Source organism: Bythopirellula goksoeyrii, assembly GCF_008065115.1.
Lineage (GTDB): Bacteria > Planctomycetota > Planctomycetia > Pirellulales > Lacipirellulaceae > Bythopirellula > Bythopirellula goksoeyrii.
Genome location: NZ_CP042913.1, coordinates 3,202,512 through 3,260,182, shown reverse-complemented (window position 1 = coordinate 3,260,182; position 57,671 = coordinate 3,202,512). Strand labels below are relative to the sequence as shown.

The window sequence follows — 57,671 nt, the reverse complement described above, 5'->3', positions numbered from 1 at the left end:
GAGAAAAGCCCTCCGACTGAGGACTCCTTCTATCTTAGCCATGACTCCGTGAAACAGGCAATAAACAGGACTAGCCATCCATAGACGCTCTCTTTGCAAAAGTCCTCCAACTTTGCGAAATGCATTGAATGATTTGGGGTTGATAGCGATACATTACTTGAGAGTAAGAAAAGGAACTTGGCCAAACTCTATACCGGGAAAATCTGACCGATGTTACGTTTTGTTGCAAAAGTCATAATCCTTATTTCGACAGTGTCGTTGTCGAATACTACGTCGGGTAAAGATCTTTCCATCGACGCTTGCGGAGCCGTAGCCGGCGGCGAGTCGCTTTGCACCGTCGCGATTCAATCAGCGATTGACCAAGTCTCTTCAGCAGGCGGCGGAATTGTTCGTGTTCCTGCTGGAATCTTCAAGACAGGCTCATTATTTCTTAAACCGAAGGTTGAATTGCATCTGGAAGAGGGCGCTGTCCTGCTCGGTTCGATATCATTGGAGGACTATCCCAAGATGCGAACTCGAATCGAGGGCCACTTCGAGCCTTGGACCTCTGCATTGCTCAATGCCAAGGATCTTTCAGGGGTTAAGATCACCGGTAGTGGTACTCTTGATGGTAATGGCAAACCGTTCTGGGTGGCATTTTGGAAGCGGCGGGCTGAGAATCCAAAATGTACTAATTTGGAGGTAGAGCGCCCCCGTCTGATGTTTTTTGAGAATTGCTCAGATATTCTAATTCAGGGTGTTCGCTTAAAGGACTCCGGATTCTGGAACCTTCACCTCTACAGTTGTCGGGATGTGATAGTCGATGGCATCACGATTACAGCCCCACATGGCGATCCTCCAAAGATCACTGGTCAGAGTCAGCCTTGGGACGAAATCTCGGTAGATCGCGCACCGAGTTCCGACGGCATCGATATTGATAGCTGCCAGAACGTTACCATTCGTGATTGTTCAATTTCTAATGGCGATGACTGCATAGCGCTGAAAGGATCCAAAGGCCCTTTGGCCATGGAAGATGAAACAAGCCCCCCGGTTGAGGATATTCTCATAGAGAACTGCCTATTTGAGAGCGGACACGGAATGTTAACATGCGGCAGCGAAGCCACGGTTGTTAGAAACATCGTAGTGCGAAATTGCGAAGTTGGGCCCGGAGTGCCGATCATTCGCTTGAAATTGCGACCCGATACGCCTCAGCTATACGAGAACATGTTGTTCGAGAATATCAAAGCGAACAACGCGCAAGCAGTATTTGATGTGAAGCCGTGGACTCAGTTCTTCGATCTCAAAGGACATGCTCCTCCCCAATCACTTGTCAAAAACATCGTCATTCGAAATCTGACCGGAAGCGTTCGTTCGCTTGGTGAGTTGCGCGGAAATAAAGGAGATAGAATCTCCGACATCAAGCTTGAAAACTTCGACATCTCAGCAGAACGTGCCAACTTCAAAATTGATCAGATCGAATCACTCGATTTAAACAATGTCGTTGTCAACGGTACGGACTTCGCCGTCGAGCAATGAGAAGGCTCCAGGAAATCGTGGCAAGTTGCAATCGTTGGTTTAAATGTTGGTTATATTTGCCAGCCCTTACTATACTAGTTTCAGAGCAGTCTCTTCCAGTTGGGTTCTGTTCTCCTGAAAAGACAAAAACGCTCACCCAACATCTGCATGTTGCATCAGATGTACTATCTAAGATTAAATCCTCAATTCCATTCTGGGATTATTCCAGAAAAAGTTATAGGAATGGTCTCGAGAAGAGAAAGCAGAATAGAGAAGAGATGGGAAATAGTTTATTCACCAGAAAAGATTCCTGGAGTATTCGATCGACTAAACGAAGCAATTGCCTCGTAAAGCAACTCCATTTTGAGTCACTCGAATCGCGTCAACTACTAAGCCTCACCCATTGGTACACTTTCAACGACGGAACAGGGACAGACCAAGTCGGCTCGGCTGATTTAGATTTGATCAACGGTGCCAAAATCGTGCTCGGAAAGGCAATCCTATCCAACATAGGAGTTGACAGTGGGGAATCTGGCTCTGTGCAGTACTTGGACTTGCCGCCTGGTGCGTTGCCGAACAGCGGACCATTGACGGTTGAGGTCTGGTTTACCACCACCGCAGCGCCAAATTGGACGAGATTATTTGATTTCGGCAATCAGTCCGGTGGAAACGGAGATAGCTATTTCTTCTATTCACCTCAGACAAGCAACAATGACTCCCGCTTGGTACTCAGCCCTGGCGGAATTTCCAACGAGCGAGTTACTAGCGGCGCCACAACCGACGATGGACAGCCACACCTAGTCTCAGCAGTTATCGATACTAACAACGACCTGTTGCGATTGTATCTCGATGGAAACCAAGTCGATACAGCCTCGCTTGAAGGCACCGATATCAGCTCAATCACCAAGGACTTGGCATACTTTGGACGCTCTCTTTACAACAACGACGACGGTTTTACGGGAACAATTGACGAAATCCGCATTTACGACGAGGCACTTTCTGCTGTCACGGTCGCTACCCATGCGAATGAAGGCCCTGAACCCAATCCTGCTCCAGAACTGTTTGCCCCTCGCCAAGTCGAATACTTAAACCGAGGGGTTGTTGCTCTCAGACGCGCGAACTCAGAGGTCTACATTGGTTGGCGGATGTTGGGTACCGATCCTACGGACGTATCTTTTAATCTATACCGCTCGACCAATGGAGGTTCTGCCGTAAAACTCAACGCGGCACCCCTCATCCAAACGACTGACTACGTCGATACTTCAGCCAACATGTCCGTCGACAATGAATACTTTGTCAGGCCGATAATCCAAGGGATCGAACTTGCCCCCAGTGAATCTTTTATCCTGGCAGGTAATACGGCGGTTCAGCAGCATCTCACTTTGCCACTGCAGGTCCCTGCGGGTGGCACTGTTTCACTTCCGCCCGGTACGCAGGCTCCGCCATCTGGCACTCTGAATTACACCTACAACGCCAATGATGCCAGCGTGGGAGACCTCGATGGTGATGGACAATACGAAATCATTTTGAAATGGGATCCCTCCAATTCAAAGGATAACTCAGAGGAAGGGTTGACCGGCAACACTTTCGTTGACGCTTACCAGCTCGACGGGACTTTTCTGTGGCGGATTGATATGGGCCGAAACATCCGATCAGGAGCCCATTACACTCAAATATTGGTCTACGATCTCGATGCGGATGGACGTGCTGAAATCGTGATGAAAACAGCTGACGGTACAATCGACGGCCAGGGCACGGTCATTGGAGATCCCAACGCGGACTATCGTGACGGGTACTCGGGTTTAGGCGACAACCGTTGGGGCCGTGTATTAGGGGGGCCCGAGTTCTTCACCGTATTCGATGGATTGACCGGGGCAGCCGTCGACACCATTGCTTTCGAGCCGGAACGAGACTCCGTTTCGTCTTGGGGAGATTCTTATGGCAATCGGCAGGATCGATTTCAGGCAACCGTCGCCTATCTTGATGGGGTTACACCCAGCATTGTCTGGGGCCGAGGCTACGCTCCACCTCAAGGTGGGTTTAGTGCCAGAAATGAAGTCGCCGCCTACGACTATGACGCAGGTGAACTTTCGGTACGCTGGGTCTTTGAAGCGGCCACCAACGGTGACAATCCTGGGTATGTGGGTCAATCGGCGCACAGCATTACGGTCGGTGACGTTGATTTCGATGGAAAGGACGAAATCATCACCGGTGCCTCGGCACTCGATGATGATGGTACGTTGCTTTATAACACAGGCCTCGGCCACGGCGATGCTCTTCATCTGACGGATATGGATCCGTCGCGTCCTGGGCTAGAAATCTTCATGCCTCACGAATCGCCCGGCAGCTACGGCAACGCCGGTGGTGAATTTCGGGACGCGGCTACTGGCGCACTGATCTTTGGCATCCCGGCGACCAACGACGTTGGTCGAGGGGTGGCTGCTGACATTGATCCCAATTCTCCAGGTTATGAAATGTGGGCGACGACTTCTGGGGCAGGTGACCGGTATATTTACAGTTCCACCGGCCAGCCACTTTACGAACCCCCAAACGGCATGTCTTACAATTTCTTGGTCTGGTGGGACGCGGACCTCTCGCGAGAGCTACTTGATGGCACCAAGATAACCGAGTGGACAAACTCCGGCATTGAGGAATTGGTTTCCACCGATGAATCTGGAATCAACAACTCATCGGGATTGTCCAGCAATAATGGTTCGAAGAGTACTCCTACTCTGTCCGGTGACATTCTCGGTGACTGGCGCGAGGAAGTCATTTGGCGACGCAGCGACAATTCGGCGCTGGAAATTTGGAGCACAACGATCGCTGCGACTTCACGAATGGTTACCCTGATGCACGACACCCAGTATCGCGCGGCGATCGCCTGGCAGAACAGCGGTTACAATCAGCCCCCCCATCCTAGTTTTTACTTGGGAGCAGGGATGGCCGACCCGCCTACTCCAAATATTTACACAGTACCGGCCAACCCTACGATTCCTGGAGATTTTGATCTAGACGGAGAAGTGGATTCTCAAGATCTAGGGGTTTGGCAACAGACTTATGGCTTGTCGCAACAGCATGGCTACCTGCCTGGAGATGCCGACGAGAGTCAAGATGTCAGTGGAGCGGACTTTCTCATCTGGCAGCGGAATTTCGGGAACTCACAAACTCAGCAAGTAGCGACTCTGAGTATTAACGACGATCTGCCATCAGAATCTGTTGAGGAGTTCTCAGCGGTTTACATCCTACTAGAGGAATCGGAAAAGGCTGACGTAGCAATAGTTGCACTAGCTGGAACTGGAGAAAGCGACCCGAGTTCAAATCCTACTTCTTGGTTCCTCGTCTCTGAGAATCAAGACACGAGACTTCATCCTGAATACGAAATCGAAGAATATTTCGAGTTAGAGTACCGTGAATTCGAAATAAGTAGCTCCGATGCAGGAGTGTCGCTGACAAATCTGGAAGAGAGTACATTGCAGTCTCTCCATGGGGAGGAAGAATCAACTAGGGAGTTTTTCCACGACCTGGTTTTCCAAGGCTGGAATGACTTGGAGTAGGCATGAGCACTCCATGTTTCAAGGGCGAGGAAGATCAAAACCTAAGCTTGCAATTATCGATAGTGATCTGACTAATCTCCAACAGTAAGGTTTCTCATGCAACGAAGAACTTTTCTGCAATCAATGGCAGCGTGGTCCGCATTACCAACCCCGGTATGGTCCAAAGAGGGGCAGACCAAGCAAGCTCCCTCTGGGGAGGAAATCTCGGACTTCTGCAAGCGGCTTCGGCCATTGGGGCGAATTCTGGAGTTGGAAGGTTACTATGTTTGGTGCAATTCGCCGATTGTGGACGACGATGCTAAGACGCATGTCTTTTACTCAAGGTGGCCCAAAGAAAAAGGAATGGGAGGTTGGATCAGCTGCTGCGAAATTGCTCATGCCGTAGCAGATTCACCCACGGGGCCTTACACCACGCTCGACGTGGTTCTCGCACCCCGCGGCCCTGGACATTGGGATGCGACAACGTGTCACAATCCCCACATCCAAAAGGTGGGGAACCAGTACTGCCTGTTTTTCATGGGGAATTCCAATAGTAAGACCAACACGAAACGCATCGGCTTGGCAACATCCGATTCGCTAAATGGTCCATGGACTCGCTTCGATCATCCCTTGCTTGAGCCTGGACCTGAGGGGGCGTGGGACGATCACTGTACGACAAACCCGTCCTATATCAAGCATCCAAATGGAGAAAGTTGGCTCTACTACAAATCCTGGAATTCAGCAGATTATCTCAACGATAAGCCCCCGATACGCGGAAACCGAAAATACGGATTGGCCATCGCCGACAAACTAACTGGGCCTTATGAGAAACACCCGTACAATCCATTGATCGACTTTTCTGGGCTAGGCGAGAATCGCCAATGTGAAGACGCCTTTGTCTGGCTCGAAGATGGAGTTTTCAAGATGATCGCACGCGATATGGGTGTGTTCAATCATGAAGTCGGACTCTATATGGAATCCAAAGACGGTGTCCATTGGTCCGAACCAACGATTGCTTTCTACGACCTGGCCCATTACGTCAATCAGCCCCCTGCGCCGAGACATCTCAAACGGTATGGCAGGCTAGAGAGGCCGCAGTTGCTCATTCAGGACGGGCGCCCTTCGCACTTATTCGGGGCATCGCAGGGAGGTCGCTTTGAAACGGCTTCTGGCTTCGTATTCGAGCTCATCTCATGACGCGATCTAACTTCTTAGTCTCTCTTGCACTAGGGATTATTCTCTCAGCTTGCTCGATTGGACAAACTGCTACAGCCGACGATTCAACTCCTCGGCAGATGAATGTGTTGTTGATCATTTCCGATGACCTGCGAACCGAACTGGGCTGCTATGGGAGCGAGCTAGCCAAGACGCCTTGTCTCGATGCACTTGCCGCCAAGGGCGTCCGATTCGATCGGGCCTATTGCCAGTTTCCCCTCTGCAATCCTTCCAGGTCGTCGATGCTGACAAGTCGCCGCCCTACTACCCTTGGTGTATTCGGAAATCGAACCTGGTTTGGCACCGAGAACCCTCAGATTGTTAGTTTGCCAAAGTACTTCAGACAGCATGGCTATGACACCTTTCGCGCAGGCAAGATTTTTCACGGTGGCATTGACGATGCAAAAGCCTGGACCAGAGGAGGGCAAGATCGCTATTACGGCACAGGTGCCACCGCAGAAGTTCCTCTCCGACGGCTCAATCAGGCATCAGCAGAGGAGGGGCTAGGTCCAACCCTCACCAAGGCACAGCGTTCCGACCGCTGGATCGTATTGAATGGCGATGGAGAGAAAAGCGGTGATTATCAGGCAACGGACCGAGCGATCGCCTACCTGCGCGATGCTGGCGAGCAACCCTTCTTCCTTAGCCTCGGGCTGAGCAAGCCGCATAGTCCCCTGGAAGCACCCCAGCAATTCTTCGATAGGTTCGATGTCGACCAGATTCCCTTGCCTGTTGATTTTGCCCCACGGCCAACAGTTCCAGACGGTTTTCCATCGGGATCTATTCGCCCAAAGAATGCCGATTTGTTTATTGGTCGCGATGCATCACCTCAGGAAGCGCGGGAGATGATTCGAGCGTACCTGGCGTCGACGGCATGGGTGGACTGGAACGTCGGTCGTCTACTTGACGTACTCGAGGAGAGTGGAATGAGCGAGAATACAATCGTAATCTTCTGGGGCGATCACGGATACCAATTGGGCGAAAAAGGGAAATGGTCCAAGGCAGGGTCGCTTTGGGAACAAGGTATCCGCGTCCCTCTGTTGATTTACGATCCACGCGTTCGTGGAAATGGCGAAGCGTGCCCACGCGTTGTTGAATCCATCGACATCTATCCCACGCTTATTAACTTGTGTGGGCTTCCCGCCGACGACCAACTCGAAGGGCGCAGTCTCTCCCCCTTATTGAGCAACCCTCAGTCTGCGTGGGATTATCCTGCCTACAGCGTCTGGAGTGAAGATGGCAACCATGTTACTGGTGTTTCGGTACGTACCGAACGCTGGCACTACGCAGAGTACTACGGACGTGGAGCTGGGGCCTTTCTGACCGAGCCGGCAGTTGACCCTCACGAAATGACAAATCTCGTCGAACAAATGGAGTACGCACAGATAGTCAACGAATTATCACGTCTTGCACGTGACCATACTGCCAGCCATCGGCCTCCTGATTGAGTTGACGAAGGACAATTGCCAGATTCAATGGCTACAAGTCGAGTAAGCAATACATAAAACTCAAAGTGAGGCCACCAACACCATGATGAAGATAAACTGCACTCAAACACTGGCTATCGCAGTCGTCGCACTTGTATTCCAACTGACTTTTGTGTCGGCGGAGCCCGTCTTGCTGTTCCCATATTTCGATAGCAACGGTGAGAACGGTGTCTATCTTGCTTGGAGCGCAGATGGGCGTGACTTTCGCCAAGTCAATGATGGCAAGCCCATATTCACTCCGCCACAATGGAAGGACCAGAATCTTACCCGAGATCCTTCGATCGTTTATCAAGATGGCAAGTTTCACATGGTGTGGACCTCGAATTGGAATGGCCCCTTCTTCGGTTACGCTTTCTCTGACGACCTTGAGACATGGTCGGAACCAATCAAGATTCGCCCCTTTCCAGAGGGATCAGAACAACCGAAGAACGTTTGGGCTCCCGAACTGTTTTGGGACCATGTTGCCGGCAATTTTAAAATTGTTTGGTCCTCGACGTTGCCAAGTGAATTGAGCGACAGCGATGGAAGCGAGGACAGCCACGGCTACGATCATCGCATGTACTATGTGGAAACAAGAGATTTCAAAAACATTTCTGAACCCAAACTGATATTTCAGGACCTGGATTACAGTGTGATCGATGCGCAGATAGCCTTTGATCCCGGCAAGTCAGATCCTGAAGTCGAGGATCGGTGGGTGATGGTGCTTAAGAAAGAGGTTCCCCCTGACCAGGGTGGGAAAAACATTCGCCTTGCTTTTAGTTCTCCCACAATAGAAGCCGTATCTTTCCGTCATCCAACGGAGCCAATGGTCGGCTTTGGGACGGACATTCAAGGCCAACACTTAGCGGAAGGACCCTCGCTCGTTTTTTGGAATGGAGAGTGGCTCTTGTATTGGGATAGCTACCAAGCCCATCACTACTCGATGGCGTCATCGAGTGACTTGAACACATGGACGGACCAAACACAGGAGTTGAGATTCCCGGTGAAACATCCCCGCCATGGAACAGTTTTTATTGCCGACAATCAGGTGATCTCCTGGGATCTGGGTATCTCACCAACTAAATGACCCCGATCACGCAATTGAGGTTTCGTTTGTCCGCAATTTGTTTCACTTAGCAGATCTGCGGCCAAGGGCGGTTCCGTATTTCTCCTCTATGGCATCTTCTGCAGACCTTCGTGTTTGACGTTCCATGAGCCATCGTTTGGAAAACCAGGGGATTGGTCCGTTGACTCAACACCATCCCAGCCTGCTGCCATCATGGCAACCGCCGCCAGCAATCCGCCATTGGCAGGTAAGTAGACCGGCAACCGGTCCTCCTGCCGGCAATGCCCGTTAGGCAGATATTCGTTCTTGGGTGTGTCAAATAGAAGAAGATCAACCGCCTGTTTCCGGTTACCAAGCCGGGCTGCGGTCATCGCCATCATAGGATAATCCCATCCCCACGTTTCATCCCACTGCCAGTCATCCACAACATTCTTCATCGTACGCCGCATGACTGCAGGATCTACCAGACCCACGTCGGGAAGCACGCCCCAAGATGCGAGCATTGAAGGATGGTCGTGGCGGCGCAGGAAAGGAGGTGACTCAATTGCAGAATAAGTTCCGTTCTGAATATGCGGCTTGGCGATTCGCTGAGCCACGTCCGCCCAGTGGGGATCACTTTCTAGACCGAGACGCTCGCGCCATTGGTTGGCGGTTTCCAGTCCCCACCGCCAATAAGCGAGTTCAAAAGTTGGGTTAAGCACTCCTGGAGGAGTTCGGCCGTCATAGCATTCCTGGGCTGGGACCAACACAGGCCCCAAGACATAGCGCTGAGTAGCTTCGTCGAAATAGGCATAGTCGGCCATGAACCTAGCGGTCTGTTCGACGATTTCCTGATAGTGCTGCAACGCCTCACGGTCGGGTTGAGCTCGGTATGCCAATTCCGCGAAGTAAATTGGATGAGGCTGTTGCCAAATAAGAAGTTCACCAACTTCGCTAGGACTGCTGATGCCCGCGGGGCCGGTCATTTTTGGCCAGCGGACACCAGCATAGCCTTGCCGTTGGGCTATGTTCTTCGCTGCGGGAAGGATCTGCTGATACCAATCAAGGCTACGCTCCAATAGTTCACCACGACCCCACAAGGGAAAATGAGCTGCATGCCACCAGTGCATTTCCAGATGGCTCTTGCCAAACCAACTATTGCAGACCAATCCCGTCTCTTGGGGAGGCATCGATCCGGCGCAGTGTGAAGCGGTCAGAAACTGCGAGAGGACGATACGCCGCTCCAGCTCACGCCAGCGGGGATCATTACTGCCCGACAGGTCAATTGCTCCTCCGCTCGACCAAAGGGCTGCCCATGACTCCGCCGACTCCGCTCGGACTTGCGCGAAACTAGGCATCTGGGACTCTTGGTTGCTATTCTGAGTAAAATGCAAAGCCACTTCCAAGGTATCGTCGGGAGGGCTTCCGATTGCACAAGTATGGGGTGTCGCTTCTTGCAGCAGGGTACCGTTGGTGAGGATTTCTACTTGGTACCGAGTATCGTCAAGCGTACGCGATAGTGAGATATGACCTTCAGCCTCTACATATGTCGTCTGGTGATTTTCCGGCAAATTCCAATCGTCAACTTGAGGTCCCCATACGCCTGCTGGATAGGCAAAGCTTACTTCAACAGCAATCTGTCCCGTGGCTACAAGTGGTGAGTCGATCGAGACGGCGAGGATATCCTTCTCTGGATGGACCACCGTATGAACGTGCACCGGTTGACTCTCGAACGTAAACTGGCTGATCGCTTCTCCCGACCAGAGAAAAACCGTTTGCCTCGTATCGTCAAGATCTTCAATTGTCGCCCTGGTATTGTCTGAACGCATCAAACGGAGTGCGACGCGGGCAAGGTTGAATCGATGAGGGTTAGCTCGAATCGCTTTCGCAGCATCACTTTGCATATCGGTTGCATAGCTGACCTGCCGGCCATGCACGTTGTAGTCGCGGAGCGTTTCTTCGTAGCAAAACTTTCGACTCTCGGGAAAGGAGTGCCATCCCCACTGGGCCATCGTGCCAAGAGGAATTGTGCCGGGTTCCCTGCTAGGGAACGATTGCAAGCCGGTAATGTCGAAATTAAAGGCAAATTCCCCGTTGCCCAAAGAGGCAGGCGATCGGGGAAGGTATCGGTCAAATTGCATGTTATGCCGCTCAACAAGTGCGCGACGGTCGATCGCCTGTGCACGGGCAGATTCGGAATTGGTCCAGAAGTGAGCAATAAAACCGAGAAGAAGGGCTAACAAGCAAGTGATGTCGCGAGGAAACAACAACGTGGCGGATTGTCCGAAAGCATTGCTCATATCTTTTCCAACTTCAGCAAGTTAATTTCGATGCCGTTGGCAAAGAGTTTTAGCCCGTGGGATCTACAATCGCAAGAGCTCCCAAGATGATCAGTTCATGTTTCAACTCGATTCTTAGTTTGCTTCGATTGACTGTTAGGTATCACATAGTCAGTTTCGTTGCAACCAAGGACTCATTGTCTGCATTTTGCAGCCAATGTATTGTTGTCTCTTGCATGTCGTTAATGCATGTAAAAGTTGCCAGGTTCACAATCGCCATCTATAGTCGATGACACAGGAGCATTCTTCTGCATTTGTTTCTAACGATCGGAACACATTATGGGCATGTATTTTCAGCGCGGTACGTTCGTGCTCTTTGTAGGGTTACTCGCAATTAGCCAGGGAGTGGCGAGTGAATTCTATGTTTCACCGACAGGAAACGACAATAACACCGGCACACTTGCGGCGCCGTTTGCCTCAATTGCTCGTGGTCAGCAGGAAGCCTCGCCTGGCGATACTGTTTGGATTCGCGGTGGCACTTATGAGTATGCGGCCGGCGCAGGTGCCAGTGCTAATGCCGTCTTATTCGACAAGAGCGGAACGCCTGGGAATCGCATCAACTACTGGGCATTCCCAGGAGAAACGCCGGTATTCGACTTCTTTAATTACCAGCCCGTCGAACGAATTCGCGGGTTTAGCGTGGTAGCTGATTATCTTCACTTCAAAGGATTGGAATTGCGTGGAGTTCAGCAAGTGATCACTAATGTCAATGAGTCCTGGGCGATCCGAGTTGAAGGCGCTGGAGGCGACTTCAACGTCTTTGAACAACTCAACCTCCACCACAACGAGGGACCAGGATTGTTTATTGCAAATGGCGGCAACAATTTGGTACTGAACTCCGATTCACATCACAATTACGACCCCGACCGGGGCGGTGAAAATGCCGACGGGTTTGGGAGCCATAGCGATGACGATGGAAACGTCTTTATCGGGAACCGCGCTTGGGACAACAGCGACGACGGCTATGACTTCATCAATTCTCGTGGGCTAGTGGTGATCGAGGACTCGTGGGCCTGGCACAATGGCTTTCAACCGGATACCAACACTCCAGCAGGCAATGGTGCGGGAATCAAGGCAGGCGGTTTCCTGCTGAATCCCGACAATTTCCCCGCCCCTGAGAACGTTCCTCGAAACATCGTTAGCAACAATGTGTCCTTTGACAATCGGGTGCAAGGCTTCTATGCCAATCACCATCCCGGCGGCATCGATTGGTTGAACAATACGGCTTTCGATAATCCAAGGGGATTTGACCTGCTCAACGATGTGGAACCAGAGAACTGGCCTGCGGTACACTACTTGCGTAACAACATTTCTTATGCCAACGGAAACAATCTTTTCAATGCCAATCACGCTTTGATTGACGATGATTTCAACACTTGGAATTCTGGTTTCGCGGCTTCAGCTGCTGACTTTCTGAGCCTGGTATCTCAAGGTGTGGATGGTCCACGTTCGGCCGATGGCAGCTTGCCTGAGCTTAATTTCTTGAAGCTTGCTGCTGGAAGTGGCTTGATCGACGCCGGCATCGATATTGGCAAACCATTTGAAGGCAATGCGCCCGATCTTGGAGCGTTTGAGACCGCTTTTGAAGTGGGATTGCTACCGGGAGATGTCAACGGAGACCTGCGAATCGATTTGGACGACTTCCAGATCATCGTCACTAATTTCAATGATGTTGTGGTCGATCGGGTCTTTGGAGACCTGACCGGAGATGGAATAGTTGACCTATTCGACTTCCGACAATGGAAAGCACATTACACGCCAAGCTTGGTCCCTGGCGCTGCAGTGCCTGAGCCAAGAACTGTGGGAATGGCCTGCTGTTATTGCATGATTGCCTTAGGAATTCACCGATATCGCTAGCAAGCCATGGACTCAATACTTGCCATGAACTTGGCATGTCGAATGAACTGCTTTTTGACGGCTCGCAGGCGTGTAGTTGGACTAATGTTCGCATACTGCATGTGAGCTTTCTCCAAACCTGTATAACAGGGAGATTTTGAATTGTGTGGTACGACAAAGTGTCGCTCATTTGCGTTTCGCCATCAAACCGCATGTTATGACAGAAGTCACTGTGAATCTCAGGAAATAAGATCATTTGGTTAAGATGAGAAGTTCGCGACTTCGTCATAGACATGTTTTTTGCAATTTCACTACATCGATACTTTTCTGATCTCCGAGCCATTGCAACTTTGGTCCTATTTTGCGCAAACTGTTCTGCGCAGCCCAAAACAGATGGCAATCGCAAAGGATTATGTTTAAGCTGCTGTGGAGTTGGCGATAACTCCAACGACTATCGTCTTTTCTCAATTGCTTTTCAGGTTGGCACTAATCATTTCGCACAGAACATTTTTCTGTGGTCACGTAAGATAGCAGGCTTTATTTTTCCCTGTGCGATAAAGTGTCCGATTGGTAAAGCACTCAGTTATCGATTGAAATTGCTCAGAATTGAAACAGGGCGGGGCGGAATAAAGTGCTTGATTTGTGTCAACTCAACTTGGAATTTACTGACTTGTTTTTTTGGAGGTAGAACTAATGTTGCTATTGAGTCGTTTAGTCGCAGTTGCTGCTCTTCTGGTTTTTTCGGTAGCTTTGATTTCGGCCAGGAGCCGTGCGGATGTCATCCCGACCGCCGATGTTGTTCCGCCAACTGGTGCTGAAGTGTTTACCGTAGATCCGAATGGCCGAGGTATTTCTGGTTCTGCTGGACGTGGTGTAACAGCTGATCGTCTCCTTCGCCAGACTTTCCAAAGCGCAGTGAGTTTTGACGTCAGAGGTATTTGGGTATCGCAAAAGGTGAATTCAGGTGGAACCGATGGTGGCTACACAATGACGATCTACGAAGTTGCCGACGTCTTGGCAAACCCGATAGATCTTTCCGGTACTCAGGTCGCCCAGATAGTCATTCCAGCCGGAGCGGGTTCCATACCTGCAACTACAAATCAAAGCCTTGGGTTTTCTCTTAATGGAAGCGATGTTTTTACCCTTGCTGCTCGAGGCGATCTGGCGAACGGCGATGCGACCGGTTATGCCTTTGAGATCTCTAATTCTGATGGCATTACAGAAATCGGAGTTATTGGGCATACCAACCACGCGGACGATGACTATTATGCGCCTGGCGTGTTCTACACGGAGAGCGGTAGCATTTCGGGTCCACGTCGCGACGCCGGGGTTGGACTGTCCAGCGTACCATTTGTTCCGGAACCGACTTCCTTGGTGCTTCTTTCGATTGCCGGTTCATTGGCAGTCTTGAGGCGACAAAGTCAATTGCTTTCTACGCAGATACAACACTAGATGAACATGAGTAAGATAATTTCCCATCAGTCGGGCGGTTTGTTAATCAATACTGCTTGGGTTGGGTGGGCGGATGGCTATTGAGCGTGTATGAAACAAGCACTCTAACAAAAATAGTTGATTTAGTTATCGGCTGAGAAGTTCTTGGGATTCACGCCGCGGTGCGATTCCTGATGAACCCGAGCCTTAACCCCAGGCTTCCCAAGAATAATTGTGAAGGAGAAACAGCAAAATGAGCACGCTACCACGGCAACTGAGATTCGGAGTCTCCCCTTTTGGGATGGCAATACTTTCCGCTGTGATCTTTGCGAGCAATTCTGGTACAGTCTCGGCTGCGATCAGTTTGACCAGTGATCCAGCACTTGACTTTGCCGATGTTTACACAACGAATCCCTCTGCTTACAGCACGGCCGAGCACGCTTTCGTCGAAACCCGAATGCTGCGACAAACTTTCAAAAACGATGCCGCATTTGATATCGGTCAAGCCGTGTTGAGCTTGCGACTCAGTGGCACCGATGGCACCGCTAACTCAGGCGCTGGTGAAGGGGGGCTGATGATCAGTCTCTATCAAGTGGACGACGTAAATGCCACCACTTGGACTGCAGCTCTCGGAGCCAGCTCTCCTACACCGTTTCACAGCTGGACTATTCCCCAGACTACTTCGATCCCAGCGACGTCTGACAGATTGGGTCTTACTTTCACTGGTGCAGACGTAATCAACCTACCGGTAAGAAATACCGGAACGACAGGTTATGGAATCGAGATTTCTAGCCTCGACGGGGTAACTTCTATGGGGGGCTTGCGGGTGACTGCGTCAGGTATCGATGACTATGCAGATGGCGTCTTCTATCGGGAAGACGGAACGATTTCTCGTCCAGAGCGTGATGCTGGACTAGCTTTGATTGCCGAAGGCGCATTGGCTGCTGTGCCAGGCGACGTAGACAACGACCGGGAGGTAGACTTGGACGATTTCACCATTATCAGCGACAACCTTCGTAATCTAGTTGGAGGCAGACTCCAGGGTGATCTTACCGGCGACGGAGTCGTCGACTTTAACGACTTCCGCGAATGGAAGAGCAACGTCCCTCCGCTGATTGCTGCGTCCGCTGTAGTCCCCGAACCTTCATCTTGGATGTTGGCTTTGGCCGGTTTCTTGTTGGCTGGATGGCGGAAACGTCGTGATTGGAAAGTTCCTACTTTCTCCAGGTGTCGTTTCGCCAGTTGCAAAGTTCAAGCTGGTGCACTGGTTTCTACTTTGTTCATCGCGCATTGCTCAATCGCACAGGCTGCGATTACATTTACATCTGACGGAGGATATCCACCATCTCCAACAATGGGAACTCCTCTGGTTGATCAAGCTGGAGTCGAGGGTACGTTTACGCTCGATCCTCAACAATTCAGCGTAGCTGGGCGTGGCATTAGTGGCACGCGACAACTGCGGCAATCGTTTCAGGTTGCTGAAACCTTCTACGTCGGCGGGATCATCCTCTCGCATGCCCACGGTGCTGGTCAAGGCGGATATATTATTGACTTCTATAACGTTGACGACGTTACTACCAGCACGTGGACACCGAACGGGGCACCATTTAAGACGATAACGGTCCCCAATACCGTTAACGTTCCCTCGAGTTCAACAACACTTGAGTTTGTATTGTCCGGTGCCGACTCGTTCACCCTCGATGCCCGCGGTGACGTGGGTAATTCTGATAACGCCGGATATGGGATCGAGGTTTCCAATTTCGATGAGTCAACGAACAACGGGAACTGGTTTCATAGTAACAACGGCACAGACAATTACACTGCTGGCCGGTACTACATTGAGAATGGAAATACATCGAACAATCGTGATTTCGGTTTTGCATTGAGAACCACTGACGTTCAGCCCCCCGGGCCTGGTGATGTCAACGAAGATCAAGCAGTCGACTTGGCCGATTTGCAAGTGATCCGGAGCAATTTCGGACAGACCCCGGCGACACGCATAGAAGGAGATTTGAGTAGCAACAATTTGGTCTTCTTCGAGGATTTCCGCGAATGGAAAAACAACTATCCCCCGGCAAATCCAATCGCCGCGCTTTCAACTTCAACTCAAGTGCCCGAACCTAGTACTGTCCTACTGGCAATGTTGGGATTTGCCGGTTGGGGGTCCTTAGCTCGTAGGCGGAGCTAAGCTTTTTCACAACTACATTTGGACTCTTCTCGTAGCTAGACAACCGAGCTACTTACAACTTGAAAACGTCAACGCCAGCATGGCGATTTTAAAACCTACTGAAGGATAACTCACCATGAAACGATCTTGCTTATTAGAATTAGGAATAATATTGATCTGTCTGACGGCCAGTTCGTCTGTCGTCTTCGGTCAAATAGATAATTCCTTCCAACCAACTGGGACTGCTACCTGGAATCTGAATGGCAACTGGTCCGATGGAACGTTAATGAATATTCCTTCTTCTCAGTTTGATGAGCGGGCAGTCATTAACTCTGGTGGCACCGCATTCGTTGACGTGCCCGTCCTTGAGCCAGGTGCGATTTTGTTGGGGTCATCCGCAATTGGAAGTGGTCACTTGGAAGTCCGCAGTGGAGGTGATTTGAAGGTAAACGTCAACAGTCCTTCCGCTCTGCAAAACGGGGGAATCATTGTAGGTGGCACGGGAACGGGCTCAGTGACAGTGCTGCCTGGTGGATCTCTTGAAGCCGCTGGCCCTTTGACGACCGGAACTAATTCCGCGAACTTGGTTACGGTTGGTTCAGCCTCGGCAGGGACTGCTATCATGACCGTGGGATCTGCTTCCTTTAGCTCCAATTTTCACACTTTCTCCAATGCTAATTTTTCGTCTAATGACTTTATCACTTTCAACGGTTCCAATAGCTATACAACTGAGATTAGCGGATCCAATTCGGCGACCCTCAACGCCACGAATGCTGCCAACCTGGGTGGCTCGCTTCATGTAAATTTCGCAGGCGCGCCAACAATTAATTCAAGCTGGCCACTGCTAGAAGCATCGGCAGTGAATGGCAATTTCAGCTCACTATCGACCAACGCGTCCCTCACATCAGGCCAAAACCTATTCGTATCCACTACCAGCCTGGGTGGTGGTCGCGAGCGTCTCGATTTGAATCTGAAAGAAGTGTTAGTACTACAGATTGATCGAAATACTGGGACCGGCACAATTACTCAACCGGGGGGGTCGTCGATCAATCTTGATGGGTATTCAATTCTTTCCTCACAAGGCTCGCTGGTTAGCGGCACATGGAATAGTCTTGCCACTAGTGGTGGACTAGGTGGAGGTTGGACAGAATCCAACCCAAGTGCTACGAATCTTTCAGAACTCAAAGCGGCCGGATCTGGCTCTCTCGGCTCCGGTAGCAGTGTTTCCTTGGGTTCAATCTATAATCCGTTTGCAGGAACCTTTGGGCCGCCTGCGGGAGATATTTCCTTTGAGTACACGACTCCTGGTGGTGAGATTGTTCCTGGGCTGGTAGAGATCACTGGAACCTTCGTAAATAATCTGATCCTTCACGTCGATCCAAATACAGGCAAAGGGAGAATTCGCAACTTGTCTAGCACTGCAGTTGATATTGATGGGTACGTGGTAAATTCGGCATCGTCTTCACTCACTTCCGGCAGTTGGGATAGTCTCGACGATCAAAACAGTGCTGGAGGCGAATGGCTTGAGCTATTGAATGTCACCAATGGTCAGATCGGCGAGGTTGATCCCTTGAATGCAACTAGGCTTGGTCCTGGTGGAACGGCTACTCTTGAGTTAGGCAACCTATTCAATACCGCTGGTTCGAAGGACCTGGTGTTTCAGTTTCTTCAGGAAGGGGCCGTTGTGGCTTCTCAAGGCACGGTTGTCTATGAGCCGATCGTCGACCTGACTGGCGACTTTAATGTCGACGGACGTGTGGATAGTGGTGATTTCTTGACTTGGCAAAGAGGCAATTCGCCCAATCCACTGACTGCTGGAGATCTCAATACTTGGCGAGCCAACTATGGCAATACGGGATCGATATCGGCGATTAGCAGCGTTCCTGAGCCCTCTAGCATATTAATCACGATGTTTCTCGCTTCGGCGACGATGCTTTCATTGGGTCGTTTTCGGTAATGGCGGACCGAGAAACGCAAAGACAAAGATTATAGGAGTGACGAACATGAAGCGCCCCATGAAGGGTCGTACACTGGGTTTCACCTTGGTAGAACTGCTGGTGGTCATTGCCATCATTGGTGTACTGGTAGCCCTGCTCTTGCCCGCGATACAAGCAGCACGTGAGGCCGCCCGAAGGACTCAATGCCTAAACAACTGCCGACAGATCGGTATTGCGGTCCACGGCTACCACGACACTCGGAAGGAGTTGCCGCCAAGCCGGATCATCGATGGTTGGATGACTTGGGCAGCGGTGATTCTTCCTCATATTGAACAGACGAATCTTGGTCAATTTCTCAACATTCAAGATAAGTTTGTTAATCAATCGGAGACTTTTTTGACCACTCCGGTAGAAACATTCATTTGTCCCAGCCGCTATCACGATAGCATCAACGCCGACGGTTCGGGTACGGGACTACCTAATGCGTCGTATCGAGGAATACGTGGTGATTTCGCCTGCGTTTCGAGTACCTGGTTTGCAGTAGGTGGCAATGCAAACCTTGGCAATGCCCAGGAGTACTTCGACGGTGCGATTATTCCACCTAAACTCATCGAGATCCCTGGAGCTCCATCCAATTTAACCGACTACAAGTCGCTGACGAGTTTTCGTACGATCACTGACGGGCTTTCTAACACATTCATCATCAGCGAAAACTCTTTCTGGATGTCAAAACGCTACTCGATCTACGACGGTGGTGACAATCCAGGAATCATTCTTGGAACGAGCGATCTGATTGCTAATAGCTTGCCCCGTGGTCTACCAATCTCCAACAAGCAAGGGGGCAGGATTTCCCAGAATGAGATGTTCGAAGGGAATATCGGTGCTTGGGCAGGGTCTGCCCATCCCGGAATCATGAATGTCATACTCGGCGATGCAAGCGGTAGATCGGTCAATAAAGATATTGACTTGGCAGTTATCGAGCAGCTTGTTACTCGAGCGGGTGGAGAAGTTGTAGGTTTGGACGAACTTTAGAAGCTCATGCCTTCATTGGTAAGTCTGCAAGGGAGCAGACCTTTATATTTGCCTGTATGAGAAAAGGATTTGCCAGTTATGCCAGCCCGGCCATTTGACAAATTACTGGGGCAGCAATTTGTCAAAGTCACGCTACTCCTACTCTGTGTTGGCTGTGGCGGTGGGAATGATACAACCGTTCCTGTTTCCGGAACCATCACACTTCAGAATGGCGAACCGCTGCCGTCGGCTACCATCATGTTTCGAGGGACAGACGGAAAGACTTTTACAGGCGGTGCTGATGGCAGTGGTGCCTACGTAGCGCGTGCCAGTGAGGATTCGAGAGGCATTGCACCTGGCGAATACATTGTTGTTGTGCAAGAATCGATCGGCGACGATCTCGATAAACCCTCGCGTCCTAAAATCCACCCAAGGTATGGGCAAGTGCGCACATCCGACCTGAAAACCACGGTCAGCGCAGAGCAGCCCACTTATGACTTCACGCTCGATCCACCTGGTAATACTCATCGCAAGTGATTTACAAAACGGTCGATTCCTTAGATTGCTAGCCGATTTCGCAGGATTGTAGAACGGCGGCAAAACTGTCAAATGGTCCATCTCCAATGGCCACCTTGTGATGACGATTCGGACTTGGCGACAATGTGATGCTCGTTGACAGTGACTCATTTTATTATGGCAGTTTTCAACTCGATGGCTTCTCCCTTGCCGACTAAGTTCAAGTGGGGGCGTGTTGGAGTTTTCATCCCGTCTCCCAAGTAGTAACTGGGATAACACGGTTTATTGTAGACAACGTTTTGCCACGCGAGTCCCAATCGATATTGAGGATCGTGTAACAGAGTGGGCAATCGTAAATCGGTAGGAATAGTCGTCGTGTAGAGTCGTAGCGACTTGCCGTCAGGCGACGCCAGGAGTATCTCCTCTCGCCAATCACCAATTAGGTCCCCCATGATGCTGGGGCCTCGGCTAAACGAAACGCCATCAAGCTCTACCAGCGGATCCATTTCTTCCGTATTCCAATTCCACTTAGAAATCCGTGTCGGCTGGGGGCCGAAGCGGCGCCGTAAAAGTTCGCGATTCTGCTGTTGGTCTGGGAGTTCTGTTTCCCGAAAACGCGATCGCGCCTGCGTATCTTGTTCATCGCGATCCTCGCGAGGTCCGCGAAGTTGTTCGATATTGGGGCGAGGCTCAGCATTTCCTCGCGCCTCTCGAGCGGCACTTCCGCGTTGGGGTGTCCGACTTCGCTCAGGTCGGCCTGGGGACAGGAGTTCGCGGAGCGGGTCGCCATCCCACCAGACCGACCATCCTGTCTCCCGAGGTGCAGGGCCAATGGACTCTCCTTCGGAGTTTCTCAGACCTCCCGGGCCTCCCCATGCTTCGTAGCCGAGATATCGTGGATCGATGTCCGCTGCCATTCCGCTCCCAACATCGATCACTGGACTGTGGCTCCAAAGTATTTCTCCGGTCCGAGCGTCTCGCATAGCCGCACCAGGAGTTTGGAATAATTCCGCGTCGTTCTCGTTTTCTTGTATGGTAAACACCTCCATCCCATCACGGTTTGGATACATGTCGGTGATGTACATAGCGTCTCCATGCCGAAGACCTGTCGAATACAGACCTTTCCCGTTGTCATCAATCACCATGGCCTGGTAGATGATTTCGTCTTTGCCATCATCGTCAACGTCAGCCACCGAAAGGGAATGACCTCCCATTCCTGAAAAGGGTGAGGCATTCGCATACGGAGGATAGCTCATCCCCGAATCAAACACCCACCGGACCGAAAGTTCACCGTCTCGCCAGTCCCAAGCAGCCATCACAATCCGTCCGTAGACTCCACGGCACATAACGACACTCGGGCGGCGACCGTCTAGATAGGCAACGCAGGCTAGGAAGCGATCACAGCGATTACCGTAATTATCGTTGCCGGCGTTGCCTCCAATTCCGCCCCAGCCGTTAATAGGAAGACGACTCGGAATGTAGTCGACTGTTTGGAGAGCCTTGCCAGTAAGTCCGTCGAACACAGTCAGGTATTCTGGACCATCGAGAATCCTTCCGTGCCTTTGAGAACCTTCATCCAAGGTTCGCCAGTCCTTCTCAGCATCACCGATAACTTTGCCCTGACCATCGACCGTACCATCAGCTGTCTTACAGACAAGTTCTGCCCGTCCGTCGCCGTCAAGATCGTACACCATAAACTGAGTGTAATGCTCTCCCTCGCGAACATTCTTGCCAAGATCGATCCGCCATAAGTGGGTGCCGTCGAACTTGTAGCCGTCGAGGATTGGTGTACCGGTCACACCTGCTGAGCCGTTGTCGCGCCCGCGCGAAGTCTGGTGCAGTACGATGTCCAACTGGCCATCGCCGTCCAAATCGGCAACAGACGCGTCACCAGGACGATAGTCGTCTATGGGTTGGATGGGAAACTCTAGATAGCTCTGTTCCCACACGTTAGCCGCCACCGTCGAGTTCAATTCTTGACTATCGACAACCGGCACCACGGTATACGATAGCCCTCCGTCCCTAGGAGCATCTCGATCGACGAGATTCGTCGCGCCACTAATTGGTTCGTCGTTCAACCTTATGCGTTCACTGTCGCCGACCTGACGATAGACATTGAACTCGATTCCTTCAGGATCTGTTCCCAACAGTCGCCAACCAACATACACGCCATCTGTCTGACGAACTGCTACGGTACCACGAGTGAGATTCTCCATTTGGCGTTGCGCAAACGCAACAGAAGTAGTTTGCATACACAGGATTGTGAATATCAGGTATCTAATATGCATTGAAACACTCGCATGAGAGGAGAGAGAAATCTTTACGAACTATCCGCTATCGAGGCACCGGAATATGACTCCATGGTAGTCCATCCATTGCCCATCCTAAAGGAGAAGATGCGCTAATGCTATTGAGATTGTCAAAAGTCTCTATCGACCAACTGCGATTGGTATTAGCATAGCGAGAAAGGCCAGACAGATTCCTGATGGTTCAGGAGCGGCCAGAGAGTCTTGGACGTTTGTTGCCGAAGCTTGTGGCTCGATTCCGATGCCATACTGTTCTTGCCATGAGGACAGTAAATGTGGGCTACTACGTTGTATTTGAAGAAAATCGGCGCCATCGACGTCATGGTCTCCGTCCAAGTCGCCCGGCAGTCCACTGACTAATTGATATTGCGCCAATACGAGGTCTGGCGTTAGCCACTGGTTGAAGGCCATCAACTCGTCGATGAGACCATTGAATGGATTTCGTTCCTGGGAGTTGTCAGGGAAGCTCCCGCCAATCTTGATTCCTCCCGCAGATTCGTTCGAGGTATAGTCTATTCCTTCGGTTAGATCCCAGTTCCCAACACTCAGGTTTTCGGTCTCGATGGGCAGTCCATTCTTATAGAGTGCCACTTCGCCCCGATCGAAGTCAAATGTTGCCGTCAGATGGCACCATTCACCGGGTATCATGATTTGATCCCAACGCTCTACCGATCGAATGGAACCTGAGCCTGGTTGAGAGTCCAGCCGTCGTCCCAGGCCTGTGATTCGATCGTTAATCACTTCTAGCAATGCACGGACGGCGTGCCCATCGGTATTTCCTAAGTTTTCGTCGCCACGCAACAGACCGAACAGCCCGAAAGCGTTGTACCTATCCTCACCTGCGGGCGTATTCGTGTTGAGACTGGGATTATCGAAATGATTGCCTAAGGGTTTGAACCAACCCATCAAAGAAATGCCGGTAACATGTTTAGTGCCAATCAAAGTGGATTCTGCAGAGGATAAAAACTGAATGCCCGCCTTCCAATCATCATTGCTTAAAGTATCACTATTCTGGCCCGTTTGAAGAGAGTAAGTGCTTCCGCTCCAGGCAGCATCGGCTATACGCGGTGCCCCGTTGAGGAGGGCAATATTGGTCTGGTCAGTACCCAAGTCGATCTCGATCAGCGAATCGAAATTGCCTCCAAGAGGGCGGTCAAACGAATAATAGTTGGCCAAAGAAGATTGAAGGCTCGGGAGGACTGCTGCTTGAAGCACGCCTGATATGAAAACCACACAGTTGCAGATTCCAAATAACAGGTATGCCTTCATGCTCTAAACTACTTCTACGTCAAAAATTGTCCGAATGATTTCTAGCCGCTCAAGACAATATATCCTGGATGCACGTGACTTTGAGGAGCAGCTCCATTTAATCCAGTTTATCAGGCAAACATAGGAAGCGATAGAATCGTAAACGCTTCAAGCACTCTTGCTGCTGATACTGAATTGTACCAGGCAAATTGGTAGCCCGCCAGAAAACGCCGTTCGGCCCTTGCCTCCGGTCGACGGCAGTGGTCCACATCTCTGGATGCAAACCACCATGGAAGTACCATAGGAGCAGTGGATACCCGCAGTCTATGATGGCTTGGCAGGTATCGGTTTTTCCTGTGTCCGCTTCTGCCAGTCTGCCCGAAAGCTTGCAACGTCTTCCGCTCGCACCACTTTGATTTTGATGTTCATCGAGCTCTCGAGGCCAGGCGGTGGGAGCATCTCCTTCGGACGGTTGCAGTACGATGTCAGCAGCCGAATAGCTTCGTAACCGTATTGATACGGATCTTGCGCGATCGTAGCAAAGATGTGCCCTTGCTCGACACCGGTGAGCGTTTCCTCAGGCGTATCGAATGTTATTAGCTTTATGTCGCCGAGTTTGTTCTCTTCTTTGAGGACCGACAACAGGATGGGCCCGTGACGAGAATTCAGCCCGACTATGCAAGCTAAATCGTCATGCTCTTTGAGCACTTGCCGAATTTGATTTGCGCAACGCTCGCTATCACCTTCGTCGATCAAGAAGTCGACAATCTCGTAGGTGTCGTTGGAAGTTGCCTCATCATCGTCTCCACCGATAAGATTCTGCGCAAAGCCGGATTTTCGATCCTTCATATTACTTTTTGACAGATTGGCAAGTAGCACGGCAACCATGCCACCTTCTGGCACCGCCTCCTTGGTCAACTCAGCGCATTTAGTACCCGCTGCGAAGTTACTCGCTCCCACGTAACCCAGCCGCGCTGACAGTGGGGCGTCGGAGTCAATCGTTACCACAAAGAGATGATCGGCTAGACGATTGATGGAGCGGGTTTGCGCCTCGGCATCGAGCGGGCTGACCGCGACGCCATCGTATTGGTTCCCTAGTAAATCGGTGATGATTTTCGATTGCGCTTCCAAGTCTTCGTCGTGATCGGGCATGCGAACGTCAACTTCAGCGTCGAGATCGCGAGCCGCAGACTGCACCCCGGATGCAATGGCCTGCCAGTAAGGACCCGAACCACCAGTGATCACCGCGAACTTCGGTTGCACCGTGGTTTTAGGCCGATCGTACACAGTGGTGCGATACAGCATGACTCCAACGGATGCTGCCACAAGAATTGCCAACAGGGCGATACGTTCGATTTTCATAGCTGCCAAGAGCCCTCATGCTAGGGGAGCGAATGCCCCCTGAAAAGTGATGAGAAGAATATGCTCTGCTTGACGGAATGCCTGGCAAGACAGACTAGACCATTCAAGGTCTCAGTGTAGCAGGTGCATTTACCCAGGACCAGATCTTACGATCTGTATCCAGTTGGCAACCTGGGCTTTGAGATATCGCTAGGCCAGCCACTTTTCATCTCACTCGGCTCCTAACTAACCAACTAGATTAAGCGAGAAACTCTCTCGAATATCCTTGGATAGTTGGCGGCAATACTTGGAGATCGCTGAAGTTTTAGATAACGACATAATGAGACTTCGCATTCAACTGCCAGAAGTAGCAACTTGCCATTATTCGTTGAAAAAAAGCCGCACTACCGACGTCAACAGGTCACCACAAAAGGTTGTTCAGCAAAGACCTATCAAAAGTGGCGGGGGCCGGATTCGAACCGACGACCTCGAGGTTATGAGCCTCGCGAGCTACCTGGCTGCTCCACCCCGCGTCATTTGAATTGGTAATCCTACCACCGAGGGTGGCTGGTCGGCAAGTGGCAATTTAAAGCGAGTAGACCACTTCTCATACCCAATCCTCGATATTTGTTATCCCCTGTTCTTCGGACCGCCAGACTGGGGGACTTGAGGGTGATCGGTCAAATCCGGTTACACACGCTTCCTGCTTAGTTCCCCCAATCCGCAGGATAGGTAGCTGTTAGCAGTTCACGAGGGAGAGCCTAACGAATCTGCCGGGGCTGAGTGTCGACAGGCTCCGATGTTACTCTTATTCAAAACTACGAGCCAAAAGGGAAGGTTTTTGGGCTGGAGACGTTGTAATCCATAGGCTTGTGACAAAGCTGGTTTCCTTGCCGCTATTCGTGGGCAAGATTAGACTTAAAGGTGAACGGAGATATTCTTTATGCCTACATCGGAGCCTCGCCCGACTTTCGGCGACGACCTTCCCGAGGTCGTTGTGGCTCCGGTTGCGCCCCCTTCAGTTCCCATTAAGCCGACCAGCACGCCCTCTTCCAAAGCAAGACGGACTGAACCAGATCCGCTGCCACCGTTGTGGTCCCCAACCCAATTTTTCACCGAGTCCCCTCCCTGGTTGTTCAGTGCTGCGCTGCACATGCTGATCGTAATCATTCTGGGGCTGATCTTTATTGCACCACAGACGCGTGATGATCTCGTACTCTTGTTTGACTATTATGAATCCGAGGATCCGCTTTCTGCGGGAGGAGATTTTGATATCCCCTTGGACTCGCCCGACCAGCAACTTGAAGACGCACTGGTTCCTGAACCAGTTCCGCAGATCGCTGATCCCGTGGCACTCTCTCCCACGGCGACCGAATCACCCCTGTTGGCTCGTGCGATGCCGTTGACCTCTGATCCGATTCAACTGGCCCTCTCGGGTCGTGAACAAGGGATGCAGCAAGCCTTGCTGGATGCCTATGGAGGAACCGCGGCGACTCAGCGTGCTGTGTTGGAAGCCTTGCGATGGCTAGCGCGCAATCGGAGCAAGAACGGTATGTGGAGTCTTCTCGGTCCCTACGAGGATGGTGGCAGGAATGAAAATGCCGAGGCCGCAACGGCGATGGCGCTCATCGCCTTTCAAGGAGCCGGATATACGCCCCTAGGTGACAAACACGAGCCGTTCACCGATATTGTTTCACGGGCTTGGACAGGTCTGCTGAGCAAGCAGGACGCCGATGGCAATTTCTTCCAATCGGGCCAGGGGACTTCGCAGCTCTACACTCAGGCGCTTTGCACGATTGCAATCTGCGAACTGTACGGTATGACTGGCGATGAGCGGTATCACGATCCGGCCCAGCGAGCAATTGATTATTGTGTGAGTGTGCAGGCACCGGAGGGAGGTTGGAAGTATTTTCCTGGCACGGGGAGCGACCTCTCGGTAACTGGCTGGTTCGTGATGGCGCTGCAAAGCGCACGCATGGCAAAGCTCAGCGTCCCCTCCCCTTGCTTAACGAATGTAGAAGAATTCCTCGATTCGGTGAGTCACGAATATGGCAGTCGATACAGTTATCAAACAGATAGTGGCCCTTCCCTGAGCATGTCTGCCGAGGGATTGTTATGCCGCCAGTATCTCGGCTGGGGACACAAGGACGAACGCCTGGTTCGCGGGACAAACCATCTGCTGGACAATCTGCCCGAATGGACGCGAGATCGCGACGTGTACTACTGGTACTATGCCACCCAAGTTTGCCACCACATGGAAGGCCGGCACTGGCGGACTTGGAATGACAAGATGAAAGTCGTGATTCCTCAGCACCAGGTGCAGGAAGGCCGCGAGCGTGGAAGTTGGGATCCGCAAGGCTTTCGTTGGAACACCGAAGGGGGGCGACTTTTCATCACCTGCCTCTCAACCTACATGCTTGAGGTCTATTATCGGCACTTGCCGATCTATCAATTGGAGTTGATTGGCGGCGGGCTGTAGGACATCAAGCTATTTGAGGGTATCAAGAAATTCGTTTTCTGTCATTTCGAGGTACTCCGAGAAATCTGGCCAGATCCCTCGGAGTACCTCGGGATGACAATTCGCTTCGCCTCTGGCAGTATTGAGTGCAATTGCCGGACACCCTCAGCTACTTGGAATAAAGAAGCCGAAGGCGTTCTCACCCTCCCGCTTGCGGGAGGGTCGCGAGCTATCGAGCGGGGAGGGATCGCGGCTCTAGAGAAACATGGCTCAAGCTAGATTCCTGTTTTCCCCTCCCCGGCCGCTACGGCGTCCGACCCTCCCGCAAGCGGGAGAGTAATTGTAAAGAGCGAATGACAATCGCGGACGGTGATCTAGTTATCCAGAACAATGTCGTCATAGAAGGCGACATAGTCGTCCGGCGTATCCCCTTCGCGGAATTCCATCGCATCGCGGGGATGAAGATTCATCTGGCCCGTGATGTTGTAGGGAATGCTGGGGCCCCAGTCGATTTCTTTTTTGAGCGGCAGGATCTGCTCCTGGATAAGCTTGATCACAGGGCGAAGCTTGAACTTGGGATTTCTCAAGAAACCCAGTAGCAGCTCCATCGGGCAATTGCCAGCACCCCGGCCCAGGCCAAACATCGTGGCGTCGACGCGGTTAGACCCAAGAATGATCGCCTCGACCGTGTTGGCGAAGGCAAGTTGCTGATTATTGTGCGCGTGAATGCCAATCTCCTTGTCGGAACCTTCAAGCGCGGTTGCATACTTTTTGTAAAGCCGGTCGATCTGTTCGCGGTACAAGTGGCCAAAGCTGTCGACGATTACCATTACCTGGGCGGGTGTATCTTTGATTGCGGACAGCACCGTGTCGATTTCAGCATCATCAATGTTTGAGACCGCCATCAGGTTGGCAGTCGTATCGTAACCAAGCTCGGCACAATGCTCAATCATCTGCACCGCTTCCGAGACTTGATGGGCATAGAAAGCCACTCGAATCATGTCGAGCAAACTCTCATTGCGCGGGACGATCTGCTCACGGTAATCACTCTTGCCCGCATCGGCCATCGCACAAAGCTTCAGACCGGTTTTATCCAGATCGTGTCCAGCGAAGACACGGTTGATGTCCTCCTCGTCGCAATGGCGCCAAGGGCCGAATTCGCTTTTGGGAAATGGCTTGGGGGAGTTCTTGTAGCCGACTTCCATGGCATCGATGCCGGCCTCAAGACACGTATCGTACACCGCCCGCACGGTTTCGTCGCTGAACTGATGCTTATTAATGAGTCCGCCATCGCGGATGGTGCAGTCGAGAACCTTGAGCTCGGGGCGGTAAGTAATCCAGGGGGCAGCTTCAGACATGCAATCTCCAGCAGACTCAGTTTGGGTATTAGAAGGGAAAACTAAACTCTCAAGTATAGTTCACCCCAGCAGGCTTTGCGACTGGGAGAAAAAGCCCTTTTTCCGACACTCAAAGTGGCCGCCACCCGGTCATCGCTAGATCAGTGAGAGGATCTGTACAACGGCGAAGAAAGCACTGAATTGGCTAGATTTGCCAATTGAGGAGAGCGTAGACTTCGAGCGACTTCACGCCACTACGAAGGGCGATTCCCTAGAAAATCTCCTTTAACCAACCGTTCTTTGTCACCTGTCTTTGTGACTATCCAGGGTTGGTCGCATTTGGAGCAATAGAACTCAAAGGACCCCAGCTTTGTCGGCGACTGCTCCGCAAGAATCGAGCCACAATAAGAACAGTAATACCGATTAGCAAGATTCGATTGTGGTTCCTCTCGGAGTGCAAGTATTGAATCGGTTATCGTGCTTTCCGGCGATTCAGTACTCAACCAAGAGCGATCAATTCCATTTGCCATCGATACCTGTTCCGTTTAGAGTGTGACTCAAAGTAGGAAATCTAGACACAGCCTAGATTCCGTTATCGGGTCTCATTTCAGAACCACATGAAGCAAAACCAGACGAACGCCTATGACTCCATAACTAACTCCCCGCCAGGTCGAAGTGTTACGATTAATCAGCTTGGGCTGCCATGCATCAGAGATCGCATCAATTCTTGGACTATCTGTATCAACGGTAGAAAACCACAAAGCCGCTGCAATGAGAGTGCTCGGCACTGATAAGTCTGTCTTGCTTGTGCGGCTGGCCCTCAAACATGGCATTTCGACTCTCGACGACAAGTTGACAGCTTCTGAAAAACGGAAGAGCGGGCGCAGGAACGATGGGTGGAATTGAGAAGCTTTTATGCAATCACTTCCGCCTCTTGAACGAAGCCCCCGGCAGCAAGAATCCAGAGATTCTGGATAAAATCATTTTAAGAATTCAACAAATTGCTCAACGGTCAGGCCTGAATCCTTAATCAACTTTCTAAGGGTTCCCGGCTTAAGGATCTTTTTACCATGCACGGGCACTGATAGCAGATACCGATGCCCGGCTTTCTTCATGATATGGTGGCTCGATTTAGAAATTCTAACTAGAACGAACTCCGCCTTTTCAAAAGCAGATACGGCTTCGCGCCCCGTTATCGCAGGCAGGTCAGACATTTACCAGAATCCGGCGTTCAGTTGCGCCAGCTGGACGATCAACTTCCTCCGTAGGATCTGTCCACGGGATATCCATGCCGGATTCTATGTAGCTCTGCAATGTCGCTTGGAAGGCATCGATGATATTCTCCACAGCTTCGTCGACCGTATCGCCTTCACTAACCACACCGGGTAGCCGGATCGCATGAGCAGTGAATCCCCCGTCTTCCGGGGTTATCATCATGTGGCAAACGTAAGAACGATCTCCAAAATAGTGCCAAGACGCCCGAACATCTTGCAAGATGCATCCAATGCCTTCTAGGACGGATTCACTCATTGCAACTCTCTCGCTTTCAATCTTTCAGTTCTTTGACTGTAATTCTATGTGTCCCCAATGGCTCGCCGTGCCATATCAGCTCAAGTGCGTAGGTTCCAGGACCAGGAACAGGCAGCATCGGTAAAGGCAAAACGATCTCAACTGATTCAAGAGGGTCAGGACAATTGACCTCTAGGTCAGTCTGAAATAATGCTTTGTCGTCGGCTAAGTTCACATAGCGCAAGACGAATTGCTGCTTCCCTTTGACGTCGGTCAAAGCGATGTAGCAAAAAGGTGATCCTGCTGCCATCCCGCCAGGGGGGATCTTAATTGAAACTTGCCCCTTGTTGTCGTCTGGCTGGACGACAGACTGAGGTTGTCTGTACTGCAAATTTCGGAAAACACCTGCAACGACTTTCTTGTTGGTAGTTGCATCCACGTAGACATGATCAGCTACCAAGAGTGCTTGCAGGATTGGCTTCACAAAAGTTCCCTAGTGTTTGCGACTGAAAAGAAAGGCGAGAATCACTCCATCATACAATACCAGCCCCATTACTATTAACGATATCGTCTGATTAGCGGAATTCAATTCTGGGAAATTGGCCGAACACTGCCATTAGTCGCGCAAAGGCATTTGCAGTAAGGACTTAGGTGAATTCCTCAATAATCCCGCTTGTAGACATTACCGGATAACCTCCCCAGTTACCAACGGCATCCTCAATTCCTCGGCCTCCACCGCCCAGACAGAAGACGATACTGGCGGTTCGTGGGTAGTGGAGAGGATGTTTCGAATCCAACCTCGCGATCCTTGCTTCTGACTCCACTCCTCTGGCTCAGCCTTGCGCCTCTCTTCTTACTCGAAAATTCAACCCCACCCGGACGATCATCGAATCGCCGCGATCGATATTGGGCTACACGATCGAGAATACTATCTTCCCTCCCAACCTCTCTTCGAGGCGCGTACGTTAGCCGCGATGCGCAGCGCCAGCGGAGCAGAGCGCGTCCCCCGCGAGAAGTCGTCCATCCCTGGCACTAACTGGCATGAAAATCTTTGTGGAAATCAGTCGGTCGATTTGTAGCAGTCATGCTCGCGGCACGAACTCTCCCAGCTGAACGAGACTATCAAGACATATCATGCATCATCATTGGTGCCGACTTATAGTCGGAGGGATTGCCAAACCGCCGCACAATCTCTGCAAAGACTGCTCCTTTTTCGACTGGCTGATCGCTTTCCATGACAATTTGATAAAGATCGTCTGGAAGCACACGAAGCACCGTCATCAGACCCATCACCGACATAGGCCACATTGCACGCATTCCCTGCACTTCTCGGCGATTCCAAATTCTCTTCATGAAATCGGGTTTCATCTCCATCCCCTTCATTTCTTGGGGATATCCGGGGGTCTTAAAGCCGGGGTCCGGGTTCAGAAGTTTTACGCCAGGCGACTGGTCAAGGTTTGCCAGATAGGCATCGACGCTCTGGTCGGGTCGGACGCGCGGACCGACTTGGCGGGTCATATGGTTCATCATGTGATGCACCATGTGGCAATGAAACATCCAGTCACCTGGGTTGTTGGCTATGAACTCAAAATCAGTTGCCTGAGCGATACCGACCAACTCCGTATTTCGCGGCACCCAAGCACTATGAGGGATCCGCGCACCCTCATGGCCGGTGATCCAGAACGTATGGCCATGAATATGAATTGGATGATGCTGCATAGGTGAGAAATTCATGATGCGAATTCGGACGCGCTCACCATGCTTAACTACTAAAGGAGTGGTGTATGGGCCACTGCGTCCATTGATCGTTTGCCAATTCCAATCCATTCGCCATGAGTCAGCAATCGACTGAGACGGCTCGATAAAGAAGTTCTGGAAAATCAACCCAAGGTCGCGGTCCACCGGCGGATCGAATACCTTTTGGGGGTGAACAATCATGAACCCGACGCTGCCAAAGGCCTCCTGCATGGGAATGTGCGAGTGATAGAAGAACGTGCCTTCCTCATGGATGTCAAACTCGTAAACAAAGCTCTTGCCTGGCTTGATAAGGTTCTGTGTGAGTTCGCTCGCACCGTCATATTGAATGGGTAACTCAAAGCCATGCCAGTGCGCAGAAGTGTCCTCTGGCAATTCATTCGTGACAACAATACGAATTCGGTCCCCTTGATTCACTTCAATGGTTGGACCGGGCATCGAACCGTTGTAGCCATACACATTTAGTTTGTACCCTGGTAAGACTTCTCGTTCGACTGCCATTGGCACCAGGTGAAATTCCTTGACGCCACCGACCATTTTCCAAGGCAATTTCTCTAGGTCCGGTGTCACGAAAGGAGCAGGTCCGGCGCCGACATCCCGAAAGCCCGGCACCAGTTTGCCTAAATAAAACTCTGAGTTCGGGTCATTCCCCCGCGAGGGCTTGAAGCGTGAGAATCCATCATAATCATCTCGATACCCAGCGGGCCTTCCCGACTTGGGGTTTCCCAGAGGCGCTGGAAGTTTGTCGCCATGCTGCATATCAGTCATTTTATTCGCATGAACTTGTGCGGCAGCATTAGTTCCCACGAGCCCTCCGTAGAGGGCTCCCCCGGCAGCCAGGGCAGAAGTTTTCAGGAACCGCCGCCGTTCACTGCTATTCGGTTTGGACTCGTGTTGACTCATGGTGGTTCTCACTTGTATCGAAAGTGCAGAGATTTTTTAGGCTTAGCGAGGCTTTGGTACTGAATCGATGTGACCAGGCGGCGTAATGTCGGGAGCGGCCATCAATCCATCGTGTAATAAGTAGCCATAAATCAGTACCTCTTGCGTACGGGCATGAAGTAAATTATCTACTTGAGTAAGCCGGGCGTCAAAATAATCATGTTGTGCCATCAAAACGTCTGGCCAATCGACTCGCCTTTCCTTGTAACTCTCTAGCAATTCACGGTATGCCGCCTTCAATTCTGGTAGGATCACTTCTGCATACTCCTGAGCATGCTGCATCCCCGTGAGATATTGCTGATAGATCATTGCCAAGCGATTTCGCAATTCAAGTTCTACCCGCTCAATCTCTTGGCGCTGACGCGCATAGTCTGCTTGAGCCTGACGGACAGTGCCTTGATTGCGGTCGAAGAGGGGCACATCAAAGGCAACACCTGCCACGGCGGTCGTTTCCTCTGCCTCAAAGTTATAGCCCGCACCGCCGCGAACTACGATGTCAGGAACCCATTGAACATTTTCTCTTGCAACCGTAGCCTGATCTACTGCGAGTTTAGCACGTGCCGCAGCTAGCTGGGGACTTTCAGCCAGGAGTCGTCCGTAAGCTTCTTCAAATGACATTACGGGACACGTGCTTTCGAGTGCCCCTTCGACCATACCCATGCATAACGGCACGCCTACGAGAGTGCTCAATGTCCGGAAGGCTTGGTTGTAGGCATTCTCAGCTGCTAAAACATCGAGTCGCGCACGTTGTAAGACCACGTTGGCTCGCCGGACCTGGGGTCGATTCGATTGACCCACATTGTACGATTCTTGAGCAGTGACGGCCGAGTCTTCGGCGGTTTTAACCATTTCGCGACGGATCGAGAGGATATCACTTGCCGCTAGTGTCTTGTAGAAATGAATGCGAACGTCATTGCATACGCGAAACTGTTGCGCCATCGCGAGATTTTCCGAAACGCGCGCTCGGCGAAGGTACTTCTCTCGGCTTAGTCGCAGCTTGCCGCCGGTGACAAATCTTTGCTCAACCACGCCACCTTGAAACTCACCAGGAGTGCTTGTTCCACTGGGGCCATCTACGCCGATTTGTTCAGCTTCATACGAAAGAACAGGATTGGGATAGAGACCTGCTTGGAGCGCTTTACCAAGCTCAGCAGAAATATGTGCCCTCGCCTAGCGGAGTGTCGGATTATGCTTCGCTGCCATGACAAGAAGTTCTTCTAGACTATAGGCTGCCACTGGTTCCTGGGATGGGTAGGCCTCGGAGGAGGCAATTTCACTAGGCGTAGGAGGAATGCGAGGTGGAGCCGTGTAATGCATACCAGTGGACGAAGGCACCGGGGCAGGTGGTGGGGCTATCAGCTCTTGCAAAATTGCATCTTGCACATACGCCAACAGGAGACTCAGACCCAGATATGTGAAAACTGTGAGTTGGCGCATGGAAAAACCCGGAACTAAACAAAGCTGTTTTAGAAAGCTCTTTCTCTGTGGGATCGACACTTCGATTAACGGCACTCCATCCAGTTATGACACTTGGGCAATCTAGCGCACGTATAGCGATAACCTGTAACGGTCTGGAAAGCTACGGAGCGCCTATAAGAGCCCTGCTAGCTTTGACATTCCTGCCGACTCTCCACACGTAATTGGCTCACTCAGCGAGCGGCAAATCAACTACCACCCAATATGCCGCCTCATTGTGGAGGTAAGGTGGGTTACAGGGTCACCCATCTACGCAGCAGGCCATTACCGACAAAGAAGGCTGTCTCCGTCATCGCTGTACTTGCCCTCCGAAATAGTTTGCCGCGAAGCCTCTGCCTAGCATCACGAATCTCAGACTTCGCTGCATGTTCCCGCTCGCTAAGCGGGCCTTCATAGATGGCCCAAAAATCCGTGTCGAAATCTGTTCACGAATCGCGATAATGGAGCTTGCCGCATATCAGGCGAGATCTTTGAAAATTGAACCGTTTACCGCTTATCCGAACAGTGGCCCGAGCTAGAGATCCGTATGTCGGTATTGGCTTTCGTTTCCAAGATGGACTGAGGATTTTTGACGGTGTCGCAATGAGTTTTTGGTTCAAAAACAATTTCAGAATCTTTATGAAACCCGGAGAAAACTGCAAATTGCGAATTAATTATTTTTTGAAAAACGCGTTCTCGAAAAAATGGGCCAGGCAAAACTTCCGCCGCGGTGCCCAAATCGGACGAGACGAGCCGGACGCGCATGTTTCCAAATCAGGCGAGCCGGCTGCGTGAGCTTCCGGCACTCTGCTCGTACCAGGCGGAGCCTCGCTGGCAGCGCGTCCCCACGCGGAGCGCGGGGACGAGGTCGGAAGACAGAGCATGGGGACGAGTTCGGCAGGCAGAGCGTGCGAACGAGAAATATGCCTAAACAGCTCAGCTTGTTCGCGGCCTACCTACACTCGGAACTCGCGCCTCGAAACTCGCAGCTTTTCATCCACCACCATCAGAACTGCAATCCCAATCGAGCGAACATGGAATCATCGAGCGAGACGTCAGGCGAAGGGCTGGAGAATTCTAATTCTCTGCCGAAGACATAGCCAAGCTCGGCGGTGGCACTCATCCCACTCGGAAGTTTGTGCTGGTAGCCCAACACGACTCGGAAGTCTCTATAGGACAAGAGGTCTTGCATTCCTGTGGCGGGGCGAACGATCGACCAGACCCCTCCGCCAAATTCTCCTCCCACGAAGACCCAGCGCTCGTCACCAGTTTGTCTATCGCTGCCTGGGAGTAACCACCAAAAGCGTGGCCGCGGTAGAATAAGCTCATAAGAAACGTCAGGATACGGCTCGTAGATCACACCGGCAACTGGCAGAAAGGTCGCCCCGGCGCGATTGAGATAGGCCACTCCGCCAACCCACTTTGCCTGCGGGCTAGATTCATAAACGGCCAGCCCACGTCCTGAGACACGAAAGGCATCGGCGTCGTCCGATTCGTAGTCACTGTAGTGGCCGAGTGTGACGGCGGCATCCATGGCCCAGGGGCCATCGCCAAACTTGCGTAGATGGCGGAACTCAATAGATGCATCGAAGAGTTTGTCGGGCAAATCGAAGTTGGCTGCGCCATCGAGGTAATGCACACCATAGCGGGGAGTGATGATCAACGGTGTATCTCGTCGCAAAAAGGGGAATCCTAACACGACCGCAGCTTCCAGGTCCCCCCATCCGAGACTATCGGAATCCAACTGCGGCAAATACGTTCCTGTCAGAAGCAACTTCTGGAAAACACCATCACGAGTTCCCGGCGGGAGTGAGGGCTGGTCGGATTCGATCAGATCAAGATCGGACGCGATGGCTGTGGTTTCGGAGGCGAGATTCGCAACACGCAGCTGCTCATCTTTCATGAGCATTGCATCTAGTTCGAGTGGTTCGGCGATCTCGACCCAATGATCGTGCAATACTTCAGGTTGATGAGGAATTGGCTCCGCAAGCATGGTGCCTCCCCATGCTCGTTGCGTTTGGCCAAACGTCTTAGAATCGACCGTGGCTCCCCAGAGCAAGGAGTTAGCCACCATGCCAAACAGAACACAGATAGCAGGCTGAACGGAGGTTGGCGCCATGCGATGACTCAGAAGTCGAAACCACCACGGAACATGATGGAGTCGTCCAGATTCAAGGTAGGGGTAGGCGTCTGAGCGTAAATGATCTCTCGATCGAACACGTAGGCTATTTCTAAATGCCCACGCATTTGTGTTTGCGTTTCCCACTCGATACCAAAAATCGCGCGGATGTCATTGTAGTCGACATTATCATCGCCAACCTCTCTCTCGACCGCCCACCTTCCTCCGCCATATTCTCCCGCAAAATAGATCCAACTCTGACTGGCACCAAAGGTTGTAAATCGGCGTCTGATTTTCGGATTAGGAAACACAAGATAAAAATCCCACAGCCCACCTGGTCGCCAATGAACACCACCAGCCGGCAGGAGCTTCACGGAATTGCGATCGAGATACCACACCCCTCCAATGAGATTGAACTGAGGTGACAAAGCGATATTCCCCAGACCCCGACCCATGATGCGAATTGCATCATTCCAATTATTGAAGTCAGTCCAAACGCCGGTACGCAAGCCGAGGTCGGCCGAACAGAACTGGCTAAATTGGGGATGCCAAGCGCCGTCGATATAGGCATCGTAGACCCGCGGGGGGAGATCAGCCCCAGGCACTTTAGGCCCGCCCCACCAATTGAAAGCAAAACCAGGAGTTATGAGTAGAGGTGTTTCAGGGTTGTAGAATATCGGTACACCAAACGTTGCTGCCAGTTCCGTGCGATTCACACTGAACCCATCGGCACTGCCATTCGAATAGATATAGGTCTGTTCCAGGCTGATCTGTTGCATCAAACGTTGCAAGTGAGCAACGGTACCATCCGAGTTGCCATACTGATAGGTGTTCGACTCCCATTGATAAGGCATCCCATTCGGATACAGCGATCCCCCCTGCTGTGGTACTCCGGGATTGACCGGTGGCGTTGCCTGAGGCAAGACTGGTTGCCCGTACTGCTGTGGCTGCGCGAACTGCGGAGAGACCGTGTAAGGAATATCAGGCGGAGGAGCGCCTAGATTCGGATTGGCATAGGGATCGAAGGTTGGTGTTATCTGGGGCGCAGTGGGAGATAGACTCGGTGGCGTGTAGCCCGGAGGAGTAACATCATAAGAAGGTACTTGAGTGGGAAATTGAACACGCTGCGCGCACACCCAGTTCGTGCCAATTGAACAGGCGGCTAGAAACAACAGAAGCTTTGAAAAAAGTCGAAGCACGAAGATGCCTGGGGCGCGGGAATGCCGATACACGATATTTCGAGCGGCTCTTAAGTACTTTTCTCGACCGATAGAGTCAACGGCGGTTCGCGACGCTGGCACACTCCCTACCCTGCTGCTTGCGATAGCTTTGGCCGCATGCTACCAGATATACGACTCCCTCTTGTCGTACCAACTGCATGGAGGCACTACGAAGGACTTTCGCCATGCATCTTGCCTGGAACACCTGAATGGGGTGCGTCAGTTCTGATGCGGCGCTGGGAGGCACCTCGCTTAATCCGCCGTTGAGCCCGGCTTTTGAGCGCCACAAGACAGAACTCCTGACGATTGAATGCAAGTTGCCGAGTCCGTACGTCGCGGTATCCCCAGCTTCGAACTCGTTTAACTAAATTGCCTATTTCGGAAGTTAACGACCAATCTGCTAGCTTAAGAGTAAGCACCAGACCGCGAATCGAGGGAGTCTTGTGCAATACGACGTCCTCGACCGCATCAAGCGTGTAACTCGGCGGAACATTCATGTCGGCAGTAAGCCACTTAGCCCTCTGGAAATCTCGCTTGGGCACATCCAGGCTTCGGCGACGTACATGGACGAAATTTGGATGCGCCTCTACGACCGGATCCACTTCGGCCGGATCAATTCCGACGACAAACAATCCTTTATCGAGCAACGCTTGGGCAGCTCCACCTGGAGAACAGCCCAGTTCCACGCAAATCTCGCCTCGAGCTATCGGCAATGCCGACCACTCAAGCGCCTCGCACATCTTGAGATACGCACGACTCACTGCTTCTTCGGGCTGGCCAATAGGGGGAACTCCACCGACCCAACAAGCGGCACGACGGCTGGCATGATGGCATCCCAACCACCACTCACCCGGTTCGACGATCACCGCGTCGAGAATCCAGGTATTCGGCTGACTGGCCCCCTGCTGACCATAGCGATGCGATTGCAGCGACTCAATCGAGGAATTCGCAATCAACGCCGCATCCACTTCTGCCGCCAGAGCCGTCGGCCCCGGCTCGAACCCATCTTCACCTGGCATAACGCGATCGCGCTGCCAGACATGCAGATCTCTCGGCTTGATGGCCATGAGCACCTCGGCCACACCCGGCAACTGCCAACTAGCGGCGGCAAGCTCGCTCGCATGGTCGCCCGATACCTTCCCCAGCGAGAAGCCCCAGGTGCGTGCAAACGTGCTGTGAAGCTGAAATCCCTGCGGATTCTCACAGGGTTGGTCGAATTTGAAGGTCACGAATCCAGGTCGAGAAAACGAGGGACGCAAGCCTAGATTTTGGGCGACGAATTCCCGTTTGAGCGCAGCCTCGGCCCCGGTTTGGCAAACTGCGAATAGGAATTGGGGATGCCAGGGGGTGGACATTGAATCTGCTTAGTAATGTAGTCACGGAATTTCAAGGACGAAACACGAACAAGACCAGAGCTTGAATCAAATCCATGTCCGACAGTTTTTGATCCGTGGCATGAAATCTGAGCAAGATGACACAGATTGCTGCACTCGACATTACCCCGGAAACAATTGCCTCTTCGGCCATATGTAGTATAGTCAAATTCCTGTGTGTCCATAACTGCCGTGATTTAAGGAACTTCTCACGATGCCTACCGCAGCCGATCAACTAATCCCTGCCGCGATTTCCGCGCGACAGAATGCTTATGCTCCGTACTCCAAATTCTTGGTGGGAGCGGCCGTACTCGCAGAGGATGGTACTGTGTTTACCGGTACAAATGTCGAAAATGCATCCTACGGTCTCACGATTTGTGCCGAGCGGATCGCTGCTGGAGCGGCAGTAGCGGCAGGACATCGTCAAATTAAGGCAGTGGCCGTTGCCACCAAGGGAGCCGCTTCGCCTTGCGGAGCGTGCCGACAGTTTCTGGCCGAATTCGGCGGGGCGATGCAAGTATTTCTGGTCGACGCAGACAAACCCGACCGAATCGTCGAAACTTCGCTCGACAAACTGCTCCCCGCCCAGTTTGACTTAAAGCTGTAAGATACTTCGAAGCTCACGTCTTAATGACTTGAGTTTCTTGGTTCATCTGCTCGTGGTGATCGAGGTCCTCTTGCTCCAGAGCTCCCAGAAAGGGCAGATTGCGATACATGTCTTCGTAGTCGAGACCATACCCAACAACGAACTCATCGGGAATGTTGAACGCGGTGAAATCAGGTTCGTACTCCGTTTCTTGACGCCCTTGTTTGCGTAATAGCACGGCAGACTTGACGGACTTGGGGCTGAATTCGTGTAATTTCTCAACAACGTTTTCTAGTGTGTGGCCAGTGTCAAAGATATCGTCAACCAGCAGAACGTCGCGACCTGAGATGTCGAGCATCAACTCGGAGTTGATAATCAAGTCGCCCCGTTCAGTGGTGGCTCCCCGATAGCTCGACGCCTGAATAACACCGACTCGCATGGGTTGTTCGATCTGTCGAATCAAATCTGCCAGTAAGACGACGCTGCCTGTGAGCACTCCCACGATCGTGAGCTGCCGCCCTTCGTAGGCTTTCTCAATCTCAGCGGCCATCTCGGCGACACCGCGATGTAGAGTTGCTTCGTCATAAAGTATTTTCATGGCCGCCAATCCTTGTAGCTGTTGTAAAGTTAGATTAAGAGTGAATTAAGGTTTGGTAGTGTCGAATAAGTCCATCGTGGCGAATTCTGGCTAATTCGTCAAATCAACAGCCCAGCGATACAAGCCGTCATAAAGCCAGCCAAAGTCCCCCCCAACATCGCCCGCAGACCAAGCCTTGCCAAGTCCGAACGACGATCAGGTGCAATACCTCCGATGCCTCCTAGCTGGATGCCGATGGAACTAAAGTTGGCAAACCCACATAGGGCATAAGTGAGGATTTCGCGGGATCGCTCGCTAATTTGGACGGTACTATCGGGCAACGCCCATTCGGACAAACGACCGTATGCCACAAACTCGTTAGTGGCCATTTTGAGCCCCATCAACTCGGCAGCCCGGGGACAATCTGCCGGCTCAATACCAATAAGCCATGCCAGTGGATAAAACAGATAACTTAACGCAGCCTCAAGCGACCAAGCCGAGGTGCCGTCCTCCCCTATAAAACCAAACAGCCCGCCTGCCCAGCCGAGAATACTATTCACTACTGCAATCAAAGCAAGGAACACTATTAACATGGCGCCCACATTCAGGGCGAGTTGCAACCCTCCCACTGTCCCAACGGCAACCGATTCTAAGACATTCGTGCTTTCGTCCTTAATGTCGATCTTGACGCTACCTAAGGTTTTTGGAGCATCTACCTCGGGCTGCATGACTTTAGCTAGAACCAGTGCCCCAGGCGCTGAAATCACCGATGCCGATAGCAGATGTCCGGCATCAATGCCCATCGAAGCGAGCGCTCCCAAGACGCCACCCGCCATCGTAGCAAACCCACAGAGCATCACGGCGTTCAGTTCGGAGATCGTCATCGAACTGATATAAGGCCGAATCACCAGTGGTGCCTCGGTCTGGCCAACAAAAACGTTCGCCGCAGCAGAAAGTGTTTCAGCACCAGAAGTGCCGAGCGTTTTCTGCATGACTACGGCCATCATACCGACTACTTTTTGCATGACGCCATAGTAATAAAAAATCGACATGAATGCCGAGAAGAAGATAATCGTCGGCAATACTTTGAAGGCGAAGAAATGCTCGGCAAAGTCGTCCCCGAAGACGAAACTGGTTCCTGCATCAACACAGGCCAATAACCCTACAAACGCATCATCCACTCGATCAAAGACCCATTCACCTTGGTCAGTACAGAGAATCAAGACAGCAAAGGCAAATTGCAGGCAGAGCCCCGCCAGCACTGTGCGCCAGGGAAATCGATTCTTGTGAGAACTCATCAACCAAGCCAAGCCGATAATTACCACAATTCCGAGCAGGCTGACATAGTTGTGCATTAATATGGCTCAATTGAGAACGTGGAGTCCGTGTGGAAAGATCACGAAGGATCAACCGTGTTAAATATGCGATCCCCTGCATCGCCCAAACCGGGAACGATAAATTTGCGATCGTTGAGAGTGGGATCAACTTGGGCGACGAAAATTTGGGCTTCAGGAAATTGCGACGACACGGCGTCAACGCCCTCTTGAGAAGCGATCAACGAAACCACCTTTGCTTGTTTCACTCCCCATTCGCGAAGCGTCATCAGCGCCGCCATTGCCGAACCCCCCGTGGCAAGCATGGGATCAAGAATGATTGCCACATCAACGGGATTCTGGGGAGGAAGTTTGTCGTAGTACCGAACCGGTTGAGCGGTCTCTTCATCTCGATAGAGGCCCAGGTGCCAAACTTCGGCCATTGGCAACAGATCGAGAACTGGATCGATCATCCCCAGACCAGCCCGCAGAATGGGTACCAAGCCTACGCGCTGCGAAAGTTCGACGCCCGTAGTTTCGGTCAAAGGAGTCTCGACGGTTGTTTCATAGCCATCAAGATCCTTCGTGGCCTCATAGACCATCAGAGTCGCCAACCGCTTAACCGATGCACGGAACAAAGACGGCTGCGTCGTCTTATTGCGCATTCTCGTCAGGTGCACTTGGATCAAAGGGTGATCGATTACGGTCACGCCTCCAACTTGAGTCTCGTTGGAGGAAGAGGCTATTGGCCGCGACTTCTTTTTTTCGGCAGTGCTACCAGACATTTTGAGAACTCCACGAGACCAGGGGCATCCTGCAAGATCACACACTAAACCGCCGAGATGGCAGCTTGTGGCTTCATTCTAATCAAGCTAGCACCGACTGAGAAGCAGTCGCACTTGATCTAGCGGAAAACACTTAGCTTCTCAACCCTCAAGCAACCGTAAGCTGCGCCCAATCCGCAAGGATTCACATTCAAACGCTGACTTGGCAATGCTTAAGCATTTCCGCAGGCGTACAGACGTAACTCACGAGGAAAGGACCGAACTCGGCGTAGCGGGCGCTGGCTTCGTCAAATCGCATGCGATAGACGATGTCTTTGAGATATTCGGGATTGGCAGCCCAAAGTGTGACCCCCCATTCCCAGTCGTCGAATCCCAGGGCGACTGTGATAAGCTGCTTCACCTTACCGGCAAAAGCCATCCCGCTGCGAGCATGCTCGCTCATCAGGGCGTTGCGCTCTTCTTTCGAGAGCGTGAACCAGTTCTCGCCCACCTTGCGTTTCTTGTTCATCGGGTAGAAACAAGTGCAGGGCCAGTCAGGAAGTTCGGGAGTGAGTCGCTGCCGATTCATACCCTCTAAGCGATCGGCATAGCCTTTGACTTTGGCCGCGTACGTAGGGCTATCGACAGATTCACCCTCGGCAACCAAACGTTCGCCAAACTCTTCGACTGTGGGAACGTACTCGCTGATTTCGGTCATCGACACAAACGAGTAGCCGGGCACCAAGGCTTGCCCGAGAGGCGAAGCCATCAAACGTTGTCTGACCCGATCTACCTTCAAGGGATCGGGATCCATCAGCATCAGCCCAAAGTCGGCCTTGTTGCCACTCACAACCGAAGTCTGCATTCGCAGGGGTGCGTCGGCGCCTTCAGGATCCAGCAGTGCAATCACTGCGTCGATTCCGGCGGAAGTTTTCGCTTCCGGCAGTTGAGCGAGCGCGGCTCGGTTCCACGAGTAATAGAGATGGCTGCAATGCCATCCTCCGTCGGCCGGTGAAAGTGAAATCTCGGAAGGGGGGGAAGCTACGTGCGGTCGGCTCATGGGGTTTGCCTAGAAGTCGAAACAGGTGGAGCAAGTGAGCAAAGTCTTTCCGCATCGTAACAAATCTCCCATGGGGGTGGTAAGGGGTTACAAAACTGTGACTAATAATCGTCCTTGAGTGCCTGTTGGGCGTCCTTCCATCGAGCGAGATACGACTCTCGCATATTCAAAAATAGGCTTGAGAATAGACAGCAAGAGAATGAGCCATACTTGGAGGAGTCGACGCTGCAGTTCGAGAACACCAAATTGAGGAGGTACATTCCGCGAATCGAGATTAGATTCGAGCTGGCAGGGAAGTCCTAATACATGAGTGCCCTCCATCAGGGCCCTATTGAGATCGCCGTTGAGTTGGCTTTCGTAGGTCTGCATGTCTTTTATTATAGTTCGGCTCCAGTGAGTATCTAGCTAGATAAAACTTCGTCGACGGCCACGCTAAAATCCTCAACCAAGCGACCTAGTACCTCGTGCGTCAAGGTAGCTGGCACAGGAAGGCGAGAATTGCCAGGCTGTTTCTCGTATCGCACAAGCGAAACGCTTCCTCCCTGCCGTAAGGTCAGTTCATAATACTTCAGGCCGTTGTCATCCTTGTGTGGTGGACTGCTGCGCATTTGGACCACGCAGCCTGTGGAGTCGATCTCGATTGGAGAGATCGGTTCGAGTAGGTACGTCACCCGCCCGCAAAGCGACTTGCTGGCGGTTTCGAGTTTGGCAATATCGGCTGCAGCCAGTTCGACAGTTTCGAGTACAAGATCCCTGACGGCTGCACCCAGCGGATCGCACTGCAATACCTGGCATTTCACGATACGCAAACCATCGCTCACACAAACCTGTTGCTTGGCTTGGCCCAATACTGCGTTCAATTCTTGGAGAAAATCATCGCGGAGTTTCAAAACGCTTCCTCCACTTCTTCGGCCAGTTCGACCGGGTCCCCCGCTTCAAACTCATGGTCCTCGCCGTCGTAGGACAACACGGCAGACGCATTCTCCAGGCGGGTTTCCAAATGGACGGGACGACCCCAAAGTCGCTGCAAGTTTTCCAGCGTGTCGCGGGCGTAATCCATCTGAAGCTCCACACCAGAGAAACTATGCTCGAGGTAAAGTTCTCCTCGGTTTCGATAGTTGCCGTCCACCACGGCAATGATCGGACGTCCCCGATTGGTCAGACTATCGAGCAATTGCTGTTTCACCTTCGGGAACTCACGGCTTTCGATTTCGTACACATCACTACGTTCATTATACCCAAAACGGAACAATCGGTGTTCACGGACGAAGTCAAGTGTGAGAAACTCGTCGATGAAGGTAAGGTCGTTGTGGATACGACGGACTTCAAAGATTTTTTCACGGCCCAATCCGGCATCGGTATTCCAGTTCTGCTGGGCGGCATGGTCGTCGCAATTCTCATACTCTGGGCCAAAGGCGCCGCGGTTCCAGCGATCCTCGATATTGCGGAACAACTCGATCCCCACCTTGTAGGGATTCAATTGCGTCGGGGAACTAGCCAGCGTGCCGCTGTGATGGTCGCAGTAGTTGATGACATCAGCGGCGGTGAGCCCCTGGCGGATCATGATCGTGGAATGCCAGTAGCTCGCCCAACCTTCGTTCATAATTTTCGTTTGAGCCTGAGGGGCGAAGTAATACGACTCGTCACGAATGATCGAGAGCACATCCGACTGCCAACTCTTCAAAGGTGCATGCTCGAGAATGAACAGCATCACATCTCGTTCGGGCCGCTCCGGCACTCTGCGAACCGGCAGTTCCTCTTCGTCAGTGTCTTCGTTGTCTGACTTGCGATTTCGCGGATTGATAAACCGATCCATATAGTCCTTGGCTTCGAATCGGGCGGGAGCGTCTTTCTTGGTCTCCTTCTTTGAGCCCGAAAAATCGTAGCGGCTCTTTTCTTCCCGGCGCCGAATAAAAGGAGAATGGATGTCAATCAAATCCTCGATACTCAGGCACGCATCGATAAAATTTTCCACCTTTTCCACACCAAATTCATCCATATAGCGGCGAATCCGGCTGCCGTGATTGGCCATCTCATCCATCATCTTGCGGCTGGTATGGGCGAACCAATGATTGTTCTTAAAGAAATCGCAATGACCGTACACATGCGCCATCACTAGTTTCTGATCAATCAGCCCATTGCAACGCATGAGATACGCGTAACAGGGATTGTTATTGATCACCATCTCGTAGATTTTCTGCAGGCCGTAGTTGTATCCCTTGCTAAGCTGCTCATACTCCATCCCAAAGCGCCAGTGGGGATACCGCGTCGGAAACCCGCCCCGCGCTGCGATGGCGTTGAGTTGATCGGCGTCGATCAGCTCGAAGATCGTAGGGTAGAAATCTAGTCCGTAGCCGCGTGCATAGCCCTCGACCTCCGTTTGAATCGCGGCGAGTTCCGGCGTCAAATTGCTTGATTCGGCAATAGCCATGGGATGGATTTCCTCAATTTATCTTCAAGCCGCCCGATTGACTTCAAACCGAGTTGATTCCATAGCGCGAATCAAGTCATAGAACCTTGGCAGATCGCGGGCCAACTCTCGACGGGCATTGGCAATCGCATCGGCATCATCGGTGCCACTGACTACGACCTCGATGTGACCAACTTTGACTCGGTATCGTTGTAGCGTCATGTCATGGGTGTTAATCATAGTTTACCTCTACTTGCCTTTTCCTAAAAACAACTTAATCGATTGATAAATCGCATCCTTATCAGGGATCTCTGAGAGAATGAGCGACTCATGGTCATTAAACTCTTTCTTCAGACTGTCGATAAAATCGCCACTGCCATACGGGCTCTCGACTTGCCCGTAGCAAAACGCATTCACGACCGGCAACAGTTTCTCGCCGAGAAGCTCAAAAGCCATTCGGTTGTCGTCTCCCCAGTTGTCCCCGTCTGAAAATTGGAAGCAGTAGATATTCCAGTCGGAGACAGGAAATGCACTTGCGATCAAATCTGAGCACACTTTGTAGGCAGAACTGATTCGTGTGCCACCGCTTTCCCGGGTGTGGTAAAAAGTATGCTCATCAACTTCTTTGGCCACGGCATCGTGGATGATGTAGCGGGTCTCGATCCCCTTGTACTGGTTCGTGAGCCACGCATCGATCCAAAAGGCCTCGTTTCGCACAATGTTTTTCTGCTCGTCGGTCATCGAACCCGACACGTCCATCATGTAAATCGCTACTGCATTCACTTCCGGCAGCGGTACATCATTCCACGATCGATACTGCTTATCCCCTTTGACGGGCACAATATAGGGATCGTCTGGAGCATAGTTCCCTGTAGTTATTTGACGCTTCAGCGCACGCAAATAGGTTTTCTTAAAATGCTTAAGAGACTCGGGCCCCGTCTGACGTATACTGTTGTACTTGGCTTTTTCGCTCTCAATGTTGGCGGTACCCTTTGGTTCGATTCGGGGCAACTCAAGTTCCTCTCCAAGCATTTCGGCTAGTTCGTTGAGCGAGACCTCCACTTCGACCAAGTGCCCCGAACCGGGCTCGCTGCCCGCTCCACCGGCGCCGTCGCCTTCTTGACCTGGCTGGCTCAGCGGATCACCAACTTCCCCTTTGCCTTGCCCTACTCCACCCGAACCGTTTTTCCCGTATTTGAAGTGTGGAACATCAAGCTGGGGAACCGGAATACTGACCGCATCGCGCCCACGTCGGCCAATCATCTCGCCGTGGGTGATGTATTTGCGCAAATTCTGGCGAATTCGTCCGCGGACGATCTGCTTAAATCGGCGCTGGTCGCGATGAATGTCCATTGCCATAAGGTATCTCGCTCAGTGCTTGCGTGTCGCTGTTTCCAATCCCTCATAGCCGCTGGCGGAAGCCTGCGGTATTAATTATTCGGGGTCGGGGACGACCCGGCTCGCTAATTCTTCTCCTTGGTATCTCCGCGGGCAAAGATGCTCGCCACGTAGTTGAGTACATCGGTGGCGCTCTCATCGTCATAGCCGTAGTCGCGAATCAGGCGACCCTTCACGACGTCGATCTTCTTCTGAGTGTCCGCGTCGATTACGTTTGAGACCAAACTCGTAAGCTTGATCGAGTCTTTCTGATCCTCGAACAGCTTGAGTTCCAGGGCCTTGTTGAGTCGTTCGTTCGTTTTGTAGTCGAACTTCTTGCCATCGATGGACAACGCCCCGATGTAGTTCATAATTTCGCGACGGAAATCGTCCTTGCGACTGTCGGGAATATCGATCTTTTCCTCGATCGAGCGCATGAGCCGCTCGTCGGGTTCTTCGTATTGGCCCGTGAAGGGGTTCTTGACCTTTTCTCGCTGAGTGTAGGCCTTGATGTTGTCGATGTAATTGCCGCAGAGCCGCATCAGGGCATCCTCATCAGCGGCAATGGCCCGCTGGACCTCCAGTTTGACGATGTTCTCATACTCTTCCTTCACGACTCCCAATAGATCGCGGTACTCTTGCTTGAGTTCCTCGTCGTTAATCAGGCTGTGATGCTTGAGGCCGTTTTCCAGCTCGTTGAGCACCATAAACGGATTGATGGAACGCGCATCTGGATGGGCCACCAAGGCATTAGAGATTTTGTCCTGAACATAGCGTGGCGAAATCCCTACTAAGCCCTCGTTGTGTGCCTGATCGCGAAGTTCGGCTATGTTCTCCTCGGTGAATCCAGGCAGGGATTTTCCGTTGTAAAGCTTCAATTTCTGGAGTCGCGAAAGTCCAGCGTGCTTTGGTTCTTCAAGGCGTGTGAGAATCGCCCACATGGCCGCCATCTCGATCGTGTGCGGAGCAATATGCTTTCCCTTGACGGTATCCTGATTGTAATCTTTCTCGTAGATGTGCTTCTCGTGCTCGAGAGTAGTTACATAGGGGATGTCGATCTTGACCGTGCGGTCCCGCAAAGCTTCCATGAACTCATTGTTTTTCAGGCGGCGATACTCGGGTTCATTGGTATGGCCAATGATGACTTCGTCGATATCAGTCTGAGCAAATTTCTTGGGCTTGATTCGGTGTTCCTGACTCGCACCCAGTAGGTCATAGAGGAACGCCACGTCTAACTTGAGTACTTCGACAAATTCGACGATGCCCCGATTGGCAACATTGAACTCGCCGTCGAAGTTGAAGGCCCGTGGATCGCTGTCGCTGCCATATACGGCGATCTTTCGATAATTGATGTCCCCAGTGAGCTCGGTAGCATCCTGGTTTTTTTCGTCCTTTGGCTGGAACGTACCAATGCCGACACGGTCTTTCTCGCTCAATATGACCCGTTTCACACGGACATCCTGTACAACACGGGTCCAATCTCCGTCGTATTTCTTAAGTCGCTGCTGGTACATGAAGCGGCAGAAGGGATCCAATTCGCCACGAATGCGAACCTTAAAATCATCTTCTTCATGACCAGTGTTGAGGCTTGCTGCAACATCTTCGCGGAACCGTTCAGGAATCAGGTGTAGTGGCTCCTCATTCATCGGGCACCAATGCACCTCAGAGGGATCTTCCTCGTCCACCCAACCCAGGGTATAGAGGGCTCCCTCATCGGTTTCCGAATAACGCTGGAGACCTTGTTTAAGCAAGCGGACGATCGTACTTTTACTGCTACCCACTGGTCCATGGAGTAGCAAAACTCGCTTTTCGATGCCGTATTCGTAGGCAGCACTCTTGAGTGCGTTCACCAGATTGTGCAATGGCTCCCTAAGCCCGTAGACGGCGTCGCGCCCACCGTTCAGAGGGTCGTCGAAGAAGCGATATTGATGTTCCTTTTCTCTGCCCTTGGTCACAACCTCCACGCCATAGGAGAGGATCATGTCGTAGATTCGCTGGTAGGCCGTACGAGTTACCTTGGGATCGTCTCGGACAAGTTCTAGGTACTCCTCGAAAGTACCGATCCAATTCTTGCGACGGAATTGTTCGCGATCTTGGCGTTGCGAGATAATCGAAACGATTTCACTTCCACTGACCATCGTGGTTCTCCTTTGCGGGACGATTGGTTCGCTAGAGCTTCTAAAGGTCGTCTCGCGATTCTTCACTGGGAGGTGGGAATAAATATTACGGGGATGATTCACTCAATTGGGGAAGACAAACGTCTCCCCATCTACCGGGACACTGCCAGGACACACTTCGTTCAACTTGTCAGCGCTTCCGTGCGCGCACACCTAGGTGCTATCGTTTATGACTCTGTTCGCTCCTGGGGAACACACGCTGCACTACACATCTTGTGACCTACCGGAGAGCACTATCCGTGCTGACCTGCGTGCGATGGGGAGTTAGGCCGGGCACCCTATAGGGATGGGGCCAAAGAAAGCGAACCTGACAAGAAAGATTACGAGGCCCTGAAAGGTCCTCTACTTGCCAGTGAGTGGGCACACCTAAATGAAGGTTGGCAAAGAGCGCTGAGAAACTTCTCTAATTCCTGAGGCGATGCTTACTCCCGACAACTGGATGTCGCCGTAGCGAGCGTCACTACTACTAGTATCAACTGCGAAACCGTAGCTGGCAACATCGACTTTGCTGGATATTCCTTCTGGGAGCATTTAAGAGCACTAATGAGAACTTGGCGTAAATCGTTGCTATCAAACATGTTATGCTAGCAATTCTGCGGAAGATTTTCGTCGTTTTCCCACTGCCAGAGTAAGGCCCTGGAACCCCCTCTGATTGTGGGTAGACAGTTCTTAATTTTTCTAAGGAAGCCTATCCTGCAAAGTTTTATTTCAAATCTAGAAGCCCATGGCAGCTCCCCGATAGCGGAGAATAGCCGCTCTACAAATGCAACCCTGCTAGCTTGCCGAAAAACTTTTCCGATTAAAGCGGTTTTCCTGAAAGTAACGGCTTTGCCGCGCCGATATCCCCAGTACACGTTTTGTTCTCGGGGGGGCTACCGAGACGCAAACTGTGCTGGCATCGATTCAGAGAGACTTCACTCTCGTGCCGATATCCACTCAGTTGCGTCGATCTCCATAGCAAAAGTGTCGCCGGTGAAAGGGCTACACGTGCTGAAGGGTGATCGATGAAAAGTTCCCGTAATAGCCTTATCAAGCTTCTCTGCTCTGCCTACTGCATCAGCCTGATGTTGCTGTCAGCCCACGCTGCTGCCCAGGTAAACCCACTTCGATTCCAGCGGCCAGGTGATTCCCAACAGGCTTCAGAGGTTCAACAGAAGTTTCGGTCTCCGTCGCAGGTCAACGACCAGCAGGCCCCCGAACCACCGCGAGTAGCAACCAAGTTGCCTGCAAAGAAACAACCTGTTTCAAAAACACCGGCGAAGAAACCTCAGGGCAAGAAAGCGACTTCTCCGCGCCCTGAAGTAGTTCAAGCCGCGGCTGAGCTGCAGCAACCCGAGCGAGCCATTCAACCAATCCCAGAACTAGCCGACGAAAGTGAAGAAATACACTTTGGTTCACCCTCGGAGGGATGGGACGTGCCGACGCAATTCGATGGCTACGAAGGTGGCTGTCCTTGTGGGCAGGGACCCTGCAGCTGCGATCCTGGATGTGGAATATGTGACCCTGGTTGCGGTATCTGCGACCCAGGCTGCGGCGTATGTGATCCTGGGTGCGGAGTTTGCGACCCAGGCTGTGGCTGCCCCCAGCCAAGCTGTGGAAGTCGAGTAGGCATCCCAGGGCCCGAGTTTTGGTGTTTCCAAGTCTGCTTGCCACGAATCAAGGACGTGTCCTTTTGGGGTGGCGTGCAAGGGTTCCGAGGGCCTCGTGACTTTGTTGCCGGTGCCGCCCCCACTTCACGCAGTGATTCCAATTTTGGCTTCCACGAGGGAGTCAATATCAGTGGACGTGCCCCGCTGGTAAGTCGCTTGTTTCCTCAACTCAGCTATCAACTTGGATTTCAGTCGTTCCAAAGCAGGCTTTCCGGTACTACCTATAGTGACGATGACCGTGGCCAACAGTTCATAACCGCTGGTCTGTATCGACGGGTATGTAGTGGAGTGCAATTCGGAGTCGTGTACGATTACATGAAGGACGACTTAGATGAGGCCATCGGTCTCAGCCAGGTTCGTTACGAGATCAGCCTGAAGAGTCCCAAGGGCCGAGAGGTCGGCTACTGGGGAACTAGCAGCACGGATGATGCCATGTCAGATGGCGTGAACTGGGCGACCGTCAATCAGCATGCGGCTTTCTTTCGGTGGAATCTCTACGATGGATACCAAGCCAGAGTCTGGGCTGGCGGAACCGGCAACAGTGAGGGACTCTTGGGAGCCGATTTCTACGCTCCTCTCAACGATCGTTGGTCGGTGCAGACAGGGTTCAACTATCTAATTCCTGAGCAAGATCCCGGTCCGGCAGCAGTACGGCATGAGTCCTGGAATCTAGGGATTAATCTCGTCTGGCACATCGGCTGTTCGGCGAAAAAAGGTGCTAATAGCCCCTTCCGGCCACTATTTGGGGTAGCTGACAACGGATGGATGTTCGTAGACCAAAAATAGTGCCGGAACCGGATCTCTTCCAAACTCGTAAGTGTCCGATTCCTCAAAGACGGATCTAAGCAAGATTTTGCCCTGATAATCGACAAATTTGGGAGATTTTGGCGCTGCCAGACCTCTCCAAACCGACTATACTTAGTAGCTTGCCTTATAGTTACTCTCAAACGCGAGTAAGGGCAACACGCACAAAATCTAATTTGGTTTAGGAGTGATCACGATGCATACGATTGAAACGAATTGGGAGGACGAGGAGAATAATCGCCAGGTCTCTTTTGCGGTACAGTTTACCCGCAAAGAGAACGCCGTCGAAATTCAATCGATCACTCCCAAGCAAGTCACCTTTCTTTGCCCCCAGTCCAATGTACCACTTCGGAGTATTGGCGTATGGACCGAAAAGGGACGCCAACTGCTCGCTGAGCAATTCCAAGCGAGCGGTCGGTTTGCCGACGTCGAAGCCACTTTGGCTGTCTGAGAACGCTTGCGTCAGATATTCGAAAACAGGGTCCATCTGGGGCCCTGTTTTTTTCGCATTTGGCGGCCGCGGGCGTCCGCCAATGGCTTGGAATAAATTGTACGTAGACAGAACTAACGTCGCTCAAGGTTCATTTTGCGCAGCTCTGGCAGAGTATCGTTGCTCGTAGGCCCCCACTGAGCGAGCGTGACTGGCAACTCCATTGTCTGTAGCTCCTGATCACCTCCCCTTCGGACGATGGTGAGTTCTACCGTTTCGCCAGGCTGATATTGGGAAATCATGGCGGTTAGCGCCGCAAAATCTTTCACTTCCTTCCCCGCGATGTGAGTTATCACATCCTCTTTACGAATCCCTCCTTTTGCAGCGGCGCTATCGGGCACCACATCCACTACGTGAGCATTCTGACCCCCGTCTCCGCGAATCCCAAGAAAGGCTGCACTCGGACGAATGTCAATCTCCTTAACGTTTGGTAGCTTGCGGGGCAGTTCCTCAATTGCCTCTTTTGAAAAACGTGTTCCGTAAAGTTCCACGCGTCCCAATTGGGGAAGATTCTGCAGGCAGTCGAGCGCATCGTCGTCTAATGGGGGTGCATAGAAGCTGACGACCGCAGTATGGGGGATGCTCTCGAGAAGTTGCAGTGACTCGAGACCGCCACGCCACTTCGACCCGATGATGATCTGGTAATTCACCGTCGGGACAAAACTTATTACTCCCCTCAACTGCGGGTTGACTTGATAGCTACCTCCCAGAGAAACGACGGCTTCGAGCGCCGCCAGTTCACGAACTTCGGCCAGCACCTCCGCCGCTCGCGCTGATTCGATGGGACGGTTTTTCATGGACGCCAGTTGTTCTAGAGCGGCGACTGCCAAACGACGATCGTTTCCTTCCGACCAGGTCAACAGAATGTTGATCGCACGAGTCGAACTTTCTAAAGATGCCGTACGCGCCGCTGCTGCAATCTCTGGCATTGCGGGAGAACCGGCAGCAGTCAGTTTCGCCTGGGCCCGCTCACGCTGATCGAATTGGTCGCTATCGAGTTGCTCAACCCATCGGCTGATGTCTTGGGATGATGCGGCAATATCGCTTGGAGAGGCATCTTTTCCCTGGGCAACCGATGGTTCTCCCCCTTGGGAAACAGCGGTCAATCCACTGAATACTGCGACCGACACGAGCAGCAGGACGCAAGCAGATATTTTCATGATGGGCCTATCCAACAAGTTGGAGATGCAAGACTTTCGCTTTGGCATGGAAACTAGCAGCACTTCGACAAATGGTTCTATTCACGATAGTATTGTAACATCCCTTGGGCAAGAATTAGCGGTCAATTCTTGGTTTGTCCCTTAACGCGTTACACAAAATTTTTGAAAAGGGTCCTATGGTTATCGTTGTAAGAGGCTCGGATCCATGAATTTTGCAGTCTTAGGTGCTGATAGCGAAAGTCTGCTACTCGCCCAGGCAGCAATAAATAGCGGCCACGCGATCACTTGGGGAGGAGATTTGGGAGGCATCCAGGATTCGCCTCTCATAAGCGACATCTCAGTGTGGTTACCTAAAGATGATCAAGACGACAATTGGGAATCACTTCTTGATCAACATGCCTGCGATGCCGTGATTGTAGGACGAGGTGAGACATCTGGCGCCTTGAGAGCCGAGCAAGTCAACCAACTCATCAAGAACGGTGTGGCGGTCTTGGCGACTTTTCCGCTTTGTGAGTCGGTCCTGAGCTTCTACGAGATCGACATGGCCCGATGCGAAAGCAAGTCCACGCTATATCACTTTAATCCTCTAACTCAGCAATCGGCACTTTTAGATGAAGTTGCTCGGTGGGTTCGCGAAGGACATCCTGAGGTAGGCTCGGTTGAGAAAGTCGTATGGGATCGGCCATTGGAACAACGAACCCAGGAAAGCGTACTTTGGCATTTCGCCCGAGATATTGAAGTACTGGACCAGGTCGCCGGTCCACTCGACCGCTTGGGGGCAGTCGGTTCGCCAGACACAGCAGCCACCTACGCTGGTCTGAGTGTGCAGCTTCTAGGGAAATGCCAAGTGCCAGTCCATTGGTCCGTTGGTCCAGTCGAAAATCCTCTATTTCCTCGGCTTACCATCGTCGGTGAACGTGGCAAGTGGCGAACCGAACTCCCCGAATCGACCGAAGAAAAGGCTGCGCAAGCCAAAACTTGCCTCGCCCAATTTGTGGATGCTGTTTCCGGGGAGTCTTCTGTAAAAACCACCTGGCCTGCCGCCCTGCGTGCGATGGAACTCACCGACACGATCGAGATCAGCCTTCGACGTGGCAGAATGATCGACGTCCATCGTCAGCAACTGAGCGAGCAATTGGCATTTCGAGGAACGATGTCCGCCGTGGGATGCGGAGTACTTCTCCTCCTGCCTCCGTTACTCCTGGTAATGGGCTGGTTAGCTGAGCAAGTAGGGCTTCCGGTTGCTCAGTATTGGGCTCACGGACTGCTGGCATTGCTGGCGGCTTTTCTTCTGATTCAGGTAATCCCCAAGCTGTTTTTAGGGTCCTCGACAGAAGAAAACCAAGAAGATTGATTCCCTCTTTTCAACTTTGACGATTAGGCAAAAGTTGCCGGTTCGAATGAGCCGATTCTGCTATCGAAGGGTTGCCGCTTTACTGCAAGGTATCCGGCAGTCAGTCTCTTGTTCGACTTCTCGGTTTTTGGGTGGGGCTATGAAAAACCAGAATTCTGTAGGAGCCTCTGCGCTCCTTGTGCTGGTCTCCTTGTTGGGAACGAGTAGCGGCTGCGCTGTACTCTCTGGAGTGAGCAACGGATGCGCCTGCGCAACAGACTGCTGCAACGGCTGCCAGTGTCATAGTTGCGAGCCTGGGTGCGGCTACAGTGACGCGGGCTGCCCAGATTGTTGTCGCGGTGGGGGATGCATCCCTGGTTGCAGTGGGGCAGGCTGTTGTCCGCTAGCACTTGGTCACCATCATAAGCGAATCGAGGTCGGGCCTCCTGCCGTCCGCTATCAGCCTGAAATGCCGCCTGAATTCTTTCCCGTGCCTGTCACCCCCGTCATAGCCAACGTCAATCCAGACGCGCCGCCCAATTTGCGCGGATCTGTCGAAGTGGATTGGGCACCACCTTGCCAACTGACCATTTACGGTCGTGATTAGCACTTTCTTTAGCTTCTTTTCCAGCCAGTGAGAAGCTAGGCACTTTGTGAGGCTTGCCATTCGCAACGTTTAAGCGAGTCATAACGACGCGCCGATCAACGCTTCTAGCAAAGACGAGTGTTCACCCGCAGAACACTGGTGAATCGTTAACGGGTCGCTTCGGCGCGCCAGCTACTTAATTGCTAGTACCCTAATTGGATGGCTCTCCATGGACGACCCGCGCTCCGACGACGCCGCTGTGAACTTTTTTTCTTTTCGCCGGCTCCTGCTAGCAGCATTTCTGCTGGGATTACTTGCTCAATCAGTTCTTGCTGACACCAGTTTGCGTGTGACTCCTATTGTCAAGGCAGTTCGGGAAGCCAGTCCTGCCGTGGTCAACATCCAGGGTCAAAAATCGGTTGTTGAAACCGAGTCTTCTCGACAAGTTTCCAAGCAGGTCAATGGCATGGGGACAGGGGTGTTGATCGATCCACGCGGGTTCATTCTCACGAACTTCCATGTGGTTGATGGTGTGCGACGCATCAACGTTACTCTCTCCACGGGTCAATCTTTCATTGCAAAAATCGTTGCCCGAGACCCCCAAACCGATCTGGCAATCATTCGCATTAATCCTTCTTTTGACATGCCCGTCATCAATCTTGGTACTTCACAAGAACTGATGCCAGGCGAGACTGTGATCGCTGTCGGAAACGCATTCGGCTATGAAAATACCGTTACCACGGGCATCGTAAGTGCTCTGCATCGAAACGTACAAGTTAACGAGACTCAACAATATCTCGATCTGATCCAGACCGACGCGAGCATTAACCCAGGCAACTCGGGTGGACCGCTCCTGAACATCGACGGCGAAATGATTGGATTGAATGTCGCTGTGCGTGCAGGTGCCCAGGGTATTGGATTCGCCATTCCTGTCGACAATGCTCTGGAAATCGCTACTCGTATGATGAGCATTGAAGAATTGGAAAGCAACTGGCACGGCATGGACACCTTGTCTATGAGCAAAGAAAATGGGCACGTAACCGTAGCCCGGGTCGACAGCAATAGCCCTGCCGAAAGCTGTGGAATTACCCGAGGTGATCAAGTCGAGCGGATTGGCACAGTGCAGATTCGCCGCCCGCTGGACATCGAACGTGCCCTGCTTGGTCACCGCAGCGGGGAGCAAATCCCTGTTGTTGTCCGCCGTGACAGCCAGGAGATCACTCTGGATCTCACGATCGCTAGCCGCACCAATCGACGGCCGGAAATCCCAGCGAAAATGGAATCCTTTGAAGCTGCTACCTGGGAAACGCTAGGGCTGATCTTGGAACAAGAATCTGCTGATTCTCTACGTGCCTTGGAACTCCCTTACGACGGTGGGATGCGGGTCGTCTCAGTCCGCTCAGGGAGTTCTGCAGATCAGCAAGGCGTAAAGGAAGGGGACATCCTCGTCCGCTTCCATCGCTGGACAACGGCCTCCAAGTCGGACATTCAGTTCCTGGTCGACCGAGCCGACTCGCTCTCTCGTGCCGGGGCACTGAAGTTTTATATTGTCCGCGGTGACAAAACGCATTTCGCCCAGATGGAAGTCGCAGCGCGCAAGAACAGTGTGAGGTGAGTGACGGGCCCTATAGAGACTATATGTCGCTCATTCGACTGTGCCATTTCTTCGGGTCACTTGCTGAATGAACTAAACCGCCTATGTGTATGATTCCGGGATGAAGACGGAACAGCACGAGATAGGGAAACGAACGAATTTGGCGATAGCGAATGTCTTCATCATCAAATACACGAGAATTGGCTTCGGGCGATCGCTCGATCTCTTCTAGAGAGCATTTTACTGCCACCCGAAATCGATCTCCAAGCCTGTGTGATTTCGTATCATACCAACCAATGGCCTGAGTTAGATCATCGATCATACCGGGGTGGAAACGAATCTTATTTGCCACGAGCTTCGTCCACTCGTTGCCAGAGTTCTTCACTGGTTAAGCATAGGGAAGGATCACTTTCCATCTCAACCAATCTGCGTTTGGCCACTCCAAGCACTTCAGCAGATATAGGCAGTGGCTCGTCGGAAGCTTCGATATCTTCCCAAAGCTTATCTATGACATGTAGTTTTTGAGATATCGGCAATGCATCAAGTTTTTGAAGTAGTGCTTGATCAACTTGAACTTGTGTCATCGGTTATTTACTCCGCGATTGAAATGGCTACAGATTCTCCTGTACACATTATACCATCAACCTTGCGCCCAGGGATTGCAATCCCTGGGCGTTGAGCGTGCAAAACTTAGCGTGTCAAATTGCGATCAGCTCATCGCTACGGTCACAGTCTTCA

Annotated in this window: 45 protein-coding genes, 1 tRNA gene and 1 pseudogene (1 of these 47 only partly in view); 19 read left to right on the top strand and 28 right to left on the bottom strand. The window is 51.9% G+C overall.

Features of this window, described 5'->3' with window-relative positions; genetic code table 11:
- Positions 1-210 precede the first annotated feature (210 nt).
- The 5 genes from Pr1d_RS12990 to Pr1d_RS12970 all read left to right on the top strand — a co-directional run bounded on the left by Pr1d_RS12990 (position 211) and on the right by Pr1d_RS12970 (position 8,795).
- Complete coding sequence (locus Pr1d_RS12990) at positions 211-1,515, top strand: glycoside hydrolase family 28 protein (RefSeq protein ID WP_148073931.1); 1,305 nt, start codon at positions 211-213, stop codon at positions 1,513-1,515.
- Between the two features lie 257 nt (positions 1,516-1,772).
- Positions 1,773-5,048: a rhamnogalacturonan lyase family protein gene (locus Pr1d_RS12985; protein ID WP_168205212.1), complete on the top strand. Its 3,276-nt coding sequence runs from the start codon at positions 1,773-1,775 to the stop codon at positions 5,046-5,048.
- 96 nt (positions 5,049-5,144) lie between these two features.
- The gene (locus tag Pr1d_RS12980) at positions 5,145-6,224 is read left to right on the top strand and encodes a glycoside hydrolase family protein (protein ID WP_148073929.1); all 1,080 of its coding nucleotides are present in this window, start codon (positions 5,145-5,147) and stop codon (positions 6,222-6,224) included.
- Positions 6,221-7,690, top strand: a complete 1,470-nt coding sequence (locus Pr1d_RS12975; RefSeq protein ID WP_148073928.1) for a sulfatase — start codon at positions 6,221-6,223, stop codon at positions 7,688-7,690. The genes Pr1d_RS12980 and Pr1d_RS12975 overlap by 4 nt, the downstream gene beginning before the upstream one ends.
- Positions 7,691-7,772: 82 nt before the next feature.
- The gene (locus Pr1d_RS12970; RefSeq protein ID WP_148073927.1) at positions 7,773-8,795 is read left to right on the top strand and encodes a glycoside hydrolase family 43 protein; all 1,023 of its coding nucleotides are present in this window, start codon (positions 7,773-7,775) and stop codon (positions 8,793-8,795) included.
- An 86-nt stretch (positions 8,796-8,881) separates the two neighbouring features.
- On the opposite strand, the gene Pr1d_RS12965 is transcribed toward Pr1d_RS12970, so the two are convergent.
- Positions 8,882-11,053: a hypothetical protein gene (locus Pr1d_RS12965; protein ID WP_210417697.1), complete on the bottom strand. Its 2,172-nt coding sequence runs from the start codon at positions 11,051-11,053 to the stop codon at positions 8,882-8,884.
- A gap of 318 nt (positions 11,054-11,371) precedes the next feature.
- Here Pr1d_RS12965 and Pr1d_RS12960 point away from each other — a divergent pair, with 318 nt between their 5' ends.
- The 6 genes from Pr1d_RS12960 to Pr1d_RS12935 all read left to right on the top strand — a co-directional run bounded on the left by Pr1d_RS12960 (position 11,372) and on the right by Pr1d_RS12935 (position 20,011).
- Entirely contained in the window at positions 11,372-12,949 is a 1,578-nt protein-coding gene (locus tag Pr1d_RS12960; protein ID WP_148073926.1) for a right-handed parallel beta-helix repeat-containing protein, read from the top strand.
- Between the two features lie 672 nt (positions 12,950-13,621).
- On the top strand, positions 13,622-14,380 hold the full coding sequence (locus Pr1d_RS12955) for a PEP-CTERM sorting domain-containing protein (RefSeq protein WP_148073925.1): 759 nt from the start codon (positions 13,622-13,624) through the stop codon (positions 14,378-14,380).
- A 232-nt stretch (positions 14,381-14,612) separates the two neighbouring features.
- Positions 14,613-16,547 carry a PEP-CTERM sorting domain-containing protein gene (locus Pr1d_RS12950; RefSeq protein ID WP_148076372.1) on the top strand — a complete coding sequence of 645 codons (1,935 nt, stop codon included), beginning with the start codon at positions 14,613-14,615 and terminating at the stop codon, positions 16,545-16,547.
- Positions 16,548-16,662: 115 nt separating this feature from the next.
- Positions 16,663-18,483, top strand: a complete 1,821-nt coding sequence (locus Pr1d_RS12945) for a hypothetical protein (RefSeq protein WP_148073924.1) — start codon at positions 16,663-16,665, stop codon at positions 18,481-18,483.
- Between the two features lie 46 nt (positions 18,484-18,529).
- A complete protein-coding gene (locus Pr1d_RS12940) occupies positions 18,530-19,495 on the top strand; it encodes a DUF1559 family PulG-like putative transporter (protein ID WP_148073923.1) in 966 nt (321 codons plus the stop codon).
- A 78-nt stretch (positions 19,496-19,573) separates the two neighbouring features.
- A complete protein-coding gene (locus Pr1d_RS12935) occupies positions 19,574-20,011 on the top strand; it encodes a carboxypeptidase-like regulatory domain-containing protein (RefSeq protein ID WP_148073922.1) in 438 nt (145 codons plus the stop codon).
- 146 nt (positions 20,012-20,157) lie between these two features.
- On the opposite strand, the gene Pr1d_RS12930 is transcribed toward Pr1d_RS12935, so the two are convergent.
- From Pr1d_RS12930 to Pr1d_RS12915, 4 genes are all read right to left on the bottom strand, one after another.
- Entirely contained in the window at positions 20,158-22,242 is a 2,085-nt protein-coding gene (locus Pr1d_RS12930) for a rhamnogalacturonan lyase (RefSeq protein ID WP_148073921.1), read from the bottom strand.
- A 177-nt stretch (positions 22,243-22,419) separates the two neighbouring features.
- Entirely contained in the window at positions 22,420-23,565 is a 1,146-nt protein-coding gene (locus Pr1d_RS12925; protein WP_148073920.1) for a LamG domain-containing protein, read from the bottom strand.
- A 303-nt stretch (positions 23,566-23,868) separates the two neighbouring features.
- Complete coding sequence (locus Pr1d_RS12920) at positions 23,869-24,906, bottom strand: substrate-binding domain-containing protein (protein WP_148073919.1); 1,038 nt, start codon at positions 24,904-24,906, stop codon at positions 23,869-23,871.
- 438 nt (positions 24,907-25,344) lie between these two features.
- A tRNA-Met gene (locus tag Pr1d_RS12915) sits at positions 25,345-25,418 on the bottom strand.
- A 410-nt stretch (positions 25,419-25,828) separates the two neighbouring features.
- On the opposite strand from Pr1d_RS12915, the gene Pr1d_RS12910 reads away from it, so the two are divergent.
- Positions 25,829-27,364, top strand: coding sequence for a prenyltransferase/squalene oxidase repeat-containing protein (locus tag Pr1d_RS12910; RefSeq protein WP_148073918.1), 1,536 nt, complete (start codon positions 25,829-25,831; stop codon positions 27,362-27,364).
- Between the two features lie 353 nt (positions 27,365-27,717).
- On the opposite strand, the gene Pr1d_RS12905 is transcribed toward Pr1d_RS12910, so the two are convergent.
- Positions 27,718-28,701: an aldolase catalytic domain-containing protein gene (locus Pr1d_RS12905; RefSeq protein WP_148073917.1), complete on the bottom strand. Its 984-nt coding sequence runs from the start codon at positions 28,699-28,701 to the stop codon at positions 27,718-27,720.
- Positions 28,702-29,346: 645 nt separating this feature from the next.
- Between Pr1d_RS12905 and Pr1d_RS26680 the strand changes: the two are divergent.
- A pseudogene (locus Pr1d_RS26680) lies at positions 29,347-29,586 on the top strand (response regulator transcription factor); the annotation flags it as partial.
- 74 nt (positions 29,587-29,660) lie between these two features.
- Here the strand turns inward: Pr1d_RS26680 and Pr1d_RS12895 are convergent.
- The 9 genes from Pr1d_RS12895 to Pr1d_RS12860 form a co-directional block, all read right to left on the bottom strand.
- Entirely contained in the window at positions 29,661-29,894 is a 234-nt protein-coding gene (locus Pr1d_RS12895; RefSeq protein ID WP_148073915.1) for a type II toxin-antitoxin system HicA family toxin, read from the bottom strand.
- The gene (locus tag Pr1d_RS12890; RefSeq protein WP_148073914.1) at positions 29,887-30,210 is read right to left on the bottom strand and encodes a type II toxin-antitoxin system HicB family antitoxin; all 324 of its coding nucleotides are present in this window, start codon (positions 30,208-30,210) and stop codon (positions 29,887-29,889) included. The genes Pr1d_RS12895 and Pr1d_RS12890 overlap by 8 nt, the downstream gene beginning before the upstream one ends.
- A gap of 16 nt (positions 30,211-30,226) precedes the next feature.
- On the bottom strand, positions 30,227-30,673 hold the full coding sequence (locus Pr1d_RS12885; protein ID WP_148073913.1) for a hypothetical protein: 447 nt from the start codon (positions 30,671-30,673) through the stop codon (positions 30,227-30,229).
- Positions 30,674-31,311: 638 nt separating this feature from the next.
- Entirely contained in the window at positions 31,312-32,847 is a 1,536-nt protein-coding gene (locus Pr1d_RS12880) for a copper oxidase (RefSeq protein ID WP_210417971.1), read from the bottom strand.
- Positions 32,848-32,889: 42 nt separating this feature from the next.
- Positions 32,890-34,044 (bottom strand): TolC family protein, encoded by a 1,155-nt coding sequence (locus tag Pr1d_RS12875; RefSeq protein ID WP_261343829.1) that lies wholly within the window; start codon positions 34,042-34,044, stop codon positions 32,890-32,892.
- Between the two features lie 12 nt (positions 34,045-34,056).
- On the bottom strand, positions 34,057-34,323 hold the full coding sequence (locus Pr1d_RS26270) for a hypothetical protein (RefSeq protein WP_238476698.1): 267 nt from the start codon (positions 34,321-34,323) through the stop codon (positions 34,057-34,059).
- Between the two features lie 1,024 nt (positions 34,324-35,347).
- Entirely contained in the window at positions 35,348-36,460 is a 1,113-nt protein-coding gene (locus Pr1d_RS12870) for a DUF6268 family outer membrane beta-barrel protein (protein WP_148073912.1), read from the bottom strand.
- A gap of 8 nt (positions 36,461-36,468) precedes the next feature.
- Positions 36,469-37,659 (bottom strand): superantigen-like protein SSL4, encoded by a 1,191-nt coding sequence (locus Pr1d_RS12865; protein WP_148073911.1) that lies wholly within the window; start codon positions 37,657-37,659, stop codon positions 36,469-36,471.
- 188 nt (positions 37,660-37,847) lie between these two features.
- Positions 37,848-39,035: an SAM-dependent methyltransferase gene (locus Pr1d_RS12860; RefSeq protein WP_148073910.1), complete on the bottom strand. Its 1,188-nt coding sequence runs from the start codon at positions 39,033-39,035 to the stop codon at positions 37,848-37,850.
- Between the two features lie 232 nt (positions 39,036-39,267).
- Here Pr1d_RS12860 and cdd point away from each other — a divergent pair, with 232 nt between their 5' ends.
- Positions 39,268-39,660 carry a cytidine deaminase gene (gene cdd, locus Pr1d_RS12855; protein ID WP_148073909.1) on the top strand — a complete coding sequence of 131 codons (393 nt, stop codon included), beginning with the start codon at positions 39,268-39,270 and terminating at the stop codon, positions 39,658-39,660.
- Between the two features lie 13 nt (positions 39,661-39,673).
- Here cdd and hpt read toward each other — a convergent pair whose 3' ends face one another.
- The 9 genes from hpt to Pr1d_RS12810 form a co-directional block, all read right to left on the bottom strand.
- The gene (gene hpt, locus Pr1d_RS12850; protein ID WP_148073908.1) at positions 39,674-40,237 is read right to left on the bottom strand and encodes a hypoxanthine phosphoribosyltransferase; all 564 of its coding nucleotides are present in this window, start codon (positions 40,235-40,237) and stop codon (positions 39,674-39,676) included.
- 98 nt (positions 40,238-40,335) lie between these two features.
- Positions 40,336-41,571: a NupC/NupG family nucleoside CNT transporter gene (locus Pr1d_RS12845; RefSeq protein ID WP_148073907.1), complete on the bottom strand. Its 1,236-nt coding sequence runs from the start codon at positions 41,569-41,571 to the stop codon at positions 40,336-40,338.
- Positions 41,572-41,612: 41 nt separating this feature from the next.
- Positions 41,613-42,314, bottom strand: a complete 702-nt coding sequence (upp, locus tag Pr1d_RS12840) for a uracil phosphoribosyltransferase (RefSeq protein ID WP_148073906.1) — start codon at positions 42,312-42,314, stop codon at positions 41,613-41,615.
- A 190-nt stretch (positions 42,315-42,504) separates the two neighbouring features.
- The gene (hemQ, locus tag Pr1d_RS12835; RefSeq protein ID WP_148073905.1) at positions 42,505-43,353 is read right to left on the bottom strand and encodes a hydrogen peroxide-dependent heme synthase; all 849 of its coding nucleotides are present in this window, start codon (positions 43,351-43,353) and stop codon (positions 42,505-42,507) included.
- Positions 43,354-43,754: 401 nt separating this feature from the next.
- A complete protein-coding gene (locus Pr1d_RS12830; protein WP_148073904.1) occupies positions 43,755-44,243 on the bottom strand; it encodes a hypothetical protein in 489 nt (162 codons plus the stop codon).
- A complete protein-coding gene (locus Pr1d_RS12825; RefSeq protein ID WP_148073903.1) occupies positions 44,240-45,784 on the bottom strand; it encodes a SpoVR family protein in 1,545 nt (514 codons plus the stop codon). Before Pr1d_RS12825 ends, Pr1d_RS12830 begins: the two co-directional genes overlap by 4 nt.
- 24 nt (positions 45,785-45,808) lie before the next feature.
- Positions 45,809-46,003 carry a hypothetical protein gene (locus tag Pr1d_RS12820; RefSeq protein WP_148073902.1) on the bottom strand — a complete coding sequence of 65 codons (195 nt, stop codon included), beginning with the start codon at positions 46,001-46,003 and terminating at the stop codon, positions 45,809-45,811.
- 9 nt (positions 46,004-46,012) lie between these two features.
- Positions 46,013-47,122, bottom strand: a complete 1,110-nt coding sequence (locus Pr1d_RS12815) for a DUF444 family protein (RefSeq protein WP_148073901.1) — start codon at positions 47,120-47,122, stop codon at positions 46,013-46,015.
- 104 nt (positions 47,123-47,226) lie between these two features.
- Positions 47,227-49,278, bottom strand: a complete 2,052-nt coding sequence (locus Pr1d_RS12810; protein ID WP_148073900.1) for a PrkA family serine protein kinase — start codon at positions 49,276-49,278, stop codon at positions 47,227-47,229.
- Between the two features lie 1,043 nt (positions 49,279-50,321).
- Here Pr1d_RS12810 and Pr1d_RS12805 point away from each other — a divergent pair.
- Positions 50,322-51,752: a DUF6666 family protein gene (locus Pr1d_RS12805; protein ID WP_148073899.1), complete on the top strand. Its 1,431-nt coding sequence runs from the start codon at positions 50,322-50,324 to the stop codon at positions 51,750-51,752.
- Between the two features lie 214 nt (positions 51,753-51,966).
- The gene (locus Pr1d_RS12800) at positions 51,967-52,221 is read left to right on the top strand and encodes a hypothetical protein (protein WP_148073898.1); all 255 of its coding nucleotides are present in this window, start codon (positions 51,967-51,969) and stop codon (positions 52,219-52,221) included.
- A gap of 113 nt (positions 52,222-52,334) precedes the next feature.
- Here Pr1d_RS12800 and Pr1d_RS12795 read toward each other — a convergent pair whose 3' ends face one another.
- Positions 52,335-53,420: a PDZ domain-containing protein gene (locus tag Pr1d_RS12795; RefSeq protein WP_168205210.1), complete on the bottom strand. Its 1,086-nt coding sequence runs from the start codon at positions 53,418-53,420 to the stop codon at positions 52,335-52,337.
- 205 nt (positions 53,421-53,625) lie between these two features.
- On the opposite strand from Pr1d_RS12795, the gene Pr1d_RS12790 reads away from it, so the two are divergent.
- The 3 genes from Pr1d_RS12790 to Pr1d_RS12780 all read left to right on the top strand — a co-directional run bounded on the left by Pr1d_RS12790 (position 53,626) and on the right by Pr1d_RS12780 (position 56,954).
- On the top strand, positions 53,626-54,774 hold the full coding sequence (locus Pr1d_RS12790; protein ID WP_148073896.1) for a Gfo/Idh/MocA family oxidoreductase: 1,149 nt from the start codon (positions 53,626-53,628) through the stop codon (positions 54,772-54,774).
- A gap of 139 nt (positions 54,775-54,913) precedes the next feature.
- On the top strand, positions 54,914-55,360 hold the full coding sequence (locus Pr1d_RS12785) for a hypothetical protein (protein ID WP_148073895.1): 447 nt from the start codon (positions 54,914-54,916) through the stop codon (positions 55,358-55,360).
- 208 nt (positions 55,361-55,568) lie between these two features.
- Positions 55,569-56,954 carry a trypsin-like peptidase domain-containing protein gene (locus Pr1d_RS12780; RefSeq protein WP_148073894.1) on the top strand — a complete coding sequence of 462 codons (1,386 nt, stop codon included), beginning with the start codon at positions 55,569-55,571 and terminating at the stop codon, positions 56,952-56,954.
- A gap of 19 nt (positions 56,955-56,973) precedes the next feature.
- Here the strand turns inward: Pr1d_RS12780 and Pr1d_RS12775 are convergent, their stop codons facing one another.
- The 3 genes from Pr1d_RS12775 to Pr1d_RS12765 form a co-directional block, all read right to left on the bottom strand.
- Complete coding sequence (locus Pr1d_RS12775; RefSeq protein ID WP_148073893.1) at positions 56,974-57,285, bottom strand: type II toxin-antitoxin system RelE/ParE family toxin; 312 nt, start codon at positions 57,283-57,285, stop codon at positions 56,974-56,976.
- Positions 57,275-57,517 carry an addiction module protein gene (locus Pr1d_RS12770; protein WP_148073892.1) on the bottom strand — a complete coding sequence of 81 codons (243 nt, stop codon included), beginning with the start codon at positions 57,515-57,517 and terminating at the stop codon, positions 57,275-57,277. Before Pr1d_RS12770 ends, Pr1d_RS12775 begins: the two co-directional genes overlap by 11 nt.
- A gap of 125 nt (positions 57,518-57,642) precedes the next feature.
- A protein-coding gene (locus Pr1d_RS12765) for an aldehyde dehydrogenase family protein (RefSeq protein ID WP_148073891.1) crosses the window boundary here: on the bottom strand, positions 57,643-57,671 show its end. 1,456 nt of this gene lie beyond the right edge of the window; only the last 29 of its 1,485 coding nucleotides appear in the window; its start codon lies off the right edge, out of view; its stop codon occupies positions 57,643-57,645.

What these genes read in the sequence shown, in the direction of transcription:
- Pr1d_RS12990 (WP_148073931.1), top strand. Translation starts at nt 211, where the DNA reads ATGTTACGTTTTGTTGCAAAAGTCATAATCCTTATTTCGACAGTGTCG.
- Pr1d_RS12985 (WP_168205212.1), top strand. Translation starts at nt 1,773, where the DNA reads ATGGGAAATAGTTTATTCACCAGAAAAGATTCCTGGAGTATTCGATCG.
- Pr1d_RS12980 (WP_148073929.1), top strand. Translation starts at nt 5,145, where the DNA reads ATGCAACGAAGAACTTTTCTGCAATCAATGGCAGCGTGGTCCGCATTA.
- Pr1d_RS12975 (WP_148073928.1), top strand. Translation starts at nt 6,221, where the DNA reads ATGACGCGATCTAACTTCTTAGTCTCTCTTGCACTAGGGATTATTCTC.
- Pr1d_RS12970 (WP_148073927.1), top strand. Translation starts at nt 7,773, where the DNA reads ATGATGAAGATAAACTGCACTCAAACACTGGCTATCGCAGTCGTCGCA.
- Pr1d_RS12965 (WP_210417697.1), bottom strand. Translation starts at nt 11,053, where the DNA reads ATGAGCAATGCTTTCGGACAATCCGCCACGTTGTTGTTTCCTCGCGAC.
- Pr1d_RS12960 (WP_148073926.1), top strand. Translation starts at nt 11,372, where the DNA reads ATGGGCATGTATTTTCAGCGCGGTACGTTCGTGCTCTTTGTAGGGTTA.
- Pr1d_RS12955 (WP_148073925.1), top strand. Translation starts at nt 13,622, where the DNA reads ATGTTGCTATTGAGTCGTTTAGTCGCAGTTGCTGCTCTTCTGGTTTTT.
- Pr1d_RS12950 (WP_148076372.1), top strand. Translation starts at nt 14,613, where the DNA reads ATGAGCACGCTACCACGGCAACTGAGATTCGGAGTCTCCCCTTTTGGG.
- Pr1d_RS12945 (WP_148073924.1), top strand. Translation starts at nt 16,663, where the DNA reads ATGAAACGATCTTGCTTATTAGAATTAGGAATAATATTGATCTGTCTG.
- Pr1d_RS12940 (WP_148073923.1), top strand. Translation starts at nt 18,530, where the DNA reads ATGAAGCGCCCCATGAAGGGTCGTACACTGGGTTTCACCTTGGTAGAA.
- Pr1d_RS12935 (WP_148073922.1), top strand. Translation starts at nt 19,574, where the DNA reads ATGCCAGCCCGGCCATTTGACAAATTACTGGGGCAGCAATTTGTCAAA.
- Pr1d_RS12930 (WP_148073921.1), bottom strand. Translation starts at nt 22,242, where the DNA reads ATGCAAACTACTTCTGTTGCGTTTGCGCAACGCCAAATGGAGAATCTC.
- Pr1d_RS12925 (WP_148073920.1), bottom strand. Translation starts at nt 23,565, where the DNA reads ATGAAGGCATACCTGTTATTTGGAATCTGCAACTGTGTGGTTTTCATA.
- Pr1d_RS12920 (WP_148073919.1), bottom strand. Translation starts at nt 24,906, where the DNA reads ATGAAAATCGAACGTATCGCCCTGTTGGCAATTCTTGTGGCAGCATCC.
- Pr1d_RS12910 (WP_148073918.1), top strand. Translation starts at nt 25,829, where the DNA reads ATGCCTACATCGGAGCCTCGCCCGACTTTCGGCGACGACCTTCCCGAG.
- Pr1d_RS12905 (WP_148073917.1), bottom strand. Translation starts at nt 28,701, where the DNA reads ATGTCTGAAGCTGCCCCCTGGATTACTTACCGCCCCGAGCTCAAGGTT.
- Pr1d_RS12895 (WP_148073915.1), bottom strand. Translation starts at nt 29,894, where the DNA reads ATGTCTGACCTGCCTGCGATAACGGGGCGCGAAGCCGTATCTGCTTTT.
- Pr1d_RS12890 (WP_148073914.1), bottom strand. Translation starts at nt 30,210, where the DNA reads ATGAGTGAATCCGTCCTAGAAGGCATTGGATGCATCTTGCAAGATGTT.
- Pr1d_RS12880 (WP_210417971.1), bottom strand. Translation starts at nt 32,847, where the DNA reads ATGAGTCAACACGAGTCCAAACCGAATAGCAGTGAACGGCGGCGGTTC.
- Pr1d_RS26270 (WP_238476698.1), bottom strand. Translation starts at nt 34,323, where the DNA reads ATGCGCCAACTCACAGTTTTCACATATCTGGGTCTGAGTCTCCTGTTG.
- Pr1d_RS12870 (WP_148073912.1), bottom strand. Translation starts at nt 36,460, where the DNA reads ATGGCGCCAACCTCCGTTCAGCCTGCTATCTGTGTTCTGTTTGGCATG.
- Pr1d_RS12860 (WP_148073910.1), bottom strand. Translation starts at nt 39,035, where the DNA reads ATGTCCACCCCCTGGCATCCCCAATTCCTATTCGCAGTTTGCCAAACC.
- cdd (WP_148073909.1), top strand. Translation starts at nt 39,268, where the DNA reads ATGCCTACCGCAGCCGATCAACTAATCCCTGCCGCGATTTCCGCGCGA.
- hpt (WP_148073908.1), bottom strand. Translation starts at nt 40,237, where the DNA reads ATGAAAATACTTTATGACGAAGCAACTCTACATCGCGGTGTCGCCGAG.
- Pr1d_RS12845 (WP_148073907.1), bottom strand. Translation starts at nt 41,571, where the DNA reads ATGCACAACTATGTCAGCCTGCTCGGAATTGTGGTAATTATCGGCTTG.
- upp (WP_148073906.1), bottom strand. Translation starts at nt 42,314, where the DNA reads ATGTCTGGTAGCACTGCCGAAAAAAAGAAGTCGCGGCCAATAGCCTCT.
- hemQ (WP_148073905.1), bottom strand. Translation starts at nt 43,353, where the DNA reads ATGAGCCGACCGCACGTAGCTTCCCCCCCTTCCGAGATTTCACTTTCA.
- Pr1d_RS12825 (WP_148073903.1), bottom strand. Translation starts at nt 45,784, where the DNA reads ATGGCTATTGCCGAATCAAGCAATTTGACGCCGGAACTCGCCGCGATT.
- Pr1d_RS12820 (WP_148073902.1), bottom strand. Translation starts at nt 46,003, where the DNA reads ATGATTAACACCCATGACATGACGCTACAACGATACCGAGTCAAAGTT.
- Pr1d_RS12815 (WP_148073901.1), bottom strand. Translation starts at nt 47,122, where the DNA reads ATGGCAATGGACATTCATCGCGACCAGCGCCGATTTAAGCAGATCGTC.
- Pr1d_RS12810 (WP_148073900.1), bottom strand. Translation starts at nt 49,278, where the DNA reads ATGGTCAGTGGAAGTGAAATCGTTTCGATTATCTCGCAACGCCAAGAT.
- Pr1d_RS12805 (WP_148073899.1), top strand. Translation starts at nt 50,322, where the DNA reads ATGAAAAGTTCCCGTAATAGCCTTATCAAGCTTCTCTGCTCTGCCTAC.
- Pr1d_RS12800 (WP_148073898.1), top strand. Translation starts at nt 51,967, where the DNA reads ATGCATACGATTGAAACGAATTGGGAGGACGAGGAGAATAATCGCCAG.
- Pr1d_RS12795 (WP_168205210.1), bottom strand. Translation starts at nt 53,420, where the DNA reads ATGAAAATATCTGCTTGCGTCCTGCTGCTCGTGTCGGTCGCAGTATTC.
- Pr1d_RS12790 (WP_148073896.1), top strand. Translation starts at nt 53,626, where the DNA reads ATGAATTTTGCAGTCTTAGGTGCTGATAGCGAAAGTCTGCTACTCGCC.
- Pr1d_RS12785 (WP_148073895.1), top strand. Translation starts at nt 54,914, where the DNA reads ATGAAAAACCAGAATTCTGTAGGAGCCTCTGCGCTCCTTGTGCTGGTC.
- Pr1d_RS12780 (WP_148073894.1), top strand. Translation starts at nt 55,569, where the DNA reads ATGGACGACCCGCGCTCCGACGACGCCGCTGTGAACTTTTTTTCTTTT.
- Pr1d_RS12770 (WP_148073892.1), bottom strand. Translation starts at nt 57,517, where the DNA reads ATGACACAAGTTCAAGTTGATCAAGCACTACTTCAAAAACTTGATGCA.